The organism is Pseudoalteromonas sp. APC 3358, assembly GCF_030408075.1.
Lineage (GTDB): Bacteria > Pseudomonadota > Gammaproteobacteria > Enterobacterales > Alteromonadaceae > Pseudoalteromonas > Pseudoalteromonas arctica.
The window spans coordinates 1-57,671 of sequence record NZ_JASDCE010000010.1 but is presented as its reverse complement, the minus strand read 5'-3'; the positions used below and the strand labels follow the sequence as shown (position 1 = coordinate 57,671).

The window sequence follows — 57,671 nt, the reverse complement described above, 5'->3', positions numbered from 1 at the left end:
GTCATGAAGTTTCTTGTTTAGTTGGATCGCTAGATGATTTAAAAAACAATTAAAAATTTAGGGGAAGGGCTATACTCGAATGGTTTCTTTAATATATGTAAAAAGTATATTCAATGTGGGTAGGAGCATTGCTAACTGGTTAATTTTTAAGTATTCTTGTGCGCCTAAAAAGGAAGTAAATATTCAAGGAACAAACTGTTGGAACCAACTAATCACACCCCTGAAAACAATACAAAACCACCTGTAGTTACTCAAAAATTTTCGCAAGCCCTTAAAACGGTAGATCACAAAGAACTAAAAAGTACTGGTTTTTGGCTAAATCAATTTTTTATGGTTATTTCTACTATATTCGGCGTGTATTTAGCTGCTCAAAGCGGCTTAGAACAAGCGCTTAAATTTGACTCATTTAGTAAAATGGAAGATAACTACTATTTGCGCACCTCTTTATTTGACGAAGTTGCTGATAATGCAAACAGTATGGAAGAGTATGCTAATTTACTTGCAAAAAGCCCATCAATAAAAGAAATTGAGTATTTTAAACCAACACTCGAAAAGTATATTTGGCAAACGATGCAGTACTCTCCAACTACACTCGAAACCCCAAGTGAATTACTAACGCAAATACGTCGATTTTACTCAAGAGCTAAATTTTTAATAGACGCTGTAGCTAATAAAAGGATTTCCGCTAGACAAGCAGCTGAAGAATTAAAAGAGATTACTAATTTAATTAAAACTCAAACACTCCCTGCATTAAAAAATAGCGCTAAACAATTAAAAATGGAATTACAGCAGAATGATATTTCTGTTGGTTCGTTAAAGGAACTTACAAATGCCAACTAAAAGCTGTCCACATTGTAAAGATCATCCACTAGAAGTAACCAATTATCAGGGTGAAGAAATAGATATTTGCCGTGAATGTGGTGGCTTATGGTTCGAAAAAAATGAAGTAAATCGCATGATTTCCGAGATAAATGACGGCCCAGAAGGTGATAAATTTGAAACTCACTTTGGTGAGCCATTAGGCGTTTCTGAGCTTGACTGCCCTGATTGTAAAAAAAGTTTAGAACGTTTTCACTTACTGGAAGCTTTTCATACCGAAATTGATGTTTGTAGACACTGCGATGGCACCTGGATTGATAAAGACGAACTTGAAAGTGTTGAAAAAAGCCCTGAAATAAAGGTGAGTTTAGGCGAGCTAAATCAAAAAGTGAGTTGGAAAACCTACTTGTTTCAATTTTTAACGCAAATGCCTGTTGAATATAATATTAAGCCACAAAAGACTCCTTGGGTAACTCGCGGTCTTATTGTTTTAAATACATTGATTTTTGCACTTTATTTTTTAAACCCGAGCTCATTCAGCTATGTCATTGATAACTTTGCCATGACACCTGCAGATTTAAGCAAAGGTAATGAGCTATGGACTGTATTAACTTGCGTATTTTTACATGGCTCTATAATGCATTTAGTCGGCAATATGTACTTTTTATACATCGTTGGCGATAACCTAGAAGATGTTTTAGGCCATAAACGCTTTTTGTTATGGTATTTAGCCTGTGGACTACTCGCATCGTTTGCAAGCTACATTGTAAGCCCAATGTCTACAATTCCAGGCGTGGGTGCAAGTGGCGCTATAGCCGGTTTATTTGGCATGTATTTAATGTGGTTCAGACACGCAAGCCTTACTTTTATGTTTATAATTTATCAGAAGAAACTTTCTGCGGTATGGTTCTTCGCTATTTGGTTAGGATTTAACATTTTTGGTGCAGTAACAGGCCCCGATGGCATTGATTATGGTGCGCATATTGGTGGCTTTATAGCTGGATTAATTATTGGTTATATTTTAAAAAGTAAAATATTAGAGCAAAACCCTATTATTCGTCTGCTAAATCAAAAAGAAGCGCAACTTAAACGTTAATTAATTTAATAAAGTCATCAATAATAAATTGGTGACTTTATTAAATCTCACTACATAAACTTATAACTTACAGCGAGTATATACGGTAAAAAAATGTCCTGTGTTTTTAATCGGTATATCGTATGTTATTGGCTCTTCAGCAAGCTCGCACTCTAAATTACTTAAGTTATCAGCAAATAAGCCTTGATGCTCTGTAAAAAGAGTATTTAGAACCCATAAAACTGAATCATCAGTATTTTTATTTTTTATATGAATACTTTGCATTAAAGAGCTATTAAAAAACATGTTTGAAGGCTTTGAACTGCGTATTTTTTTATTATTAAAATAGAAGTAACCATTGCTGTCACTTATAGCTTCATCAACATAAGTATCGCCATAAATTAGCTCTCTTGTCACTGTAACGCCTTGTTGAGGCTCACCATTGCTTAATAATCTGCCTTTAATAGACAACGACAACGTAACGTCTTGCTTGTTAAAAAAGCCAAACATATCTGCATATCCTTGCATTGGTATTAATAAAAATAGAATAAGTGTTAACGTCACGCCTGCTGTTCTTGTCTTGATCATAAAAATCCCTCTTGTATTTGTATTTTTAGCCTAACAACAAAAGCCAACTTGTAACATATTTTAAATCGCTATTCTTAGGATTATGCCTATATAGATTTAGCTGATTTACTGGCGATATTAAAAATAACTACAATAATAAAGTCTAAATATTTATACATTGCTATAAGCGAGATAAGCTGCTCTTAAAGTATGCAGATTAAGGTGGGGTCTAACTTATTGCCTTTACATTACACTTTTACGAAACAAAAGGACTTATACATAGTTGAATAAATAGCGTTAATCAACACAGTTATAAACCCGATTCACTACGCCGAATATCTGTAATAAAAGCCGCTCAAGCTATAGGGATTACACTAAACGAAGTTAAAATACACATGTAGCGGCGGAGCGATCCCGTTGATAGCTTTTTTATACTGTGGCTGTTTATCACTTAGAAGCTGTCACCTTTATATAAAGACAAACATTTTGGGGATGAGAAAAATGGAGGCATATTATTAAATAAACGAATTAATATTAACTAGAATGTAATAAAACGTTGAAAATAACTATAAATTAAAAAATAGGTATATATTTTAAATTATAAAAATAAAAACTCTTAATTACCGCATTAATGACATTAAATAGCTACAAAAAATAAAGCCTTTTAGAAAAAAATACTAAAAGGCTAAAGCAATTATTTTTTACCAATTAGCTCTTTAACAATCGCATTCATTTCTAGTGGCATTTGCGCCAGTATTGAATCATTGTCATTCGCTAAAACTAAATCTTTTTCAATATAAGATACAACTTCTAAATCTTTAACATTAATTACGCCACCAAAAGCTGTAACGCGTCTAACGCCTGGAACTGGAATCCCACCAGTACTATCTACGTGTAAAACAATCACATTTTCAAAAGAAAAGTTTTTATCATTAATAACACCTGAACTCTTAAGTGCTTTAGTTAATTTTTCCATTGAATACTGTAAGTCAGTAGCAATTTTTTCTCCATAGTGGTTTATTTTATAATCACCTTTGCTTGCACCGCGGCGAATGCTTTCACCTAAAGTCCAAGAAAGATTGCCCACCACACTATATAACTGCTGAGCTGAAATAACTGAAGTACCATATTGACCAGCAACACCAGCTGTTATAGCTAAGCCAACTCCACTGCTGTTACCAGGCACGCCATGCAATGAAACCGGAAAGATTAAAGCAGGATTGTTAGTAGATAGGTTGATTGGTTGTTCATATTTATCATTAACTTTTAATTCAGTTGACATACAACCAGTCAAAATTAATGTACTTGTAAGTGTAACCGTAGTTAATACTTTTTTTAAAAATGTATTCATTTCCATCCTTTTTAATGTTTATTGTTATTCCCGCGCAGAATTATACAAATTATTTCAAAAAAAACAACATTAAAATAACAATCTAAGACTAATTCAATTGTTGAAAAAAAGACAATAAATAAAATAAAAGAACATATAAACCCTATTCATAATTTAAAAAAATAATAGTAAAAATTAAATTTATGAGTAGGAAGCGACCTTTACAGAGCTAGGTCTTTATATACTTAATTCTAAAGTTATACTATTTGGTGTTAGCTTAATTAAACTAGACAGCCACTCTAATTATATAAACTAAACTGCGCCATAAAAGGTACTCAAGGGATCCCACACGTTAATTGCATAAATAAACGTTTCGCTTTGTATTTCCAATTAAGTGTTTATTTTCGCTCGGGCTCAGGCGTCCACCGTAACCATCGTTTGGTGATTTCGGGTTGTGGCTCGTCGTTATACCAATCTATTTTGTATACCTCAGCGTAGAGCTCATCATAAATTTCTGTTTGTTGTGCAAAGCTCATGTCACGCCAGTAAACCTCTGGGCGATTGTTGTGCTTATCAAACTTAGCGGTAATTGAATCTAGGTGCCTGTAACCCTCATATTCAGGTATATCAGGTAATGGCTTTGTTTTATCCATAAAGCGAACTAAGCGCTCCCAAAACAGTAAACAATAAATTGGGTTTTGTGCTAACTCTGTCACTACAATCGTCATTTTTGTTTGCGGGTATTTATCTATATCTTTATGGGAGAGTCTTGGAAAAAATGCCCGCGAGCCCGACTGCGAGGTGCTTTCGTTTACCAATACACATTTCATATCTCGCCAATCAAAACAGCAATTACCAAATTCATCGCGCTCGTCACAACCAGGAATATTAAAGGTGTAACCGACTTTACCTGTTTGACGATCAAAATATGCTAACTTAGGAGGTGCCATCCGGTCCCAAAGTGGTTGAAGGTTTAAAAATGTAAGTTTAAAGCCGAGTACTAAATACAGTAACCACCATGAGAAGGGCTCGTCTGAAAAGGAGCTACTAATAAAAAAAGTGCAACGACTAAGCTACCACAAAACCCCAAAAACATGGGACCAAAGATAAGCGCTCTCATAAGGTCATTACCGCATGAATGGACTTGAAATTGATGTCGTTGTGCCTTTAGGCCTAACTTATCGATATATAGCCAATCATAAAGAATACATAATCCACCAAATTGCTTTGTAAGACTTTTGCTTGTTTTAGCATTAAAATATTTATTAAAAATTGTTTTTTAGCCAGCGGGCCACCTAAGTACTTATAATTAAGCATATTACTCCTTTAACAAACTCAAACTATGCATAGCTCAAGCTCAAACTTCCTTTAAGTTATAAAGCGGCTTTTATAAACACTTAAGGTATTCCCATAAACAACTGTAGCGCTAAACGCTTTGCTTTGTATTTCCAGGTTAGTTTTTCGATACGCTCAGGCTCACCTTTAAAATGCAGCCAAGGCTTAATTATTTCTTCGTTAGGTGTCGCTCTGAGCCAATTAAAATGAGCAGCCTCTTTATTAAACTTTTGCCAAATTTCGGCTTGTTGAGCAAGTGAAAAGTCGCTCCAAAATTTATTAGGTCTGTCATTTTTTTTATCAAATTCAGCGGTGGGTTCATCAAGGTGGCGGTAGTTTTCATACTCAGGTACATCAGGAAGTGGTTGGCTGTTGTCCATAAAACGCACTACACGCTCCCAATATAAATAACAGTTCATTGGGTTATTTGAGTTATCTGGCACTTGCACAACAATTTTAGTGTCAGGGTATTTATCCTCATCAACATGACTTATATAGGGTACAAACCCCATTACACCTGGGCGTGTTGCAACCATATCTAAATGGCATACAATATCAGCCCACTTAAAACAACAATTACCCTGCTCATCACGCGCTTCGCAACCTGAGATTGGATAAGTAAAGCCTACTAGCTGCTTTTGTCTATCAAAGTATATTTGTTTTTTGGGGATGTAACTGTCTGTTAGTGGCAGTAAATTAAGAAAAAACAAATTCCAAGAAAAAGTAAGTATAGGTATCCACCATTGAAATTTTTCACCCTCTTCGTAAATAGGTAGAGATAAAACACTTATTAAAGTCACAAGACTCAAAACAGCCCCTATAATTATAGGACCAAAAAGTACAGCTCTAGCTGGACTATTTCCACACATTTCTATTTTATATCGTTCTGGGTGCTTTTGTATTGCCTTCTGTTTTTTAGAAGGTAAGTCATACAAGTAACACAAGCCTTTAAACTTAGCCTTAAGACTATTTAATCTCTCAGGGTAAAAAAAACAATTAAACCGCGTTTTTTTAGACATAATATCAACGGCTAGGTAGTCATTATTTTGCATCAGATTCCTTATGCGATTGCTAAATCAGGTGAAGCATTCTTAATTGGCTTTTCAAACGCATCAAAATCTATAGGTAAGGTTAAATTTTCGTTGTATATAAGTGTTGATTTTATTTCAACATCAAACACACTGATACTAGGTGATTCAATTTCAAACTCATAAACTGCAGCATTTAGGCTAAGGCTATTATCATCAAATTCACATAAATATTCTTTAGTACCTTCAATCCACCCTGCTTCTTTGTAAACATCCAATGTTGTTGGATGTCGCCAAGAGTATTTTACATCTAATAGCAACTCTGACTTACCAACAATAAACATTGGTAAATCTACTTTCACCGTATAATAACTGCGATTATCAAAAAAAGTTGGTGTACTTATAGTCACTTTAGGCGAAAATAAAACGCTTTGAATATATTTAAAATATTCATTAGGGTCTGAGAAAACATTATAAATAGCGCCATTTTCTTTGGCGAATACACCTCGCTTATTTTTGGCAAACGGACCAAACTTAGCCCATATTTCTAATTTACTGTCGGTTAACCACACAGCAAGTAAGCTAAATACTATTGAGCCTAATAATAATGCCCATCCCCAAGGTCCAAGACTTGCAAATAAAGCCGTGTGTATTCCTAGTCCAATACTGAAACCCGCCGCGGCAAACATAGCAATACCTGCATCAGTATCACTTACACTGATTAATTGGTATGCATCAGCAGCTTGAATCGCCCCCATGAGGACCCCCATAACACCCGAGAAACTTCTTAGAACATTAACACTAGCGGATGAGCCAAGCATTCGAAATGACATCCTTGATCGAGTCAAAAATCTTTGTCCTACATTTTTTGTATACGCCTCCCACACACTCCCAATTGCAGCTAAAGTGCCACCTAACAATGCTATATTCTTAGAGATTTCGTAGGGTGTGCCTTTTTTAAACTCTTTTTCATAATTTATGTAATAAACATATGTGCTATACCCCGTCAAAAATAATAGGGGTATAGAAACAAACCGCCCCGTAGCTACGCTGATACGTTTTAGCATCTTAGAGTCTAAGCCACGATGGTGAAACTCCTCCCCAAGACTTCGGACAGGGCTATCAAACAGCACCTTTGCAGGAATATCATTTTCAGGCAATGTTAAAACGTAAAGTTGGCTACCAGCCATGAGTGCCGCTAAGTTTTTTTGCTCTAAAACCATTTTTGCCATTTGCGTAACTAAAGCGATGGTTTGCTTAAATAGCTTGCGATTACTTTCATTAATCCCATTTGAAAAAAGGGGCTGCTTTAATGCTTTTGCAACTGTAATTACTTGATTTGTATTAGTGGAAGTGATTTTTCCTTTTTCTTCAATGGCTTTAATAATATTATTAAATGCACTTCGTTGCTTACTCGTTTTTAAGTCATTTAATAAAGGGTGGCTAACAATATCCATATTCAAAGCAAAGCGCCCTTCAGGCACTGCATTCGCTGGGTATATTTTTAAGTTTTTAAACTCTGCTATGTTACGTGATTTGCTAAAGCCGCCAATTAAGTGATGGTACTTAATTCCCTTTTCTGTTAATTCTTTAGTAAAAGTAGCAAAGATTCGTTCTTGCATACCTAACCATTCATTAAGCCCCTTAGAGGCAACATCAAGTACACTTTTACTTGATAAGTAGGCTGGGATGAATGGCAGTGATAATTCGTCTTTAATTTTATCGTGATCAAACTTTTTAGGATTAAACCCTTCTACTGTGTCTGCAATTAATTCCTCATCATAATTAGTGTTTGCTAGGTTTTCTCCAAATGCCTCTGGGTGCACACAAAGTTGCTTACTAAACCAATTATTGCTTGTTTGAGTTATTTCAAATACTAATGTTTTACTCTTTTCAAATTGCTCATCTAATCGATTAATTAACTTGTCTTTTTTTTCTTTATCGCATAGCCCTGGTAAATACGCAGACAGTGTTGTTTTAGGTAAGATTAGTGTTATTAATTGCTCACATATAAATTCAAACGCTAGTCCGTAAGTTAGAACGCCGCCCGTTGTTAAATCCTTGGCTAGGCACTCCCACTCTGCCGGTGGTTGAACATTAATTTGGTCGCTAATCTCACTTAAAGTTAGCTCTAAATCTTGGCAATCTAAATAATATAAATCGTAGAGCTTTTCTCGAGCAACTAAATAACCTTCAACTGCATCAATTACTGACGATGGATTGGTTCCTAGCAAATACTTTTCTAGTTCTTGCTCTGAGACTTCATCCGCTGCTTTTCGTGTGTTACTGCTTTGTGGGTCTTCTTTTACAAAAGGTTTATGCGACGTTTTAGGTGTGCTGAGTGACTGTTTTTGCCACAAACTTTCATTAAAATACAGCTGATGAGCCAGCATTGCCGACTTATAATACCCATTCGATTCAAGTTCTGATTGGTGGTCTTTCAGTATTTGAGAATAGTAGTCAGCTGTTATTTTTTGAGCCTGTGCTATACCTAAAATATCATGAACGAGCACGCTTACTTTACCACCAAGAACGTCCATGTTTTTAATCGAACCCCAATTAGGAGCATCATTAAAGTCTAAAGATTGCATTCGCTCATTACGATACCTATTTGCAATTTGAGTATCATCACACTTACTTAATAATGGTTTTTTGCTAAGGCGTAAGTCGCTTTCATACATCCCTCCTAATGCAGTAATATATTCCCACGACCACTGTACTCGTGAAAAAGCAATTTGAATATTAGGCACTTGGGCTGTACTTGACGAACCAAACAGTTCAATTATTTTACGCGGTAGTAAAATATCTTGATTAAAAACACTACTATGCGGTCTAAGATCTTGGCTATGATGTAGGGATAAATCCACATCACTCAATTGCTTATCAGCTAACGCTGCAATCTCTCTCCATAAAAAACCATTAATATATATGTAATAATAACCATATGCAGCATCATCCTCAGGTGTTGGTCTAAATTTATCCATAGGGATGAATTCGGGTGCGCCCGCTTTAGTTTTATCAAGTGTATAGTCTTTAAATACTAGCGGCGTAACGGTTATAAATGTCGGTTTTTGATCTTCAGCTAAATCTTGCGACTTTAACTTTTTCGCGGCTTTACCAAAAGGTATACAAAGCTCCGGTCCAGAAAAGCTATGTAAAATAAGATTTAAACTACAGTCTTTCGCTTCATCAACAATCCTAGGGGCGTATATATATTGTGTAGTCATTTAAACTCCCTCATCAAAAACTTGGTTATTCTTGAATGCACCTTGAGTGACGGTAAACTTCCCTTGACCAATTAAATTATTATTAGCGTCTGTCTCTACGATAAAAGCAGCCTCAGCTGGGTCTTCACTTTGTGTATCTGAATCTCTCATTTCTACACTCAACCCTCTTGGTGATGCGCCACCTGATTGCGCTAGCGGCATAGGCGGGGTGTTTTTTGAGTTTGAAATCATTAAGTCACCTTGGCGAACAGCGGGTTTCCCTTCAATGAGTACGTTAAATGAGCCCATAATAAATTCGGCTTTTCCATCGTTTGTACCGCTTATTATGCCTTTTTTGTTACCCGGCTTGTCGCCTTTACTCTTTGAAAAGTTACTTTTGATGTTAGCCGCGCCATTTCCGTTAATTTTTACTGACCCGGCAACACTTGCTACATCACTAGCTGCCGCCATATTTGGATAAGGGATTGGGATAACACTTGGGCCAACCGTCGTTAAACATATATCAATAGTGCTTAGCTTGCCGCCGCTACTTTGGTGCACTGCAGTGCGGCCATTAATCAATACATTTTGCCCTGATACTGTGGCTACTTGCGCTGCTTGCGATTGCGTATCTTTAGTTAATAGCTCTTGACTGCCGGCTTCCCACCCTAAATGACTCGACACTAAATCTAAAAATGCTTGGGCATTAGTGATAGGTTTATTAACATCCATATTGGTTTGAGACTCATTCCACGGCAAAATAGGTTCGTTTTTTTCATCATCCCATTGAGGTGGAGGAATTATGTAGTCAGGTATAAAGGTGCTTACCATTTCACCGAGTGTTTTTTCACGGTATTTGGGGCGGCCTATTTCAGCTAAAAATGCCGCATCTCCACTGGCTCGGTCTTCAAAAATAGCGACATTGCTGGCTTTACCTAATGCGCCGTTACTTCGAGCACTATTATTAAGCCCTAATAGTGTTGGGTTGTTGTGTCGCCATGTTAACGATCCACCTGAGCGCACATCGGCGGTTAGCGCGTCGATGTCGTACTGAACACTGCCTGTTTGTTTACCTGCGGCTGCATTAATGTATGTCATGAATTTTCACTCCTTGAAATTTTTATTAATTGCTCGTTAGGTGAATTAAATAATAAAAACACATGCTGTAACCCTTCATTTAGTGGGTTATTTAAATAGCTATTTGCAAGCACTAAGCCAGCAAAGTCGTTTGCAACGCCTTGATGGCCAATAGTATTATTTAAGTTGGCGAGCTCTATTAATTCGTCTTCTGGGCTATACAATGCTTGTGTATTAGCAAACCATTTTTTTTGCCATGCTAACGACTCCTTTCCTGCAAATAGGTAAGTATCATTAACACAAGCCTCAGCTTGGTTGAGCTGTTCGTTTAATTCACCATTATAAAGGTGTGCACTAAGGGTGCCTTGTAAATGGGTAAGTAATACACATCCACCTTCACCATTAATAATGCCTGGCGGGCCGTTTAACACTTGCACCACGTTATTTTTTGCTTGATGGCTTACGTATTGGTAGCTAACGCAAGAGTCGAGTGCAATTATAAGTGTATCGGGCGCTATGCTTTTTAAATCAAGCGTTGTAGTTTGTTCAAAATCAGGGACTTGCTGCGAAATCACCTCAGCTAAAAGCTCACTGAGGGTATCGTCACTTATTACCGGGTTGTTTAACTCATCCTGTGGTAATACAAACACTATTTGACTTATACGGGATGTTTTTCTAAGGGTTGTAATATCAATATTTTCGAGCAGCTGGCTTAATAACAATAAGCACTTGGTTTGCCTATCAAGCTGAGCAAGCTCTTCTATTTCTACCATTATGTAGGGGGCATCTAAGCTTATATCACACCGTATTAATGCTTTACTCGGTTTAGAAAACAACATTTGGTTTGCAACAGCTGTATATAGGCTGCTTGGTGTACACCCTGTAGCATTTATATGGCAAAGTACATCAAACTTCATCAGTTAGCTTCCCTTTTTGCCACGACTAACTGGCTATTTGCGCCTACGTGTATTGCGTCAATATAACCGCGCCATAACAAAGAAAAACTTTGCGCGTCAGAATCAATAACCAACGTATCGCAGCGCAAGTTAATTGTATGTCTGTTTAATGTGTTAACTAGCTGAACAATAGGCTCTTCAAATGGAAGTTCAACTCGTTGGTGCTGCCCATATTCTTGTAACGGGTATAACCCTGAAAGTGAAAACGCCCACCCTTGTGTAAACTCTTTTTTTACTCGCTGATCTAAAGGTGCCATATTGTTAAAATGTTCATCAAGCACTGTTTTAAACGGATAATTGCCTGCCATAAGTGCTTTTTTATCAATGTCGGGCATAAGTTCGATACGCGGTGACCAATGTGATGGTATAGCTGAAAAACTTGCAACTGAGGTAGTATGACTCGGTTTACGAAGTAGTTGATTTGCGTATTCAATGCAAGGTAATTGCTGCCCTTTTGCTTGTTTGTTTTTAAGCTTAAATCCTCTCCCTATCGGATTTTCAAGCAGATAATTAGACTCATCGTTAAGATCTTTTCCACCAAAAGCATTGCTGTAATTAATGGGTGTAGGCTCAATAATATTCGGATCAGTTGCAACAGGCCCAAGTAAAGAGCGCTTCCAAAAGCGTGCGCCAGTTACACGTAAACGTTTTTTAAATAGTGGCTGCGCTTTATCATGAAGGCCAAGCTCTACTTCAATTACTCGCGCTTGTTTGGCTTTAGGCGGGTAAGCTGTAAAGTCGCCATACACTTCAAATCCATGCTTAAAGGCGACTTGTTCGTTTACTTCTCTAAGTGGTGTATATGCGGGGTCGCCATCGTAATCATCGGCTACAACAATATCGGGTCCGGGCTCGTTTGGTGTTACATTGCCTTTTTCGTCAAATTCAAAGTTTTGTTTTACAAGGACAACTTTAGCCAGCGTACGGTCACTCAACCAACCATCAAAAAAACTAGCCTGCCAAGGAGAAAAATTATTCAGCACTTGGACTCTCCGCTATAACACTTTGCCATTGTTTGGCGCTCAGTAATACATGGTACAAACCACAGGCCTTTTGCAGAGGATAATGTGGTGCTACAACACGTTGCACAACTTCACCTGCAAGTATTTTTAATTTTTGTTTTGCATTACTGCACACAAAGCTAATGCCGTTTAATAATTGATCCCCTGGGACAAGTGCAAACGCTTGCCTTGCATGCTCTGCATCGTCAAGGTTTATGCCGCTGTGTACGTTTTTTTCGTTATTTGATTCTACTACAGTTACTTTGTTTGCTTGGGCAAGCGCTCTGTTAGTAATAATTAGCCATGCTGCGTAAGCTGGTTTTTGAGTTACCCCATGCGTCATTAAATTTATAAATAAAGGCAATGCGCGCTTATATACAAAGTGGCTTAGTACATGTTGGCAAAGCCCGGGGTTAGCTTTACAAAAAAGTAGGCAAGGTTCATCCCAGCGCGGATCGTTAGTAAGCCCTGCTAGGGCAAGTAATTTTGCTTTTTTGTCGTCATCATTTGTTTTGGCAAATACTTTAAACAGCATGTCAGATACGTTACTTGTTTTATTACAATAGGCATTCACGAGTGCTGCATAAGCAATATCAAAGTTAGCATGTAGCATGGCACTATTTAGCTCTGTTTCACTCAATTGCTGTGAAAAAAGTAAAGTAATCGCGGTACTATCAAGCTCTTCTTTTTCGTTGAGTACACTATTGCGCAGTGCTTTATTATCATCTAACTGCCAATAATCAAGTAAGTGCTGTAATACACTGTAATAACTTAAATGTTTGTCCGACTTTAAAGCTAAAAAAGTTTCGCCGCTGTTAAGTTCACTTTTTAAATTAAGACTTTGTAGCAATAGCGCGTAGATACTGTGGTGCTCTGGGCTTTCTAACGCAAAGGCAATAAATTCATTAAGGACTAATTGGCTCACTTGCGTTAAATTCTTGCCTGCAAAGTAATCTGTGGGTGCTTCAGTTTTTAAATCGCTGAGTGTGTATAAATGATTTAGTAATTGGCTTTCGATTACATTGAGTCGAGCAAGCGGGTAAACACCTTGCGCTTGCAGCTTTTGTTTGTGTTTTAATAAAGTAGTTAAGCGCTGCTGATGCTGCTTAACCTTAGCGACTTGAGCAAACATAGTATTAATTAAGCCTAATTGGCCAGCCAGCCAAGGTAAGATCTTGCTCGCTATTGGCTGTTATATCTCGCCCTTCGAGCACTATGGTGCCATCAGCAAATACTTCTATAGTCCCTTTAGCGGTTTGGAGGCTAATACTTTGCTGCGCTTCAATAGTTATGTGGCCTTGGCTATTTTTAATGAGTGCAGCGGGCGCTTGCTCTTCACTTGCAAGTAGCCCTGTTACTATAAAGCCTTGTGCGGTATGGGTAAGCAGTACTGTGTCGCCCACTTGACATGGTGTTATATGCGCCGCTTGTGCTACAACACTCTGTTCGTCGTTATTTACTGTAACACCTTTAACTCGGCCAAATTCATCGACTTTACTTACAGGTGCAAGTTGCTGATCGTGATTAAATATACTTTTAACTTTAGCGTTCATTAAATTACTCCTTTAACTTAGTTATTACTAATTGCACTGCCTTTAATTGCTATATTAGTGGCACTTAACGTTATATTAGTGGCTTCAATTGTAAGGTTACCCGCAGCATCAATTTCTATACTTGCGCCACCTTGACTTAACTGAATTGAACCCTGTCCATTTGCTTTTATAGTAATATTTTTACCACTGTTTAATTCTAAATCACCTTGAGGTGCTTGTAGCTCAAGGTTGCCGTCTACCGAGTAAACGCTAATATCTTGTCGTGCTTGCATTTTAAGCTCATCAGTTGCTGTGAGCTCTAAGTTACCGTCAGTCGCTTGAATACGACTATTTGAGGCTGAGTTTAGAGTTAAATCCGCAGCCGAGGTAACTGTAATATCTCCCTCGCGGGTTTGAATTTGCAGATTGTTTTCTACTCGGGTTGTAAAATTATTAGCGACTGTAAAATTTGCGTCGTTCTCGGCAACAAACTGTAGGTTTTCTTTCGCTGAAATTTTAACATCACCATCAACAGACTTTAACATTGCCTGGTGCGCACCATTTGTTGCATCAAGTATTAATTGGTTTTTATTGTTTTTATTGGCAAGGCTTATCTTCTCTTCGCCTTTTTTGTCATCCATTACAAAGCTGTGCCCAGCTTTAGTTACTAATTTGTTTTCAGTTGGGTTTTCGCTTGTAACAGGGTTTGGTGCATTTTCATTATAAAGCGCGCCTAAAATTATAGGCCTGTCTAAATCACCATTTTCACCACAAACGAGCACTTCTGTACCTTGAGTTAGTGGAAAATGCATACCGTGTCCGCTGCCGCCGTAAGGTTGCATTAAACGTGTAGGACGGCTTTCTTGGCCTTCTCCATCTTGATTAAACGGTAGTTTTACTACGTAGTTACCTTTGTCGTCAATTTCTTGCTCAATTAATGCATTAAACGTTGCAAACACACGTCTCGCTGGGCGTAATGGAGCTTTATAAGGCTGGTTAACACTAATTAAATAAGCTTGGTTTTTATACGTTAAGCCCTTTACATTAGAGCCGTATTCAACCGAAGCACTTTGGCTACCTTTGTGCTCTACACGCGTCACTAAATACTGACCATCATGCTCTGGGTGGTCATAAATATTTAAACGCATACCAGGGCGAAGCGCCCTGCAGTCTGTGTCTATTATTATTTGCTCACGTTGGCAATCAAACGCTTGCTGTCTGATAGTTGCTAAGTCTTGCCCTTCGTTTGATTGCCCGTAATTATCACCGTAATGACTATCTTCACCAAAACCAATAACTGACGCACTGTTATTTTTTGAAACTTGCAAATTACCCGGAGCTTGGTAGTTGTAATCATCTAAGTGTGTACTTTGCGGAAATAATTGGGCCTGCCTGCTTATAGCAAAAATTGACTCACTCGTTCTTACTTGCCCAGATGGTGGTACATAGCTTAGGTTTATTTCATCAAACTCTTGCGCTATACCATTAGAATCATTGCAAATATACAATGTACATTCACCACCCGTTTGCTCTACAAAGCTGTACACAAAACCGTGCTTACGCATTAAGCGTGTTACAAATTCGTAATCAGTTTCGTTGTATTGCACGGTCATATCGAGCATGGTTGAGCTTGCTTGTACATTTAACTTTTGCGCAGGGAAACCTGCTTTTTCAAACACACTCAAAATGATTTTACCTGCATCCATAGCAGTAAATACACGGTTAGAATGCTGATGCTTAAGTAATGTTAAATGAGAACTCATGATCAAAGTATAGTGATACCCCTGATGACTTTGACCATGCGCTATAAAACCACTAATTAACCCTGAAATAGTACGATCTAACATTGACCACACTAGTGATAACGATACATCTTTGCCTATTAGCATTTCAGATGTTAAATGTTCAGGGCTCAATACTTGGATTTTAAATTCATAGTCTTCACATAAACGATCGTCCCTAGACTCAAAGTCAGTTACATAGACCATCCCGTCAGGCATGCCCTGTATAGCAACACTAAAGTGACTTTTATTGGCCTTGAGCTCGTTAAATATGTCCATGAATCCCATTTTTACATCCTTTTATTTAAGCGTTATCTGCAAATGTCGCCGTAATTTCGTCTTGTTCGTCAACGGCCAGCGTTAAAATATCAGGCATGTCTTCTTCTGCCATAAACTCTAAAATTGATTTAGCGATACCAGGAAGTATTTGCTGCTCTATAACCGCGTTCACCATACGTGCACCACTATCTGAAAGCGTACATTGAGTAGTCAGTTTTTCTAAAACACTAGCATCTACTCGTAGCTGCATTTTGTGGTTTTCGTGCAAACGTGTGGCAATGGCTTCAAGTTTCAAGCTGACGATAGACTGTAGAGCTTCAGAATCAAGCGCTAAGTAAGGTATAACTTGCATACGGGCAAGTAAAGCAGGCGCAAAAAAAGCAAGTAATTGCGGCTTAATTAAATCAGTAAGTGCACCGATTGATGGTACTTTCCAAGGCGTTCCGTCTTCATTAATAGGTGCTTGCGTTGGATTTAGCGCTTCGTTAATAGCTGCTTCTTGCTCGCTTTGCTGTACCTGTTCTTCCTCGTCATCTTGAGGACTTAGGTCTATAACTGTCGGCGGTGTACATGCATCGATTAACTCTGCTGAGCCTAAATTAGATGTCATGATAATTACAGTATTTTTAAAGTCTATTTCACGTCCTTCACCGTCACGCATCGTGCCACGCTCAAACACTTGGTAAAACATGTTCATTACATCTTTGTGCGCTTTTTCAACTTCATCAAGTAAAATTACTGAATATGGACGCTGTCTTACCGCTTCGGTTAGTACGCCACCTTCACCATAGCCAACGTACCCTGGTGGTGAACCTTTAAGTTGCGATACGGTGTGCGACTCTTGATATTCGCTCATATTAATAGTGGTTAAAAATTTATCACCACCAAATAATTGTTTAGCTAAGCAGCGAGCGGTTTCTGTTTTACCTACACCCGATGGACCAGCTAGTAAAAATACGCCTAGCGGGCCTTCATCGTTGCTTACGCCGGCTTTACTCACTCTTAGTGTTTGCGCTATTTTAGCTAATCCAGCCTGCTGCCCTATAACTTCTTGGCTAATTGTGGCTTCAAGATTAATTAAATTACTAATCTGATCTTTTACCATTGCCCCTACAGGCACACCGGTCCACTGTGAAATAATTTGTGCAACAGCATCTGCATCTACTTCACTAAATAAGCCGTTGTCTTGTGTATTTTGCTCTTTTAGTGATTGTCGAAGTGTCAGCAATGATTCGCTATCAAGCTCTTGATCAGTTGCCTGCTTTATCTCGTTAATTTGACTCAAAGTCGAAATTTGAGATTCACGCGAGTGAGTAAGTTGCGCCAATTTATTTTGTGCAATAACCAGCTCTTCAACTAAATGGGTAAGCTTATCTTTATCAACAACTAAACCTTGCCCTAGCTCTACATTGAGGCTATTGATTCTGGTTTCTAAATAATTAATGTGCTCGCGCTCAGACTCAATGGCAGCGGGGTCTGTAGCAAACGACATACGTACTCTTGCCGCTGCAGTGTCTAATACATCAATAGCTTTGTCTGGTAATTGGCGGCCTGTTATATAGCGCGACGATAAAACGACAGCAGCTTCTATAGCGTCATCCGTAATTTGAATATTATGATGCTCTTGATATTTATCTTTTAAGCCTGCAAGCATTAATTGAGCCGCTTGCTCTGTTGGCTCATCCACTTTAATAAGCTGAAAACGGCGCTCTAGAGCGGCATCACGTTCAAAATACTTTTTATACTCGCTCCATGTTGTTGCCGCAACGGTTCTTAATTCTCCGCGTGCTAATGCTGGCTTTAATAAATTTGCCGCATCACTCATGCCCGCATCGCCACCGGCACCAATTAAAGTGTGCGCTTCATCGATAAACATAATTATTGGCGTTGTTGAATTTTTAACTTCATCTATTACTGTTTTTAAGCGGCGCTCAAACTCACCTTTAACGCCGGCACCTGCTTGCAATAACCCCATATCAAGCACCAATAAGCGTACGCCTTGCAGGTCACTTGGTACTTGGCCATCAATTATACGCTGGGCAAAACCTTCAACGACTGCTGTTTTACCTACACCTGGGTCACCCACTAAAATAGGGTTATTTTTTCTTCGTCGGCATAACACATCGACCATCATACGAATTTCGTCATTACGACCGAGAACCGGGTCGATTTTACCCTGTTTTGCTTTTTCAGTTAAATCTTCACAGTACTCATCAAGCGCAGCTGTACCGTGCGATGAATCTGTTTGATTTGCAGACTTTGATTTAGCTACTGGGTTTAAACGCTCTGAAGATTGCTGACAAATTTTATCTAAATTTTCAGCTAAAAAGCGTGAATCTATTTTATCTAGTAAAGCAGGTAGTTGAAGTACAGGGCTGTAAGGTAATAACTCTGTTAATGAATCAATAAGCGCAGCACCTGTTATAAAATCACTTTTATGCTGAACATTAGCACTTAACCATGCACGCTCTAGCCATTCGTATAAACGACGAGAAAATGTAGGCTTACTTTGATTACCGGCAGGCTGTCTATTTAAAAAGTCTAATAGCTCATGCCATACTTTGTCTTGGTTAATATTAAAGAAATGAAAAATGTGCTCAAGGTCACCATTACTTCCTTCTTCCATTAACTTAATAAGTAAATGCTCAGGAAGCACTTCAAAATGACTACGACTACTCGCAAACCCAGCTGCTGATTCAAGTGCTGTTGCGGTGTGGCCATTTAATTTATCTATGAGTTGTTTTATGCCTTTAGCATCCATTTTTTTATCCTTAATTCCTTAGTGTTTATACTGTTGATGGCTGTAGCTATGTGTTGTTGTATTTGCAGCTGCGGCCCCTAAATATGAATTATGTCCAAGTACTAGCGGTTGCTGACCTAAAGCTTGTTCGGCAACAGCCTCATTAGCTACTTTTATTTGGCAAACCCACTCTACATTACTTGGTAAATGCGCAGTCAGAAGTGCAGCCATTTTTATACCTTCTTCGCTTCTTGGCGTTAAACTCATGGCTGTATCACTATTAACTGGACCTATATCTATTGTTAAAATACTTCCGCTAACTAATACCTTCGTACCAAGTACTGCAGAGCTGCCTAAAACCATTTGGTTTTCTTCGCCGATTGAACTTGGTGTATCTATTTTTTGCCAATTTGCTCGTGTGTCGTCAACTTTTAGCGTGTCTATATTTAAACTATGTTTAAGAAGCTGCGCTAAGCCAGCAGCGCTAGTTTGCTTTAAACTTGCAATACCACACTGAATTTTTTGATCAGTTTTTCCCAGTAAAATAGATTCAACTAACCCATCAAATTGGCTCGCGCCTCTGCCTGCTATATTAATTTGCGACTTTTTCCAGGCCTGAAAAAGTTGGCAATAAAGTACATGATTAAATATATCTAAAAACTGACGAACGCGGTCACCGCTTTGCTCATCACTTGCTGCTTGCTCTAATACATAGTGTGGCATGGGTGCATCTACACCATACAAACCTAAAAAAGAGGTCGATAAGCTTAATCTTCCTCTGCCATCATTCTCTAATACACATTCGCGTACATCAGTAGCCGGAAAACCAAGCTCTTTAAAAGGTTTAAAAACAACTCTGTTACTAATCCCTTGCTCTAGCTCTTGAGGTGCGGCCCAATGTTTTTCTATTAAGCTCATCGCTTTAAATAAGTTAAACCGCCAAGGCTGCTCAATAAGTAGTTCTATTGGCGCGGGTAACTTAGACCAAACTGGGTGCGCATGATTTTTATCAGCGTAACTCATAGCTGATAACTCTTACCCGGTTCAATATCCCAACTCCACGATTTATAACTAGGAATTGCATTAACACGCGTTTGTACGCTTTCATTTATAGGGGCATACATTAAAAAGAATTCATGTAATACATTACAAAAATGATATAAATCAGCATCACCAACAAATTTACTTTCATCAATATCAATAAGTACATCAACACCTTTGATAAATATTCCGCGTTTAATTTGGCTGATCGGCGTTGCTGTTATTTTTAAAATGCTTTCAATTCGTAATCGATTTTCAGCTTTATTAGACCAATCAAATAACACTAGTAATCTTTTTAGTTCTGTAACTTGCGTAATTTGTGAAAACTTTACATTTAATAAGCTAATAAGCTGCCAGTGTTTTGGCTGACTTGGACATGCTAAATAATTAGTTGGCCGTATAACATTTTTAACCTCAACGATGCTCGGCATATCTTTTCCGCCTTCGTTCAAGTCTCCCTCTTGCAAAAGCTGACGAGGCCAACCTGCATTAAAAGAAGTTAAATCAACTGATAGAGTTTCTTTTTCATCTTCTAAATTAAAAGGAAGTTGTAAATAATGAGTCGGGGCTGCTGCACCTACGTCTTTTGTGAGCACAGTAAATAGCTTTTTTTCGTCTTCAAATACGCTTTGATAACGAGGAGTGTAATCATACGATTGCCCGGTTATAGAGTTTCGACCTGCAACTGCATCTACCGTATAACTAAAAACGTGGTCAAAACGTGCCTGATCTGCACTTATCATATAATCAGTTCTGTTTGGCTCTATTTTAATTGGCTCTGCAGCTTGGCTAAATAAATTAACTGCTGGCACGCAATTGATTAAAATGTTCTCTTTACTTAACTGATGACCCGGCGGTAATTTATTATCACCCCTAAATACGATTTCAAAACGGTCAATATGTTCAGGAAACTCTTCGTCTTTTAAACCATCAAATGTTAAAAAATAAAACCTATCTTTTGCATTAAAATAATCAAGTAATAGTGCATATCCAGGATGGCTTTTAGCTGCACTAGGCAGTAAAGCGCCATCTATATCTAAATAAGTAGCGCTGCAACCTTTTGCTTTTAACTTTTTGTTGAACTCAAAATGGTTAGCACCAAAATCAAGTTCTGCTTGTTTATTAGGTGTTTTTAATAATTGAAATAAAGCACTGCATAATGGTGTATCGCCACGTAAATAAAAGTTTAGTTTAGATAAATCAAAATTACTTCGTTCACCTTGGCATACAAACTTAAGCCCTATTCGTAGCTCTGCACCTAAGTGCGACTCTTGGTATCGAACATGCTCAACATCTAATGGGACAACGTCTAAACCGTGAGTTGTGCTAAAAATTATTTTTTTATTATCGGCCTTTGCTTTAGGCGGATTAAGCTGTAAACCTTTTGAAATAGAATGTGTTTTTTGCATAGCCAATTTAGGCTTAAATTGCACCACAGTACTAGAAGGATAATAACTTAGGAGTATTGGACACAGTTGACGCAGTACTTGCTCTGAAACTTCAGGTACTGACTCATCTAAACGCTTTTGAGTATGGGCAGTTAAATACGCTACGCCTTCTAATAAGCGCTCAATATGAGGGTCTCTATCTTTTAATGCATCAATGTTAAGCATTCCTGCATGCTCAGGATAAAACTGAGCAAACTGCTTACCAGCTTGGGTTAACAAGCGCATTTGTGCATCAAAATATTGCTGCATTCATCAATCCTTTAAATAACATTAGTTAGTGTTTTTTGCATGTTGTATAACGTCTGCTTTACCGCCAGATTCAAAACGGGTATTTAACTTGATACTTTGCCCGCTCGTTAAAAAAGCTTGAATATCTAGCCTTATTACACAATTATCTTCTTTAATTTCAACAGGTGTTACATTTGCATATCGTACGCGTGGTTCGTACTTTTCTATCAATTTTTTAACCTCAAACGCTAACGTGTGTTGTGAGTATGGTAACCCCTCGTAAATATCTTCTACATCGGGCAAACCATAGTCAGACAAGTGCTTCAGCACTCCTCTTCTTGCATTTAAAAGCTCATTTAAATGCTTGCACACACTGACTTGCTCATCAGTTTGAAAACCATGATGACCATTGCGTGTAACTGGTTGAGTTAAAAAATCGAATAACGCCATATTTAGATCTCAATAAAAGGATATGCTTGCGCATATCCTTCAAAATTACTGACTAATTAACGACCTTCAGTCCAAGAGTCAGAGAACTCGATGTTGCCATCTAAGTAAGTCCAAGTAATGCGTTTGTAACGTAGACAAACTGTTTCAAGGTGCGGGTAACGCTCCTTGTCTAAGTCTTTAACGTTATGCATTGTTGGTGAGATCGAAGTGATCTTTACATCTTCCAACTTGTGGCAGAAATATTCACGCTCAGTCCCTGTGTCATCAATACGGTACCATTTAAGCTCTAATTGCTTAAGTGTTTGACCGTTTGAACACGCTTTGTACAAGTACGGCGTAGCCGCATCAACAGCTTTTGTAATTACAAAAGGTTCATGCTTACGAGTACCTGTAAGTTCACCTGTATCGTTATCCGTAGGAATACGAAGTTCATGATCAAAGTGTAGGATCTCAATTGAACCTTCACGCTCTGCAACAGTTACAGAACCTTTGATGTCATTACCTTGGTCATCCTTTAACCACATGTACGCTGGAATTGCCATTTCATTATTCTCCTTTTAGAATGAAGTGTTTCCTGTTAGTTGGCATTGGCATAAACAGTAATATTTATGCCCCCCAAAAAGCCCTCTGCTTCATGCCACTGGGGAATATGTCCCAAGTTGGATGCAACCAACTTGGGGCAATTTTTTAGACTATAAGTCTTAATCCTTTATGTACACCTGCCAACTACTCACCAAATTGACGCATTTGATAGTACTTAAATCCGTTTCATTGGCGGCGTAGCAGTTCATTTTTCGCCAGGCATTTGCCCTACTAGCGCTAAACGAACATCAATCCCTTCAACTTGGAAATGAGGAACAATGTACGTACTTACTCTGTAGTAACCAGGGTTACCTGGAATTTCTGCTACAGTCACTTTTGCATCTTTTAGTGGATGCGTAGCAATAAGAGATTCATCAGGGTTGTTCATTTTAGTTACTAATGCGCCAAGCCAATCATTAAGCTGCTGCTCTAATTCATGGCGAGGTTTACTTGAACCAATATTTTCACGCTGTAAAACTTTTAAGTAATGCGCAATACGCGATACTAAGAAAATATATGGTAAGCGTGAGTTAATTCTTGCATTAGCTGTTGCTTCATTTGTTTCTAATACCTGTGGCTTCTGCGCACTATTAGCAGAGAAGAAACATGCAAAATCTGAATTTTTATAGTAACTAAGTGGAATAAACCCTTGGTTAGCAAACTCAAGTTCTTTAGTTTCAGAAATAAGTACTTCAGTTGGAATTTTAGTTTCTGATCCTTTACCAGCTTCAAATGAATGCAGCGGAAGATTTTCAACTTTACCACCTGATTGCGGCCCACGAATATTTACAGCCCAACCATTATCATGGAAACTACGGATGATATTTGCAGCAAATGCAAATGTTGCATTACCCCACAAATAACGTTCATGATGCTGCGCACTTACATCTTCTTGGTAATTAAAGTTACGAAGTGGATTTGTCTCACCGTAAGGCAGACGTAGTAAAAAGCGCGGGAATGCTAAACCAATGTAGCGAGAGTCTTCTGATTCACGGAAGTTTTTCCAACGAAGAAACTCAGCGCGCTCCATGTAAGAACCCAAATCTTGGATTTTAGATACTTCTTCCAATGAGTCTTTAAGAAAAAACTTAGGACCAACACTGCCCATAAACGGACAATGCGCAGCTGCTGATACACGAGATATCTCTTGCAGTAACGATACATCGGGCGCAGAACAATCAAACTCAAAGTTCGAAACCATTGTAGATACTGGCTCACCACCTGGCGTATCGTAATCTGAAGTATATACATGTTTATATAATGCAGATTGAGTTGTATCTGGCGCCTCTTCAAAATCATCTCTTAGAGTTTCTTTATCTACATCAAGCATTTCAATTTTAATGTTGGCATTGTTAGGCGTACGGTTAATTAGGTAACGTAACGAGCGCCATGCTGATTCCATTTTTTGAAAATTTGGGTGATGTAAAATTTGATCTAACTGCTGAGAAATAATAATGTCTACTTTTGCGATGTAATCATCTAAAAGTAATTTATCAATTCGAGTTACTTCTTGGCCACTACTGCTAGCCATATCTAAAAATACATTTATAGCTGCTGTTAAGCGCTCATTTGCACGAGTTTCAGCTAGGTTGCTTGCATCTCTAAATGAATCAAGTTTGATTTCATCTGCAACTGGAGAAATATCAACCATTCCACATATATTTTCATAAGTGGATAAAGGAGCTTGCTCCGTGGTATGCGCGGCAACATTTAATTGTTCTTGCATTGACATGGTAATCTCCTTATTCAGTTATTGGTTGTTTTTCATCTTCAGACGCTAGCGGCGCAATTTCATCCAGTTTAGCTTTTAACTCATCTAGCTCTGGCTGATTTTGTAAAACACGCTCTAATTCTTTACGAAGTGATGAGTTATCTAATAAATTAGATTTAAGGTCGCGAAGTAAATTACGCATAGCCATCATTTTATTAAGCTCTGGCACTTGAGAAGCAACTGATTCTGGGTCAAACGATTTAAAAGAATCAAACTCAAGGTTTACGTTAATTTCGCCGTCACCTTTAATTTTGTTCGCTACCTGAAAGTTCGCTTTAGGCGCCATATCTTTAAGCACTTGCTCAATATTATTTTTATTAATTGTTACGCGCTCACGCTCAGATAGTTCTTGGCTATTTTGACCATTTGAGTAGTCACCAATTACTAGCATCTTTAATGGCAATTCACTCTTTTGTGAAGCGCCATCTGTATCAAGCTCTAACGAAATATTGATCCGAGCTCTGGGGATCTCTTTTTGAAATGTATCACTCATGTTTTTTCCTTTGCAGTTTGGTTATCTACCGACTCAATTCCAATTAAACCTCGACATATTAGTCAAGCCCTTGTAACTAAACCCACGCTAATGCTTGTGCAGGGTTAGTTACCATCATTTGCTGACTAATATGTTTAGCAGCTAAACTCATTTCATCTTCTGGCGTTTGTGACAAACTTGCATAACACTGCTTGGAAAATCGCCATACTTCCATGCAAAAACATTGTTGCCATTGCGCTAAGTCATGCGCTTTTATTTGTTTTAGTAACACGTTTAATAATGCTAAAGCATGTTCGTAATGCTCAGCTTTTATTAATAATTTTGCCTTTAATAATTGCGCTTGAGCTTTATCAAAATCGTTTAAAATATTTATTTGATCGACTTTAATTAATGCCGTCGATAACTGCCCTTTTTCGACGTCTTGTATTAACTCGCTATACTGCTCATCAAACGCACTACTTTGAGAGCTAACAGACTCTGTTTTTGCAGAATGTGATAACTCTTTTAAAAACTCTTTATTTACAGATGAACACAACGGACTTCCATCGTCATACTGTAGGGAAACTAAAGCAGGAAACTGCTCATTTAAATTAACTAATTGTTGCTCAAGCCAATGAACAAGCGGCAATTTATTTAATTTTTTTAATGCATTTAAACTAAGCACTTGGAGATTTAAATTAAATTGCATAGCCCCTTCCATAAACAACCCTTCGGCTAAATTTAAAGCTTGTTCAGGTTGCTCACTTGCCAATGCATTTTCAATTGGAGCAAATGCTGCAGCTCTAGGAGCGGGTAAACGCGTTTTTCCATTTTCGTTAGCCGGTAATGCCAATCTTGTCCAACGTGCAGCTCGCGATAACTTTATTACTCGTTCAATGTTATTTTGTTCTTTATCAAAGTTAAGTAGCTGCCTAACCGCACTTAAATACGCTGTATCTGAGGCAATATCAGCATTACCAATACTAACCTGGCTAGCAACTGCGGCTGGTGCCGAATTATTAGTTTCTGATTTTTGAGCCGTCACAGCTGAATTCTCAGCTAATTTTTGCTCTGTGCTAATCGCTTTTTCTTCTTGCTCTGGTTCAGCTACAGGCACTGGGTTTCGTTTTTCTTGTTCTTTAGCCCACTCATTCAAAGTCGATAGAGGGCCAGATTCGTTGTCTAATAACGCAACACACTGCTCGTTGTATTGAGTCAAGGCAGCTATAAGTTCAGGCCATTGTTCAGCGTTTGTATTATGCCCTTGGGCTACACCCTTTAAACGTTCTTGCTGTTGTAAAAACCATGTATTAACTGCAGCGCGCATTCTGGCTTTTAGTGGGTGTACCTCATCCGTATAAGTAGTCAACAAACGATTAAATAACAATAATGTATGCGTTAAACCTGTAACCCCAAACTCACTTGTTGCAGCTAGTGCTAAATAACTTACTATGCGTAAATCTTTACTTTGAGTGTTGAGTAAATCTGATGCTTGTATAAACATCACTTTAAAGTCAACTTCCCCCACTCCTGATGAAGATGCTTTTAATGCTTTAAATGTTTCTTCATATTTTAAATCTTCTCCACACTTGTTCCCCGGCAAAGGAGCACTTAATGCTTCAAGCCATTCAATCCAGGTGGTATGTGTATGCGGCGCTTTATTACTCATGATTTACACCAACGACGAAGTGCATCGTAAACACTCACGTTATCCATATCAGCAAAATTAAGTGTTTGTGAAGACGGCTGTTTTTCTACTTTTAAATTACATAGATCAACAATATCGTTTGTTTTTTTATCGTATTCCCACACACTATTAAAGTATGACGCTGGAATAGGCCTACAAAAAATAGTTAAACTAGGCGCTTGATTCTCATCACCTAACTGATAAAAAAACCAAGGCTGCCAATTATGATCTGCCACCATAGATGCAACTAAGTGCAACCAAAACCCGGCAACTAAGGCACTTTCATGACTAAAACTAGGCATTGGTAGGCGAATACCAAACTGACTTCTTAAACACCCTCTATTAGCGATAGATTTAAGCACAGCTGATAGCTCTTCAATTAAAATTGCTCTTTTAGCAATATCGTTCAAGCCTAAATGCTGCCAAAAAACGCTCATCGGAATAGTTCTAAGTTTATCAAGCTCTAGAGTTAAATTTGGTTGCTGTTTAAGTGCATCAGCTACACGGTTATAATCTTGTGCTTTTTGCTCCATTTCATTAATACTGGCAGCTTGTTTAATATTTTCATTTACACCTAAAAGGTGCTCTATTACTTGGCTTGCAAATAAAAATAGAAAAGCAGGATGTCGCTTATATGTATCAAGCCCACTATGTACAAAAGAGCTAAATGGGTAAAAACGACCACTGCTATCTTTACTTGGCTGCAAAACGCCAAGTAAACCACCATCATCAGCATTACCCGATATAAAAAACAACGACTTAGTTCCATTCAAGTGGCTTGTATCCGTTGTTTTTCTACCACGGTTTAAATGTGCAAAGCCCTCTTGCAACCAATGATCAAATCCAACCGATTCTCTAGATGAAATATTAAGCTTTACAAAGTCTGGTCTTATTGGTGTTTTACCCATAAAACCAAAGCTGTGTTGCTTAACCAGTGTCGGTGTTTTCTTTTTAGTAAATAAATTAAACATTGCTAGCGGCCTATTGCATTGTTCGCGACTGCGATTGAGCCAAGCTAGGGCTTTGTGAAAACAAAGAACTTGGCAATGCAAACGATGTAAGCATGTATTTTGAAAATATACCGCTGTTGCGTCCTGATTTAAGAGAAAACTGGACTGTTAACACCTCATCAGATTTATCTTTTAATTCCCATGTTGCTAAAAATTCTGTGCCTTTAATCCACTTAACACTGGCTGAGTTAAGCACTTTTAGTAGTGCCCAAGGTCCGTCTTGCTCAATAGAAATACGACGCCCTTTATTATCTAAACCATACAGAACCGCTTTTTCTGCAGCCCCTCGACCAGGCCACGAAAAATTACGCCATTCTTCAGGCTCATTGCGGTAGCGATAACCTTGCTCACTAAAGCCTAAGTATGTTTCACGAATACCTCGGTGTGGAACAGGCATCATCTGAAAAGTAAAACCAGCACTGTCGGCACCACTAGAAAACAACGAACGAGTTACTTTATTTGCTTTAGTTAAACCATCAAGTAATTGCGCGCTAAAACCAATACCTACACCATTCCATTGTTTTTCTTCCCACACACCGCGGCGTACTTTCATAAATGGTTTGAGCTGGGTGTTAATAAAGCTCCATAAAATTCCTGATTCAGAATTTAAAAATTCAGAAACATCAGCTATCGCAGCATCAGGGCCAGTTAAGTTAAATGGATATTTACCAGCTAAACTGCTGTTATACATAGTATAAACCTGGTTTTCCCATTCTTGGTTAAGCTGAGTACGTGCTTTTGCCATGATAGTCGCTATACCACCATGAAGCGGGGCCTTAAATAGCTTATCTAGCGTTTCTTTGGTTTGAGGGTCTAGTGCTCGAGTTTGGCTCTCAATAATAATCCACGAAGACTGTAATGCATTACTTTGGCTATTACCTGAAAGTAAGTCCTGCGCAAATATCATTGCTTGAGCATCATCTTCATTACTCGCTGCCATTGCTTTAATGTCTGAATGGATGCTACTTAATGAACTGATGTATTGTCTTAAGTAATCAGAAGAATTCTTATCTTCATTAGGCTGTGCAAAGCGTCTTAAATCAGCAAACCGACTTTCAAGCTCTGGCGCTCTAACCGTACTCATTTGAGTAATTGTTGGCGTGTTTAAAGCTAATTTATTTGCAACATCTGCAGCCGTCTTACCTATTGAAGCTTGGCTTTTTGAAGGCGCGTCAGCGAGCGTAATATTGTCGTTAATCAGTTTCATTAAATCGTTAAAGGGGCCATCCATCGATGAAAGGCGTGCAAAATCAATACTTGCATCGTTTAGATCTCTAAATGCAGGCACTTTTATGCTATCTATAAAAGCAAACCAAGTATTGCCGTAGTCTTTAAAGTAATATGCTCGTATAGCCTTTGCCAAAGTTTCAGCTTGTGCTTCGTCAACAACATTTTGACCATTTTCATCGCTAGAACCCATAACCCAGTCACCTGAGAACACCAAACGTGAAATACGTTTAATCTCTGGGAATACATATTCCTGCCAACCTAAGTTTGTATAAACATACGGGATTTTATACTTACTTTTAAATACATCACGATTTTTAGAAATCATAAAATCGTTTAATAACAATGGCTTTTTACGTTCAGCAAAGCTTGTAATTACTTGTTGATATAACGGGAAAGCCTCTGGCTGGGTATTTAAATTGTCTCTCGCTAGCGCTATCGATGTTTCGTTAGCCTGCCAAAATGCAATTTTACCTGGCTGCTCTATATCGTTACCCATATTTTGTAGGTACATATCAACTAAGCTACTTAGTTGTGTATAAATGGGTGCTTGCTCTTGTGCATTTATGTCTATATGAAAATGCTCAGCTATAAAATTAAGTAATTGCTCTTTAGCAAACTCCGTTGAAATATGCTCAGGGTTCGTACTCATCATTAAATGCATTTTTAGTGCATCGTAATACTGCTGACGAATCGTTGCTTTCGCTTCACCTTCATTGTCAAACCATTGTGTTTCGTACTGTTTTATTTGCGCAAGTAAATGCTCTTCACCTGGGTAAGTAATAAGCTGATTCATCTGATTAAATAGCACATTTGCAACACTACTTAAGGTTTCATCACCTTCATAAATACCAAATATAAAGTACCACGGTAATGAATCTTCGTAAGTTTTAAGCTGACCATAGTGCTCAAACAGCGCTAGCGTAGCAGCAAGCTTCTGCTCATCTTTTGCCTTACTTACGTTAGCTTCAACAACTGCTTTTACGCGTGACTCACCTTGATTAAGTAATAATTGATTACTTGTGTACGACGTAATAAGGAGTGCTGTGATTGCTGCAATAGATGCCAAACCTGAAGTGACTGTTAAACCTTTTAACCAGCGTCCTACTAACCGTTTTTTTCTATTTCCTCGCGTTAAATCCTGTAGTTTAAAAATAACATCATTAAATACGCGGTTGATAAAATAACTTTGAGTAATGCTTTCTTGTTTTTGGTCAACAACAACCGCACCAAATTGATCTCGTACACCATTAGTAATACGCTCAATAGGCGTGCCTTCTTGCGTGCCCGATGTAAAATAAACACCAGCAAACCAAGGAACTTCTTGATATGGATTAGACTTAAACAGTAAGTTAACAAACTCAGTTAACTTAGTTGAAGCTGATTGAAATTGATTAGGAAAATCAAGTATTAGCTGTTTACGATGCTCGTTGCGCTCTCGTGCAACTTTGCTTAAACGTTGCTCGCACAGTCGCTCATATAGCTCCTGCATACGAACTTCAAACATTTCTGCAGGATCATTTTTTTGATCTTCACTAATATCTAGTAAGTACGCACCAAATACTTGCTCACGCTCTTTTTCAGATAAGTCACTAAAAAAAGGTTCAAAACCACTGATTAAGTCAGTTTTGGTAAAAGTGATATATACAGGAAAAATAACGCCAAGCTGGGTAATTAGCTCTTCTATACGCTCACGCACTAATTTTACATGTTGACGAATTTCTTCACTGTCGGAAGTTAAAACATCTGCAACACTAATGGCCACCATTACACCATTTATAGGCAGTTTTGGTCTATATTTTTTAAGGAGCGCTAAAAATGACAACCATTCTTTATTTTCTGACTGCTCAGTTGTGTAACGCCCAGCGGTGTCTATTAAAATAGCTTGATCTGAGAACCACCAGTCACAATTGCGCGTTCCACCAAAACCTTGGATATGCAATTCACTCGAATTAGAGTAAGGAAAATGTAAGCCCGAATTTGCAAATAAAGTACTTTTCCCTGTAGCCGAAGGGCCAATAATCATATACCAAGGCAAAGCGTATAAAGCAGTATTACCACGATAACCCGCACCTAAATGAGATGCTTTTAAAGATCCCAATGCTTCTTGCATCTTTTCTTTAATTTCGCTTAATTCAGCACTCGAACCGGCATTATGACTTGCTAATTCAGAAGCTAACTTATCGCCTGAGCGCTTAGTCCATAACCAACGAATAAAAATAAATAAAACAAAAACAGCGGTTACAGCACCCATCGCAATTAATTTTTTATCGGTAGTATCTAAACCCACCATGCGACCGGCAAACCACACAATACTCAAAACGGCTATAAAGCCAATAAGTTGACCCGTTGCACGCGATGATACCAAGCCCAATAAAAAATGAACTAAACCGCTTTTATTAACTCTTCCCTGCATTGTGTTACCTATCGTGTTTCGTTGGTTTTATTGAGCTGAGTCAGCACTTCAATTTGGTTGTCTATTACCTGAGTACTCTGCGTTGCTTGCTTATTAATTACATAATGAAATCCAGCAAATAATGAGGCAATAGAACCCAAGCAAATAGCCAAAATCACCCAGTAAGGAATATTACGCCCCACCTTCATCGCAAACCCTTCTGCAGGTATACCGTTATCAGATAATTGAGAACTCGGTGTTCCTTTTATATCTTCAATTTGAGCTCTAACATCAACAATTAACGCTTTTAATTGCTCAATGCCTTTAACTTTGTAAATGCCTTCAAAGCCAAGCTGCAGACAAATATAATAAACCTCTAATGCAGCTAGCTTTTGCTCTCCGCCGGTACGCAACTTACCTAAACGTTCAAAAAATTCTTCACCAGCTCGGTTGTTACCAAAAAATTCAAGCTGTAGCGGTCGAGACATCCAATCCATTCTAAAATGAGCACCTGAACTCATAACAAATTCATCACACATAGCCGTAAGAGCAAACTTAACTTCTTGCATTAAACTTGTTGTTACCTGTTGCGAGTAACAATTACGCTCATAGTCATCAAAACTAGTTAGTAAATTTTCTCTAAACTCTTCAAGCTCTAAGTTAGTAGATTGCTTTAGTTTTAATGGTGTTAGCGCGTTAATTACAGGCGAAATACACGCGACTAAATCTTGTTCTTTTTGTGCTTCTTGCATAATTTCAACTCAACGTTAATTACGTGCTACGGTAACAATTTCAATTTGTGCACTTTGCAATCCAAATGGTACAAATAGGCTTAATGATTGCTCTTCAATAATTTGCTGCCAAATGAAACCATGCGACTCAAGCCTGAAGTATTCATAACCACTTTTTATGGCCAGCTTATTTGGAGGTCGCTGACAATGTGTTAGTTGCACACCCGCTAAAGCAGATGAAATCATGATATCGAGCTTTTCGCTTGCTCCAACTTTTACTTGATCACTAAATGTTTCAATCCATTTGGTGTCTTCAGATTCAAAATACACAGCTAAATAAAAGTCGTTGTTAGTAAACGTTGCAGAATCAATAGTGGCAACTTGATAAATAGCGTTAGAGGTTTTTTCAAGTTTTAAGCCCACCATTTTCTTAGGTACAACCCCTTCAAGTAAACGAGTTAATAGGCCATCAAGCTGACCAAATACATTGCTTAAATTTTTATGCTGGTATGGTGGTACTTGGTTAACTAAGTCACTGTGCTCAAACATTGAAACTGAACTAATTAAATCAACAAGCTCACAATACAAACGTTCAGGATGGACCAATGACAAGTTTTTAAGATGATCTAAACGCTTGGCGGATGGAGCCATTGCATTAAGTAACAAAAATGTATTCATTTCATTCGGCCCAAAGTCAGTAACTGAGCCATAATTTTTACGTCTGCTAAGCAGCACATTAACTTTTGCATTAACTAAATTAGCCGTTCTATTTAACAGCTCAGTTAAATAAGCAGATGCACTTATATTTAATAAAGGAGGCACAAACTGTTTATTTAAAACAAATGATCCATCTTCCGAGCGACTTATTTTTAAACATGCAATGGTGTCAAAATAAGTTTTTACATCTGAGTCAGACAGTAATATAAATTTAGGCTTTGCAACTAATACCTCACGACTACGCGACGCATCATGATTATCTTCTAAATCAATATAATCCGCTTCATATGCGCTTAATTGCCCGCTGGCCGCATAACCTTCAATATTGCTAACTGTTTTATTAGCAGCAATAGCAATATAAATAACACTCTCTTGATGGTTACTATCAAGCTCAAGCTTTAAATCATCTTGATGCTGTCGGTCAAAATCAAGCAAGCGACCATTTTCTAAAAGTAATTTAAAACTGGTCACTTTTAATATACCGCGAGCAAGTGCTGATTCATCAATAGCAAAATGCTGTAAACCAAATGCCAATGGTGATATTAGCGCTTGACGTACAACCTGATTTTGATCGTGATAATCGTCAAATAGTTGAAAGTGTTGCTGGGCAAGCAAAACACCTTCAGCCCAAACGGGCTTTGCGGGAGCTTTTAAATTCATTACTCAGCCTTATCCACGCCAGGTAATTGAACTTCATTATTGGTAACCAAAACATCTAATGATGTAGACAACTTAACAGGGCCATCTGCAAGCGGATAATACGCTTTCCAGTTATCGCCACTGCGATCTCTAAATAAAGCAACAATAGCTACAAACTTTGCATTTTCAGCTTGTTCAAACTTAATTTTAGATTGTTCAGAAGGGTGAATTGTTCGCTCTTCTAGTGTAATTAAACTATTAGCTAAAACTGACTTATCTGACTTCCATAACTCTTCAAATGTGGCTGTTTTAAATGTTTGTATATCAGACAGTTGATATACCTTTAAAACCACTGGTAACGCTTCATCAAATTGGTTTAAATTTAAATTATCTGTTGCCTTAACATCTAAACTTACGTTAGTACTCATACAACCAGTTAATATTATAGAAAGTGATAAACCTATAATTGCATTTAAAATAAAGCGCATTTTTTACCTCAATAAATATTTTTATTTAAAATTAAAATTAGTTTTGCAAAGAGTAGCTTCATAAACTGGGCAAATAACTTTATTGAATCTTACATTCGCACAATCAGACCATTTATTAGTTTTAAAAAAGCCTAAAAGAGTCTTAGTCCTGCTTTTCTCTTGAGAATCAACTAACAAAGACTGCGTAACAACATCATCTATAGACGTAATTAACTTAGTATTTATTAATGAAAGCTCTTTTATATAAACAGATACATCACCGTTAATTAAAGTAACTTTTCCATTGCTTTTAGGGGGATTATTTAAAAAAAAGAAAAAGTGTTCTATAGAATTTTCAGAAAAAACGCGATGGGCAGGAATACCTACCTGGTCTAGTAGCGAAGAAACGCTGGCAGTAAGTGACCAAGCTAAGGAGTACAAGCTATTTATTTGATTTATAAACTCTTTTTTATTCACAACATGCTCCTTGTCATCAGTTAAACTAAAAAACTCTTAGTCTAAGGCTAGTAATAAATCCATTTATTTGGCGCATAATACAAACACCTAACCGCTATTGTCAACCTATATAAGGTTTAAAATATTAGAATATTAATGCGATTTACGAATTAGAATAAACACTCTAAAAAACAGTTATAAATGAATAATACGCAATAAAACAAAACAATCCCTATTTATGAAATAATAAAAAAGATAATTCAATTTATTTTTAGAGTTACAATTATCCAGTTGATCATTAACACACAAAAAGGTATGTTTACGCCACTAATTTTACCGAGCAGGGATTGCAACGTTTTGACTAAATCTAATTTTTTTTTGAAGGTTAATGACAAAGACTTTAATGTTACTTACCTACATGGCTACGAAAAAATTAATAAAGGCTTTAGTTATTCACTCACCGTTGAATCTTCAGTAAAAATTAATACAGATATACTACTTGCTAATGCCAGTGTGATTTTTGTTAATAAAAATAAAAGATATAGAGAACAATGCGGCCTGATTACATCTGTAACCAATATGGGTGTATTCAACAATCTACATCGCTTTAAAATAAACATTCAAGATCGATTATCCACCTTAAAAGACACCTCAAACAGTAAAGTCTTTATTGCCGTAAACGTACAAGATGTATTAAATTACTTAGCACAAAAAGCAGGTTATTCATCAGGACAAATCGTTTTTAGGACAAGCTCCGCCTTACCGCATTTAAAGCAATGTGTGCAAGCAATGGAAAGTGACTGGGCCTTTTTTAATCGCTTGATGTCTCAGCATGGTCTTTTTTACTGGATTGAAAGTGAATCAAACACCGAAATACTTGTTATAAGTGACAGCAACCTCAACAGCCCCTATTTAAGTACGGGTGTATTAGAAGTTAAAGCAAACGCGGGGATGAACGCCCAGTACTGGGGTAACTTTGTCGGCTTTATGCACAGTGAAGTAACACAAACCTTATATAATAATGCAGCGCAAAGTAATGCCCATGGACAATTCCAAAAAGTAGCCAGTAACAGTCAATCTTTTTTCGAGCCTGCTGCAAACTCAGACGCCGAAGCATCAGCACAAACACAAAGCTTTAGTAATGCATTAGCCACACACAATAAACTGGTTACGCTTACGGGTAATGTATCTGATGTATTTGCAGGCTGCTCAATTTCGCTTGACGATAATATGGGGTTTGCCAGTGGTGATTTGCTATGCATTGCAATAGAGCACACCCTTAATCAAGCAAATGACGAAAGCAGCCATGAAGGTGAAACGCATTATCACTGCGTAGCGCAATTTATAGAGCGCGGTACACCTTACAAAGCAATGCCTGAGCCCCACACGCCTAAGCCCATGGTATTTCCAGCAACCGTAGAATCTCTCACAAGTAATGCATTTGTAGATGAACATGGCCAATACCGTATTCGTACCGAGTTTGATAAAACAGCTCGCCCAGTAATTCAATCAAGCCCTGCACTAAAAAAACTAGCGCTATATGCTTGTGAAAACCAACCTCAAGCCACTGGCTGGCACTTCCCACTCGTTGGCGGCTCTGAGGTACTTATTGGGTGTATTAATAACGACCCAAATAATACATTTATAATGGGTTTTGCACTAAACGCCGACCAGCCAAGCGTAGTTACAGCCGCTAACCCAACACATAATCGCTTATTAAGCGCAGCGCAAAATGAACTCATGTTTGATGACGATAAAGATGTACCCAAAGTCATCTTACAAACACTCGCCAGTGAGCACTATATTGAATTAAATGCTATAAAATCAGGCCGCCAATTTATTCAATGGATAAGCCAGCTCGGTACTATAAATTTACACGCAGGGCGCGACCTATGCCTTGAAACAGAACAAAACAATGTTCAGTTTGTTATTAAAAACAATCAATTTATTGATGTTAAAAATACCGTGTCGCAAACCACAACTAACAGCCATGTAAATTATCAAAGTGGTGGCAGCCAGGCGTTCAATGGTAAAAATGCAACCCTTACGAGCGAGAATGAAATATCACTCCTCACCGGGCGTGCAGTAAAAGTGCATGCACAAAGCGACATACTCCTTAAAACCAATAACAGCGACTTAAAGCTTAATGTGCCTACTGGCTCTACGTTTTTACAAACAAACAATAATATAAGCATAACGGGCTCAGGTAATGGCGATTTAATTATTCACAACGCGGGCGGCGAGATAAAACTCGACAGTCAAGGCAATGTTGATATTACCGCCACTAACGTACTTACACTCGATGGCACATTTATAACCTTTGATGGGCCGGTTGATTACGACATAACCAGCCCACAAACAGCGCGGGCACCAAGCAATGCAAGCCCGGCCAATATTAGCCGTATTAGTGATATAACCATTGATGACTCCGGTATTGCTGCAACAACGTCAAGCGTAGTGGATTTACTTTATGTTTATCAAGATGGCAGCCCTGTAAAAAATGCACCTTATACAATTAAATTTGATGATGGAACACATAGCACAGGCCAGCTAGATGAAGACGGTATAGCGCAATTAACCGATGTACCAAATGGTCAGTTTACTGTTCAATACGGGGAAGATACGCGCGAGTATGAACCACAAGATAACACCACACCAAATCCACTTTATAAAAGAATAACCCCCGCCTCTGCCATACAAATGAGCAGAGCTGGGCAAACAGCAACACTTGATGAAGCAAGCAACATAGCCAGCCAAGCGGGTGATTGGTTATGGGGAGCACTCCAAGGTGACTTTAATAAAGACCCTACAACGGCACAGATTGTAGTGGGTAGTATTATTTCAATGATACCTGTTATTGACCAAGTCATGGACGTACGGGATATTTTAGCCAATGTAATGCTACTTACTGATGACGATAAAGCCAACGACAGTGATGGCTGGATTGCCTTTACGCTCACCGCGATAGGTTTAGTGCCTGTGCTCGGCTCTGCGGTAAAAGGCGTCGGTAAAGTGGTGATTAAAAACAGCGGCGACACAATAGAAGCCGCAATTGCAGTCCTTCGCAAGCTAGGCAAAGGCGACCCTGTTCAGTATTTACGCAAAATCAACTGGCAAGATTTAGGTAAACAAGCAGCCAGCGAAGTAAAAGCCTTTATAAAAGGCCTGCGCGATACACTTCACGAAATATCAACAAGTTGGCAATACGACCTACTGCTGCCACAACTAGCCATAGACGGCATGCAAGCCACGATTAAACAGCTTGATGAAATAGCGCCCAAAATAGACCAAGGCGTTAAAGGCGCAGCCAGTGAGATTGGCAATCGCGTAGACAAAGCCCTTGATGAATTCGAGCCGCCGAAAAGCACCGGTATTGTGGGCAAACCTAAAAAGACCGTTGCGAATGAATTAGATGCGCCTAAAGGAAATGATTTAAAGGGGGCTAAAGGTAATAGGCCTGTTAAGTATGACTTAAACTACCAAACTGAAGCATATGCAAATTTAATAAACTCTAATAAACCTTGGTCGTGGAAGAATTTTCCTGACGGTGATAAATTAACAATAAAGCAAAAGCGTGAAATAAAAGCAAATGCAGTTAAACGCGGATTAGTCCCTGAAGTGAAATTAAAAGCAGGTACAAAATATCCTGACTTTGAAAGTGCTGGTTTATTAGAGAAAGTAGAGTCCTTACCAGAAAAGTTGTGGCTAGCTTCTGACTACCAACAATTTAAATGGCTAGACTCAAGAATCCCTGGAGGCAGACCTGATGGCTTCACCTGGCATCACTCGGAAATTAGTGGGAGAATGGAGTTAGTTCCATTTGGCGCACATAATATAATTAATCATCAAGGTGGCCGCTCTGTCGGTCATTGGGCATACGGAAAGCGATAGCATAATGAAAGATTTAAGTTTAGAGAAAAAAGTTTCTGTAACACATGATGAGCTAGATTCATTAGAAATGTTTTTTAATATTAAGTTACCAATTAGCTACAGGGAATTTATTTTAAAATTCAATGGTGCATCCCCAGATGAAGTTATTATAAAAGTTAACTCTGAGGAGCGGGTATTGGAAAGATTTCTAATAGTTTCGGAAGATGAAAATCTCGATAGTTGCCTTATGCAATACGAAATTAAAGTCGTAATGGCTCAAATTGAGGAAAGGCTTACAGATAACGAAGACTTGATTGGAGCCGAGGCCTTACCTTTTGCTTACCTATTTGGTGGTGATTTTTTATGCTTAGATTTCAAAGAAGATGCAATAAACCCTAAAGTAGTAATATGGGATCATAATGAGTCTGAAGAGTTATCACCTGTTTTTTACAAAGCTTTTAATAATTTCCAAGAATTCCTTGATGCGATGTCTTTCGGCTAACTCATATTGACAAACTTTATGCTTGATTATTCAATTTAAATTCATTTATAACGCTAAGGACAGCCAATGCAAGCCGACATTAAAAACATCCCGCAACACCTAGGTCAGTATCTTTATCAACAAATAGATGAGCCATGGCATGAAGCACACCTTATTTTAGATTGCGAAAACAACAATATACTTGAATGCAAAGCTCACTTTATTAAAGCAGATGACGAAACACAGCATAAAATTGCAGTATCCAAAAATATCACTGCGTTGTTTAAAATGTTATTTGACCACGCCATTAAAAACGAAGTGGAAAATTGGCAGCGCGCTATTTTTACTATCACTCGTCAAGGTCAGTTTAATTTAAACTTTGAGCGCGATAATAATGATGATGAAGCAATAGCCGCGGTTCCAACACGTTAAGTATTAATTTAACCCGCTCTTTAACAACATGGATGTTGTGAAGTTAGGCGCTAAAAATTAGCGCCTAACCTTTCACATAATGACTGTTTTTTATGGTTAACGCCCTCATTTACTTCTCATTCTTTTCTCTTTGTGCAAAAAATATTTTAAATGAATTATTCACAAAGAGGGCTAGAGGCGCTGCGCTTAAAGAGTAAAAGTGCTATTAAATAGTCAGTTTACTATTCATGAAATATCAACAAGTTGGCGATACGACCTACTGCTGCCACAGCTTGCCATAGGCGGCATGCAAGCCACGATTAAACAGCTTGATGAAATAGCGCCCAAAATAGACCAAGGCGTTAAAGGCGCAGCCAGTGAGATTGGCAATCGCGTAAACAAGGCTCTCGATGAATTCGAACCACCAAAAACAACCATTACTGAAGCCAAGTACAACAAAGCCAGGCAAGGAATGACTGGTGACGGCAAGCAAATGAGTGATGATTGGGTTACCGATAAGCGCTTAAGAAAAGCAGGGCTGAATGAAGAGCAAATAGAGGAGATTTTAGAGTCAATAGCAGATAATGATGGCTCTATAGAAAAAATATTAATACGCAATATGCCTGATGGTTCACTGTCAGTGAAAGAATTAAATAAATACGGAAATATAATTGGTACACCAAAAGGTTTTTAGGAAAAAAAATGCTAAGAGATACATTAAAAGATAAGAAGTATTTTGACGAAAGAGTTAATTTCAGGGCTAAGGTTATTGATAAAAAAATACAAAAAATAACTTTAAACAATAAATTGACAAGTGAAGTCAAAATGAAGAATGCATTCAGGCTCAATAGTGACATTATTTATTTACTACAACAAAAGTTTGCCCGCGGAGACAATTTAACTGAGCTTAAACCTCATTTACTTGAAGCACTTGAATACCGTCAATGGCAAAAAAACTATGCCGATTCCTTGCCTGCAAATGAACAAAAAGATCGCATTGGATGGGAGGGAATTCGCACTGACTATCTTGAAAACTGGCTCGACTGGCTCGCTTTTGCTTATTGTTTAGATATGGGTGATAGCTATTACACGCAGGCTCTTGAATTAATCGCTAATCAAGGACTTGATGTATTGTTCGACTCTATTGCATTGAAAATGGGCGACACTGAACGAGCAGTTTCTAATGATTTATTATTCAAAAAACGATTTAAAAAGCTACACGATGTCATTGCAGCAGACATTGAGCAACAACCTTCTTTAATGAAAGCATACCTCGATGCATGGTATAAACTGATAGATTCACCCGACTATCATTTAATGGATACGGATGCCTACATTGGGTATTGGAGCTGGGAAGCAGCTTTAGTCGTTAAACTTTATAATATTGACGACAGTAGCTTTATTGACCACCCGTATTACCCTAAAGATTTAGTTCACTTTAAAGGATGACATGGATGTTACGTGATAACCGTCAGGATGAAGGCTACCTTCAAACACTTACGAGTGACCTTGATGAAGCTCTAACAGAAACACAAGCCGCACTCGACGACGCTGTATTTACCTCCCCTACTCAGCGCGTTGATGTGGCTCAGAGATTGTTTCAACTAGCGATTATGCGAGCTGTAGCGCATTATTCTTATGGTGCCTCTATTGATGAACTACGCCCTTTTGTACTCGCTATTTTACCTTATCGTGAACAGCTCACCTTGGTAGCTAATAACATTCCACAACCCCATCAGTTTTACCGTGTTGATTTTGAGCAACTTGGAGGCGCTGGCGATGCGTGTGGCTCTGCGAATATAAATCGCTATATTTATACGCTTTGGTGGCTGTCGTTGCTAGTTGCCTGCGACGCGCCCACTGAGCATATTAGTAAAACGCTTGATGTCATTGGTGAACAAGGTAAAGATGCATTATTTGATGCTATTGCCGTAAAGCTCGGTGATTCACAGCGCCCTATGGCAAAAACCCTCTATTACCCTGATGTTTACCAGTGTTTGTTTGATGCCTTTAGTCTTGATAAAAATACGCAAGCACAGAAGCTAAACCAGTTTATATCGCAGTGGTATGCCCAACTTGATGATGCCGACTGGCACGGCAACCATGAATGTGATTGTGAATTTGAATATACTGATTATTACATTGGGTACTGGTGTTTAGAGCATGCGTTAGTGGCAAACTTACTTGGTATAACCAAAGTACAGCTTACGCCACATCCAATGCTAGCCAATGATTTAATACGTAATAAGCCTGAGCGCTAAGGACAGCCAATGCAACCTGATATAAAACACATCCCGCAACACCTAGGTCAGTACCTTTATCAACAAATTGATGCTCCGTGGCTTAAAGCTCAGCTTATTTTAGATTGCGAGAATAACAATGTACTTGAGTGCAAAGCCTACTTTATTAAAGCAGACGACGAAACACAGCATGCAATTGCTGTATCTGAAAATATAACAGCGTTGTTTAAAACGTTATTTGACCACGCTATAAAAAACGAAGTGGAAAATTGGCAGCGCGCTATTTTTACTATCACTCGTCAAGGTCAGTTCAACTTAAACTTTGAACGCGATAATAGCGATGAAGCCACTTTATTACTTTAAATGAGCAGCATAAGCATAGCGTTAAATTTATTTAAAACTTTATAAATTAATAACAATAATTGAACCTGAGCTGGATACATATTAAACTGTACGCCAATTTGTTTTTTAAACAAACGAAAGTCAAGGAAGACGAGTTAGGTACCCCAACTTATTAATACTCCTCCATGATATTTCGTGACATTTAACATTTATTATTTAAAATAATTTTACGGAGTACCTATGAAAAAATTAAGCGCACTTTTGGGTTTACTGTTATTAAGCGGTTGTTCTACACCTCCTCCAGCCCAAGAAACTGAGCAAGTAGTTTTAGAACCTATTGCAGAGATTAACGAAGTAGCTGCACCAATTTCATTAACAGTTATTACTAACCCTGCTGATGCTCGCGTTCGTATTATGAATATCAACCCTGTTTACAAAGCTGGTATTGAGCTTAAAGAAGGTAAATACGATATTGAAGTAAGCAAAGCAGGATACCTTACTTACAGAAAATGGGTTTCAGTTGATAAAAAAACAATACTAACTGTTGAACTCGATACAATGGAAGCAAGCCAATCGGCTCAATAAGCTTCTCAGTACGTTTTAGTTTATATGCCTTAGCCTGGTTAATTTAATAACTGGCCTAAGGCATATTAAATCCTTCATAAAGCCACAAATATCCTACTGCGAAATAACTACCAATATTAATTAAAATACATAACCACAACACAATAATAAAACGTCGCTTTTGCGATTTATGACGAAGTAATTGTTGAGCAAGTAATGCCCCCGGCCATCCTCCAAATAATGCAAGTAGTTGCAGTGTACGCTCTGGCGTGCGGTTTACTTTTGTATGTGAAGAACGCTTAGCTTGTCGCTTATCCCACGCGTACATTAAAAAAGTTATAGCACTTAATACACTTATATAACCAGGTACATATATTGGTATATAAACAGGTAAGTATTGCAGCGGGTAAGCTAACCAAATGGCAGCTAAATAAAGCAATGAGAATGTGATTAATATTTTCTTTATCAATTAATTATCACCTATACTGGGCTTATAAGAGCCTAACAACGAGAGCCAAATTATGACATATTTTAAATCGCTATTCTTCGCATTATGTTTATGCACATTTAGTAGCTTTGCTAATGAAAATGCCAGTAACCTTGATAAAGAGCTAGAAGTGTTTAAACCTTACTTAGGAACGTGGCAAGCAGACTTTAAAGTACCAGAAGGCGCTAAAAAAATACAAGATGTTGGCCGTTGGGAACGCGCTTTAAACGGTAAAGCTATTCGTACCATGCACTCGATTAACGAGGGTGAGTATGGCGGTGAGTCGATGATTTTTTATGATAGCAAAAGGAAGTCACTCGTATTTTATTATTTCACTACGGCAGGATTTTACACCAAAGGCACAATAACGGTATTAAGCCCTACTCAATTTGTAGCCTATGAGGAAGTAACAGGCAGTAAAGAGGGAGTGACTAAGGTTAAATCTACTAGTGATTTAAAAGACGATAAGTTTATTGTATCGACCTCTTATCTTAAAAAGGGTGAATGGACTAAGCCCGAAAGCAGAAGTTATACACGCAGTACAAAAACGGTTAAATTTAAATAGCCGCGATTTATAAACACAAAAAAGGCAGCCTAGGCTGCCTTTTGTCATTTATAAAATCGTATTTATTTTACATATTTTTTAAATGCAGCGTCTACTGGTGTATCAGCAAGGTGATTAGTGTAGTTGCTCATTACTTTTTGAGACAAGCCTACAATAATTTCAAGTAGTTGTTGCTTACCGTAACCTGCTGCAAAGAATTTTTCGATTTGCTCATCGCTGATCACGCCACGTTCACGTGTCATTGCGAGTGTAGTTTCACGAAGAGTTTCTAGCTTAGGGTTTTCAAGTGGTGTTTTGTTTACAAGTGCATCAACAACACCTTGATCAACTTTCATTGCCGCTGCAATACCACTGTGAGCAGGAACACAGTAATGACATGCGTGCTCAACGTTAATTGATTGCCATACTACTGTTAGCTCTTCTGCATTGAATGATGTTTTTTGGAACAGCTCATGCAGTACTTGGTAACCTTTAAGTAATGTTGGTGCTTCAGCCATTACTGCATGTAAGTTAGGAAGCATACCAAATGCTGCTACTGAATCAGCTAGTAACGGTTTTGCTTCTTCTGGTGCGTTTTCTTGAGTGTATAAAGTAAATTCGGCCATGGTTAGCTCCTAATAATTAATAGTTTTAAGTAACTTCGAGACACATAGTATTTGATTTTGAGCGACTGTTCAAGTTAAAATTGAGCAAATGTTCAAATTGATTGAGAATGATATGGCTAATAAGGTTAAATTTGAACGCGATAATGTCGTTCGCGTTGCAAGCCAGCTATTTTGGCAAAAAGGTTTTCATGCAACCTCAACGCGTGACTTACAAGAAGCCGTTAATATGCGCCCGGGTAGTATTTACTCTGCGTTTGGCTCTAAAGAAGGTCTATACTGCGAATCGCTGAAAGATTACACAGTACAAATGAAAACCCAAATAGAGGGGTTTCTATCAAGTGCAGATACAGTACTTGGTGGGTTACGTGCATTTGTTGAAAATGTGGTCATTAAAACAAAAGATTGCAGCCCAAGCGCTATTTGTATGCTGGTTAAAGCAAACAGCGAGTTTGCAGAAAAAGACTCAAACCTATATGAGCTAAGCTTAGATTTAACCGCTCAATTTGAAGCTTATTTAACGCAGTTGTTTACACAAGCAATAAACAAAGGTGAGTTAAGTAATACGTTGACCGCTGTTGAATATGCGCGCTTTTTTCAGGTGCAATTTACAGGTTTACGCGGTTATTTTAATCGTCCTAATGTAGATCAATTTGCTGAGCCAATGATCAACCAAATGTTTATGTTGATTAAAAAGTTATAAATAGCAGTTATCGAGCATTCTCAACAAGTTATACTTATTTTACTAAATAAAAATGGCCAGTATTAACTGGCCATTTTTTTGTGCTTAAAACTTAATTTATAAGTTACGTTTTAAGCTTATTTAGCTCATTATCTTGCTGGGCAACAAGTGCATTAAGCGCTTCGCTGCTATCCCCTGCTTGTGTAGATAAGTCAGCAAGTTGCGATGCGGCATCAGATATAAGCGTTAAATTACGGTTTATTTCTTCAGTTACTAAGCTTTGCTCTTCGGCAGCGGTGGCAATATGTGTAATTTGATTGGTTATTTCATCAACTTTAACAACAACACTGTGCAGAGCATCAAAAGCTACTGATGTTTCATCAACGGCATTTTGTGCACGTACTACGCCTTTTTCAATAACGGTAGATGCATTACCTACTTCAGATAATAAACTATCAATTAACTGGCTTATGTCATCTGTTGATGAACGCGTTTTAGAAGCAAGTGCACGTACTTCATCAGCAACAACGGCAAAGCCTCGCCCATGCTCACCTGCGCGCGCAGCTTCAATGGCTGCGTTAAGTGCAAGTAAGTTTGTTTGTTCTGAAATAGTACGAATTACATCTAATATTTGCGTAATGTCTTTACTACGCGAAGCGACTTTTTCAACTGCTTGGTTTGCTTCTTTAATTTCTTCAGACATCGTTTTAACTTGTGTCATCGCTGACGATAAGCTCGACTCACTGCTTACTACCAAGCTATTTATTTCATCGGCTTGTTGGGCTGATTGCTCTGATGCTCTGGCGACTTCGAGTGCTGTTGCGCTCATTTCGTTCATAGCCGTTACCACACTTTCAATTTCTTGAAATTGAGATTGAACATTATGCTTAGTATCAATAGCGATGTGTTGTGCTATTTCGCCTTGCTGTTTAGTTTGCTCAGACACCGCTTTTAGTTCAGAAATTAAATCACGTAGTTTTGCTAAAAATCGATTAAACCCACCAGCTAATGCAATAAGTTCTGCGTGGCTATCAACATGCAATGTATGCGTTAAATCACCCTCAGAACTTGCGAGGTTATCAACCCGCTGTTGAATTTGTTGTAGCGGCGCTATTACACCTGCAATTACTAATTTCATAATAACAAAAGCAACCACAGCAATTATTAAGCCTGTAATTAAAATAATAAACCCGAGTGATGCTGCTGTTTCTTGCATGTTTTTTTCTAGCGCTTCAGGCCCTGCAAGTGCTAGGTCTGTAGGTACTTCTATGATTAATGACCACTGAGTGTTTGCTAGTTTTATATCAATTGGATAATTTACTAAATATTCACTATTTGTTTTAAAAATACCGCTTTGCCCTTTAGACTTTTCAATATCATTAAATATAGTAGAACTAACAGCCTCTTTAATTGGGCGCCCTAATTTAGATTTATAATGACTGCTGCCTACAACTAAACCTAAATCACTTAATAAGGTTACTTTAGCTTGACCATTGTAAAGCTGCTTAGAAAGCTGCTCAGTCATTACTTGAAAGGTTGGTAGAGTTAAATCAACGCCTGCTAAACCAATAAACTGGCCTGACTTTAAAATAGGCACGGTTAACGAAGTTAGCATTACCGAATCGCCCGATGGGATTTCGTATAAATACGGTTCCATAATACAAGGCTTAAGTGTGTCTTTTGCGCACAAATACCACTGCGCTTCACGAATACCAAATTCATTTAAAGAGGTAATATATTTATCGGCAGCATTCGCTACTTTTTGTTGTTCAATTACGCCTTTTTGATCGCGAGTTATATATACCTCTAACGTACCAGCACTATCTACTGAATGCTTATACCCTTGTTGATATTGAGAATCTTGCCCATCAAAAGCGTTTGGTTCAAATTGAGAATAAATAGATGATAAGAGAGTGTTTTGTTCTAAAACCGCTTTATTTATACTGACAACTGTATCTCGGTCTAAAGTGTTTTGTTTTGCTGCATCGCCAAGTAATGCCGCTAATGAATAAGGAACACGGTAAGCTTCATTAATAAAGCCAGCAATTTTTTCTCCGTATCCAGCCGCATGAGCATTAAGCTTTTCTTCTACTTCTACAATAATGTACTCTTCGGATTTGGTCGCTAACTGCTTATTACTTGATGATAACTGCCACCACAAAATGCCTGATAGCACTAGTACAGTTATAAATATACTACCGACACTTAGCCAGAGTAACTTTTTTGCTAACGATATTTCTCGCATTCATCACACCCTTTAAATTAAAACTACTGATACAGTTTAGTAGATCTAATCAATGAAGCTATGAATATCGTTAAACAAATTGAATTTAATACAATACGTTGAGTTTTTTAAAGTTTAGCCAAACGTGCCGTTGTAATTGAGGCTGCAATTAATAAACATACACTTACCCATAAACACGCACTAAGCCCATATACTTGAAAAACCCAGCCAGAAAGCACCGTACCAAGCAAACGCCCTATCGCATTGGCCATATAATAAAAGCCAACGTCGAGCGACACCCCATCGTTTTTAGCAAAACTTACTATTAAGTAACTATGCAGCGATGAATTTACAGCAAATACACCACCAAAAATAAGTAAGCCGATTACAAGCGTAAAATGTACCGCTACATCAAATTGCATCAACAACGCTAAAATGCCAGTTACGCCACTTAATAGAGCAACCCACCAATACGCTTTTTTGACTGAATGTGAGTTTGAATCACTTTGCCCTGTTATACGCGGTGCTTGCGACTGCACCAATCCATAAGCAATTACCCACAAAGCCATAAAGCCGCTTACCCACCAGTGATCCCAATTAAACTGAGCGGCTAAGTAAACCGGCAATGCAACCACAAACCATACATCGCGCGCCGCAAACAAGCATAAACGCGCTGCACTAAGTAAGTTGATTGCCCGCGATTTAGAAAATAATTCTTTAAACTTAGGTTTGTTTTTAGCTTTACCAATATCGCCTTTTAAAAAAATTAAACTAATAACCCACGCAACACTAAGTAAAGCAATTAGGCTAATTAATGCCCCCACAAAACCAAATACGGTAAGTAGCAAGCCACCTAAAAAAAAGCCCACTCCTTTTAACGCATTTTTAGAGCCTGTAAGTATGGCAATCCATTTATATAATTGGCTTTGCCCTGCATCGTCTTGTGGTACTAAATACTTAATGGCGCTCTTTGCGCTCATTTTATTTAAGTCTTTAGCTATACCGCTCAGTGCTTGCGCTGCCATAACATAGGCAACGGTTAGCCAATCCCCAGGCACGCAAAGCATGGCCAAAGCTACAAGCTGCAGCCCAAGCCCTACATTCATGGTTTTATTTAACCCTAAATGTGCCCCAAGCCAACCACCTATTAAATTGGTGATCACCCCAAAAATTTCATAAAACAAAAACAACATGGCTATCGCAAATGCACCATAACCCAACTGATGAAAGTACAGCACCACCAGCATGCGCAGTGCACCATCAGTTAAAGTAAATGCCCAGTAATTACCGGTAATTATTAAATATTGTTTTATAGAGCTTGGTAAATTAGCTAACTGCGCAAGCATGAATTTAAACCTTTTAAAACGAGATTAAACCAAATCACTTTGTGCAACTTTAAGCATTAGCTCAGCGGTACGGTTTGCATAACCCCATTCGTTATCATACCAAGCGTATAATTTAAGCTGAGTGTTGTTAATTACCATAGTTGAAAGCGCATCTATGGTGCAGCTACGTGGATCTGTTTTATAATCTATAGATACAAGCGGTCTTTCTTCGTAGCCTAAAATGTCTTTTAGCTCGTTATTTGCAGCGTTTTTAAACCAAGTGTTTACTTCATCTTGTGTAACACCGCGCTCAAGCTCAAAAACACAATCGGTAATTGACGCGTTAGTAAGAGGTACACGCACAGCATGGCCGTTTAATTTACCCTTAAGCTCAGGAAAAATATGCGTAATAGCCGTTGCACTACCGGTTGTAGTAGGAATTAAACTAGTACCGCACGAACGCGCACGGCGTAAATCTTTGTGGGGTGCATCTATAATCGTTTGGGTATTAGTAATGTCGTGAATAGTAGTCATTGAGCCGTGCTTAATGCCCACTTTTTCTTGCAAAACCTTAACTATTGGCGCTAAACAGTTAGTTGTGCACGAGGCGGCTGTAACAATTTTATGCTCCCTTGGGTTATAAAGATCATCGTTTACACCCATTACTATATTTAAAATACCGTCTTCTTTCACAGGTGCGGTTACTACAACACGCTTAACACCTTGCGCTAAATATTGATTTAACAGCTCGGTGGTTTTCATTTTTCCACTGGCCTCTATTACGACATCGCAATCTGACCAATCAGTTTCATTTATGGTTTTGTTGTTGGTAACTGCAATCGTGTGTTTACCCACACTAAAGCTATTATCATCACTAGTAACCTGCTGCGCTAAGCGTCCGTGTACTGAGTCAAACTCAATTAAATGTGCGTGTGTTTTAGCATCGCCCGCTACATCATTTACTTTAATAAACTCTATTTCTGGCCAATCAACTGCTGCACGCAGTGTTAAACGTCCCATACGGCCAAAACCGTTAATACCTACTTTAATAGTCATAATTAAATACCTTTAATAAGTTAATTTATTAGTTAGTTACAACAGCTAGCTGCACGTTCAGGGCGATTACCCATAGCGTTTAAGCGCGTTAAATCGTTTTGATAAAATGAAGAGTTAGCAGTAAGTGTTTGCGTTAATACATTTTTAGCCCACTCTGGCAGTGCTTTGTTAATACTGTAGTACACCCATTGATTTTGTTTACGGTCGCTCAATAATCCGTATTGTCTTAACTGTGCTAAATGGCGAGATACCTTAGGTTGGCTTAATTTAAGTGCAGCAACAAGCTCGCATACACACAGCTCTTCTTCGTGGCTAATTAGCAGCATTGCCTTTAAACGCGTATCGTCTGCTAGGCATTTATAAAATTGAAGTGGGTTGAATTGTTCCATACTGTCCTCACTGTGCTTATGCATACACAATAAAACAAAATAACAATATATGGAATAGTGAATATACGTTTTATCGTATATTTAATTTTTATGCCTTAAACGCAAAAAAGCACACAACGACTAATTGTCGTTGTGTGCTTTTATAACTTTTCTTTATTTAGTTATTAAATAACTGAAAGCTCTACTTCAATATTGCCACGTGTTGCGTTTGAATATGGGCATACTTGGTGTGCTTTATCTACAAGCGTTTGCGCTGCAGCTTTATCCATATCACCTAGTGATACAGCTAGTTTTACTGCAATACCAAAACCGCCTTCAATAGCACCAATAGACACTTGTGAATTAATATGTGTGTCGCTTGGTAAATCTATTTTTTCGCTACCTGCTACAAATTTAAGTGCGCCAATAAAACATGCTGCATAACCTGCGGCAAATAATTGCTCTGGGTTAGTGCCTTGTCCGTCGTCTCCGCCTAAACCTTTAGGTGTTGATAAATTTACATCTAAACGACCATCATCAGATTTAGCTACGCCCTCACGGCCGCCAGTTGCAGTTGCTTTTGCTGTGTAAGCTACGTTTTGTAATACATTCATAATGAACTCCAAAGTTTTAAAATATCAATCAATTTAGTTTGTGTGCAAAATAATAGATCAAGTAATTAGAGATTGCAAATACTTTGCATGCAAATTAAAATAGCATGTATTGAAATAAAGGATAACGTTATGCCGTTTGAGCAATTAAAGTTAAAAAATCAGTTATGCCACCGGTTATATATGGCATCTAACAGCATTGCGCGTGCGTATCGCGAGCCTTTAAACGAGCTAAATTTAACTTACCCGCAATACGTAGTAATGATGGCGCTGTGGGAGCAAGACGAAATAACAATTGCAGGGCTAATAGATAAAACCGCGATAGATGGCGGTGCTATGACCCAAATACTCAAAAAAATGAGCGACAAATCATTACTGGCTGTTATTAAAGATGAGCACGACAAACGCAAACGCCTAGTGCAGCTAACCCAGTATGGCCAATCACTTAAGTTAAAAGCAGCCGATATTCCTAAAAATATTTTATGTAAATTTGATAGTGTAGATGCAACACAAGCGAAGCAGTTGATGCAGCTGCTCGATTTAGTAGTAAACGACTTAGCCGATTAGGCTCTTAATTTTTAAACAATAAACGTGTTTTAAAAGGTTTTAAAAATGACTCATATTAAAAAATTACTATTAGCTGCGGCGTGTAGCACGGCAATTTTAGGTAGCAACGCCGTATCTGCTAATACTGCTAACCAAAATGCTGATTTAAAAACAGTAGCCACTTTTGATGCGCAGCACCCACCGGGCAACATTGCTATTACCCCATCGGGCAGAAAGTTTTTATCTGTGCATGGCTTTTTTGGCCAAAAGCAAAAAATTATGGAGCTTTTAAGCGATGGTACAACTAAGCCCTACCCTAATGAAGAGTGGGCATACGCGTACAATAACGGTAAAGGTTTTTACGACGTACTTGGCATAAATGTATCAAGCGATGGCGTTTTATGGATGCTCGACACTTCAGGACCCGATCACGCTGGGCGCTTAGTAGGTTGGGATACAAACAAAGAGCAACTGCACAAAATTATTTATCTGGCTAAACCGACCATTACCGACACCTCGTTTTTAAACGATTTAGTCATCGATAATAAACATGGCGTTGTATACATTGCCGACACAGCACAAGGCAGCCAAGCCGCTATTATTACGGTTAACCTTAAAACAGGTGTCGCACGCAGAGTATTACAAAATAGCCATTACACCACAGCCGAAAATATCGATATGGTTATTGATGGGCGCACAATGAGCCTTGGCGGACAACCTGCCCGCTTAGGTGTTAACCCTATTACGCTTGATCCTAACGAAGACTGGCTTTACTTTGGCTCTATGTCGGGCACGTCGGTTTACCGCATTGCCACCAGCGATATAAATAACGAGAGCCTTTCGGCTAAAGCACTTGAAGACAAAGTTTCGCGTTACGGCACTAAGCCAATTTCAGACGGTATTATTGTTGATGGCGGCGGTAACGTATATGTAACCGACATAACCAATGGCGCAATTGGCGTAGTTAAACCCACTGGCGACTACGAAGTATTATTTAAGGACGAACGCTTAAGCTGGCCTGATGGCTTTAGCTACGGAGCCGATCATAAAATATACTTTACCGTTGACGATTTACATAATTCTCCTGTGCTTAATAATGGCAAAAATCAAAGCCACGGTAAGTTTAAAGTAATGTCGTTCGAGCCTTTAGTAAAAGGAAAAGTAGGCCGTTAATTTTCTTTTTAAGTGACTACATTTTTAAAAAAGCCTTGCACATTTAAGTGACCTAATAGTTGCAGGGCTTTTTGTTAAAAACACACCATACTGGTGCATCTTTTAGTAATACTTCACCTCTTTGGTGCTAATCCTTAAGTATGTATTTACACTTAAATACTAAATAACTGATTTCTATTCATAAAATATTCAAGTTAATGTTGGCATACTTCTTCCTATAAACTGATGTGTTCAGTGAAAATACCAAGGAAAAACCATGTTCAATTTATACCATACCCTTTACCTTTTATGGCGTTTAGACATTAGCGTTTGGCAAGTTAATGATCCAACAAATACCCGCACTACTGCTGATAAAGAACGCGCCTATGTTAAGTAGCATCGTATTGTGTAAAGGCTTGGCATAAAGCTTAAATGTATAAACCTACTTTAGGCTAAGCTTTTGCACACTATGAAATTTATGTGTACATTTTAATTAAACTTCAAATTAATCGTTCAATATAAAAACAACACTCTTGTAATAAACTCCACATTTAAAAACATCGAAAAAATTAGTAAAAACACTGCGTTTATAACTTTGCAAGCAGCCCTATTGCGTTGTATTGTTGCACCCTATTGAAAATTTTTAGTTGGAACGTGTATGCACGCTTTGGAAGTTAATTTTGATGGCTTAGTTGGCCCTACTCACAACTACGCTGGTTTATCGTATGGTAATGTTGCCTCGTTAAATAACGCAGCAAGCTTTTCAAATCCTCAAGAGGCAGTGCTTCAAGGCCTTGAAAAAATGAAAGCCATGCACGACAAAGGCCTAACTCAAGGTGTATTTGCCCCTCATGCGCGCCCCGACTTAAACGTACTGCGCCGCTTAGGCTTTACCGGTAACGATGCACAAGTAATTCATAAAGCATTTAAAGCAGATCCTATTTTATTACGCGCGTGTTATTCAGCGTCAGCAATGTGGACAGCCAATGCCGCTACGGTATCGCCATCTCCAGATACAACCGATAGCAAAGTACATTTTACTTCAGCTAATTTAAATAATAAGTTTCATCGTTCATTAGAGCCTGCAACCACTACACGCTTATTAAAAGCGATGTTTAACAACGACAAATTCTTTGCGCATCATACCCATTTGCCAGACCAAGGCTTTTTTGGCGACGAAGGTGCAGCAAACCATACTCGTTTTTGTGACAGCCACGGCGAGCAAGGCCTTGAAATGTTTGTATTTGGTGCCAGCGCGTTTAACAGCCAATTACCAAAACCAGCTAAATTTCCTGCAAGGCAAACACTCGAAGCCTCAGAAGCAATTTGTCGCTTACATAACTTAAAAGATTCAAGCCAAATTTTACTACAGCAAAATCCAGACGTAATAGATCAAGGCGTGTTTCATAACGATGTAATTGCAGTAGGTAACGCCAACGTATTACTGTGCCACCAGCAAGCATTTTTAAACCAAGCTTTGGCACTGCAAGATATTCGTGAAGCGTATGTGGGCAATAAAGAATTTTACATTATTGAAGTACCTACCGATAAAGTAAGCATTACCGACGCTGTAAGTAGCTATTTATTTAACAGCCAGCTAGTGAGCCTTGAAGATGGTTCAATGCTGTTAGTGGCACCACAAGAGTGTAAACGCAACAGCGCAGTTAACGCCTACATTGAAGAAATGATCATGGCTGATAACCCAGTAAACCAAGTACAGTTTTTTGATTTACGCCAAAGTATGCAAAATGGCGGCGGCCCAGCTTGCTTGCGTTTACGTGTAGCCCTTAACGAGCAAGAACTTGCTGCAGTAAACCCTGAGGTTATTTTAACTGATACTAAATACACGCAACTGTGTGACTGGGCAAAACGTAACTACCGCGACAAATTAGGCGCAAGTGACTTTGCAGACTCAGCCCTACTCACCGAAAGCTACCAAGCACTTGATGAGCTAACGCAGCTACTAAATTTAGGCTCCGTGTACGACTTTCAATTAGAAGGTTAATACCTCAGCCTACACAAAGGCTAATACAAAAATAGCGAGCCAAGGCTCGCTATTTTTATTTGTGTTTATGTTAATACATATTTAAGCATCTTTGTTAACAGTTATTGCCGATGCCATAGACTCTGATATATGCAGCGTACGCTGCGGAAACGGAATACTCAGCCCAGCACCTTCAATAGCTTCTTTAACACGTTTATTTAAATCCCACACAGTTTGCCAATAATCACCATTAACAGCCCACGCACGTAATTGAATGTTCACTGCGCTTTCGCCTATTGATGTCACCATTACTTTAGGTGCAGGCTCTGCGAGTAATCGGCTCTCTGATGCAGCTAATTCTTTAAGTACATTTAAGCCAACGTCAATAGAGTCGGCATACGAAATACCCACCACTATATCCATTCGTCTTTTGCCATTACGGGTAAAGTTTTTAATATTGCCACCCCATACTTTGCCGTTAGGCGATGCTATATAAAGACCGTCGGTGGTTTTAAAAATAGTGGTAAACAAGTTTATTTCACTCACAGTACCAAGCGTGCCACTGGCATCAACAAAGTCGCCTATTTTAAAAGGTCTGAGTATTAGCAGCATAATACCCGCAGCAATATTGCTCAGCGTATTTTTAAGGGCTAAACCAATCGCTAAACCAGCAGCACCCATTAGTGCAATTAAGCTTGCCGTATTAACGCCAAAAATATCTAAAATAAATAGCCCGCCAATTATATAAACTAAATAACCAGCAATACTCGATAAAAGAGGAAGCAGCGTACTATCCACTCTTTTTAATGGCGATTTAGAGTTTTTAATCGCTTTTTTAACCGATCGTGCAATTAAGGCACTCGCAACTAAAATCACCAACGCTAAAATCACTTTGTATCCTAAAGTGATGATTGTTTCTGAATGGCTTTGCCAAAACGCTAAGAGTTTATCTTTCATGTTTGTTCCGATAAATGTGGCTGAAACTCAGCAAAATAATGGTTAAATCTAATAAAAACCGACTTCAAAAGAAGTGGCGCGAGTATATAGAATAAAAAATTTAAACCTACCTTTTTTAATCACTTATTCCAATTTTAATAACGGCCTAAAAACCATGGTTATTAGAATATAAAACACCGCCATTTATGGCTAATTTATAGCGACTATTCAATGTAGGTTAATCGTTTATTGGTATGGTGATTTTAAGTTTTTAACGTTCATTAAAGAGGTCATCTATGGCAAAAGAAAAAATAGTACTTATAACTGGTGCTTCAAGTGGCATTGGCGAAGCAACCGCAAAAACCCTTGTTAACAACGGCCATAAAGTAATACTTACCGCTAGACGCGAAGATAAGTTAACGGAGTTAGTTGAGTCGCTAGGCTCAAATAACGCACTGAGCGTAGCCGCAGATGCAACCGACTTTACCGCGCTTGAAAACGTAGTTACCAAAGGCATTGAAAAGTTTGGCCGATTAGATGTAGCCTTTGCTAACGCGGGTATGGGTGTTTCAACCGCTGGCACCGAAAAAGGTGATCCCGATGAGTGGTCAACTATGATCGACATAAACATTAAAGCCCTACTGTGGACTGCAAAACTAACACTGCCGCATTTACGCCAAAACAAAGGTCACTTTATATTAACCAGCTCTGCCGCTGGCCGTAAGCCAATTGGCGGCTCTATTTACGGTGCAACTAAATGGTTTGCTTATGGCTTTGGACAAAACTTAGCTGAGGAAATGAGCGAATGGAACGGCCGCTGCACAACCATAGCACCAGGGATGGTAAACACCCCGTTTTTTGATGAAGCTAAACCCGACAAACTCGACCCGCAAGATGTAGCCGACGCGGTATTGTTTGCTATTGAAGCAAACCAGCGCAACAGCGTACGCGAGATTTATTTAATGCCAACTAACTAAATGTAGCTTGGTAGATTTTGGGCTGTCAGGTTTAATGCTAATGGCGTTAAACCTGATGGTTGCTTGAGTTAAATATGGGTAGATGTTCGCAAGTAAAATAGGGCGAAATTAATGGGTGTTTAAAGGCTTTGTTATACATCAGAACTAAAGCCCACGTTGCCACCGTTTTGGATAGATACCTTTAAATACGATATTAATAAGTTCTTGTCGGTCGATATATCCTTTCTTGCACTTAATACCATAGTAAAAGCAGGCAAATAAAGCGCAAAATGTGTATAGCGATAAACAGAGAATTAAGAAGCATAATGTGAACACTACCAATACAGTATCACCATCGTAGCTACGGATTGGTATATCTGACTCGACACCAAAACTTGAAGTAACGACAAAGAACAGGGGGGATGCAGTTGCTATCCCAAATAAGCAACCAACGCCGCCAACTTTAGCTGACTGCGAGTAAAAGTAAGGTTTTAACTTTCTTTGACTATTAATTGCTCGAATTAGCACAACACTTTTCCTAGGATATATAACGAGGCTGTAGGGTAACTCAAACAGCCAGAATTAATTAAAAAACGACCTTCTGCAATTAACTCTAAGCGTTTTTAAAGCATTACAAAATTTAGGTTGGCTGTCACTGTAGTTCACGCAGGAGCAAAACCAACTGTTTTTTGTCCTGATTGAATCGTCTTGTTATGTGTTTTGGAACTCTTGCTCAAATTCTAGATCTTTAATGTTCATTATATAAGGCTTATCAAAACCTTCTTTTATTAATACTTCTTCGTAATGAATCAAATGTCCTTTTAATCTTTCAGCCAACATTAATGCTTCATAATACATATCTTCATCAGCATGCTTTTTTGCCATATCCATAAAAGATATGGCACTCGATAGCATTGTACTCAGAGTATCTCCTTGGATTGCCACAGCAGGAAAAGATCTACCAGGCATATGAACGATTCCACTGTTAGGAACATGGTCATAAATTTTAGCTTCCATAAGATATTAACTCCTGAATTTGAAGAACACATAACGAGCCTGTAGATTAACTCGTTTTTTATTTATTTTTATTGATAGACAAACCATAGCTGAGTTCCTATTTTGGTTCAATCGATTACTGTATTTTATGCAGAATATAAAGTGGGAGTTTGGTGTTGTTTTAATTGGCGTTTTGGACGGGATTACGGGTACTTGAGTGGCTTTTATTTAGGGTAAAAGCGCTTACCCTTCTTAATGCATCGTGTTTTGCAGCTTTTCTATATTATGAACAAGACAATACAGTTGCCATTGCGCATTCACTTTCGTTTGACCCCGTAAGGTCAATTTATTCATGCCTTTATTCACTGTAATGTTCCCGAACACTGGCTCAATACACCCGAGTCGTTTGCTATATTGTCGTCGACCTATGGGGCTGTCTATTTTTACTTTCATCTTATCAACATAGCTCAGTTTTTTGCGCGATTCATTATTTATAAACTGTACTTGTCGCCCCGTTTTAATGGGTGGCTTTCGCATGCATTGCTGCTGTAGCGGGCACGTTTTACAGTCTTTTAAATAACCGCAGAATCGCGTGTATTGCTGGTTGTGGCTTTTTACATTGATACCACTTCGCCACATGGCATTGCCTGCGGGGCAGCGGCAAGTTTGGGTTGCTTCATTATAATGAAAATCATCTGAGGTAAATAATCGTGGCTTGCCTTTGCTGCGTTTTAGTCGGCGCTTTTCTTGCTCCGTTTCGTATGTTTCGCTGGCTTTAAACAGCGGATTTCGTTTTCTAAATTGGTTATCCGCAATGTACGTATCGAACCCACTTTGCGCCATAAATTCAAGATTTACTTCGCTGTTAAACCCACTGTCTGCGGTGAATTTGATGGTATGTTTATCTGCCATTTTTTCTGTATTGAGTTTAGCGAGTTGCTGTTTTAATTGTGCAACGGCTGGCTGTAAAGTTTGTTGCTCGCCTACTGAGCCCCACGCTTGTGCTTGCAGGATAATTTGGTGTTTATCATCGTTTATCGCTATGCCGTTGTAACCTTGGATTGTGCCTTTTGAGGTCGTCATTTTTGCACTATCTGGATCAGTGATATTACTTTTAACAGGCTTGCCTTTACTGCCTGTTTTCTCTTCGTGAGTGGCTAAAAACTCGGTGATTTTATCTGCACTTTTATCTAGCTTTTCTTTTTGTTTTAAATCCTGAGTTATCA

General features: G+C 38.4%; 51 protein-coding genes. 16 read left to right on the top strand and 35 right to left on the bottom strand.

The window, feature by feature from the left end; translation table 11 throughout:
* Nucleotides 1–198 precede the first annotated feature (198 nt).
* Together QL995_RS15330 and QL995_RS15325 are read left to right on the top strand one after the other, a co-directional pair.
* The gene (locus QL995_RS15330; RefSeq protein ID WP_007584429.1) at nucleotides 199–840 is read left to right on the top strand and encodes a hypothetical protein; all 642 of its coding nucleotides are present in this window, start codon (nucleotides 199–201) and stop codon (nucleotides 838–840) included.
* Nucleotides 830–1,915: a rhomboid family intramembrane serine protease gene (locus QL995_RS15325; RefSeq protein WP_007584430.1), complete on the top strand. Its 1,086-nt coding sequence runs from the start codon at nucleotides 830–832 to the stop codon at nucleotides 1,913–1,915. Before QL995_RS15330 ends, QL995_RS15325 begins: the two co-directional genes overlap by 11 nt.
* A 60-nt stretch (nucleotides 1,916–1,975) precedes the next feature.
* Here the strand turns inward: QL995_RS15325 and QL995_RS15320 are convergent, their stop codons facing one another.
* From QL995_RS15320 to QL995_RS15195, 25 genes are all read right to left on the bottom strand, one after another.
* Nucleotides 1,976–2,482: a DUF6795 domain-containing protein gene (locus tag QL995_RS15320; RefSeq protein WP_290294520.1), complete on the bottom strand. Its 507-nt coding sequence runs from the start codon at nucleotides 2,480–2,482 to the stop codon at nucleotides 1,976–1,978.
* A gap of 673 nt (nucleotides 2,483–3,155) precedes the next feature.
* Nucleotides 3,156–3,812, bottom strand: coding sequence for a hypothetical protein (locus QL995_RS15310; protein ID WP_290294519.1), 657 nt, complete (start codon nucleotides 3,810–3,812; stop codon nucleotides 3,156–3,158).
* Nucleotides 3,813–4,189: 377 nt separating this feature from the next.
* Nucleotides 4,190–4,741, bottom strand: a complete 552-nt coding sequence (locus QL995_RS15305) for a hypothetical protein (RefSeq protein ID WP_290294518.1) — start codon at nucleotides 4,739–4,741, stop codon at nucleotides 4,190–4,192.
* A gap of 447 nt (nucleotides 4,742–5,188) precedes the next feature.
* A complete protein-coding gene (locus QL995_RS15300; RefSeq protein ID WP_290294517.1) occupies nucleotides 5,189–6,178 on the bottom strand; it encodes a hypothetical protein in 990 nt (329 codons plus the stop codon).
* Nucleotides 6,179–6,186: 8 nt separating this feature from the next.
* Nucleotides 6,187–9,381 carry a hypothetical protein gene (locus tag QL995_RS15295; RefSeq protein WP_290294516.1) on the bottom strand — a complete coding sequence of 1,065 codons (3,195 nt, stop codon included), beginning with the start codon at nucleotides 9,379–9,381 and terminating at the stop codon, nucleotides 6,187–6,189.
* On the bottom strand, nucleotides 9,382–10,458 hold the full coding sequence (locus tag QL995_RS15290; RefSeq protein ID WP_290294515.1) for a DUF4150 domain-containing protein: 1,077 nt from the start codon (nucleotides 10,456–10,458) through the stop codon (nucleotides 9,382–9,384).
* On the bottom strand, nucleotides 10,455–11,354 hold the full coding sequence (locus QL995_RS15285) for a hypothetical protein (RefSeq protein WP_290294514.1): 900 nt from the start codon (nucleotides 11,352–11,354) through the stop codon (nucleotides 10,455–10,457). The genes QL995_RS15290 and QL995_RS15285 overlap by 4 nt, the downstream gene beginning before the upstream one ends.
* Nucleotides 11,354–12,376, bottom strand: coding sequence for a DUF2169 domain-containing protein (locus QL995_RS15280; RefSeq protein WP_165721754.1), 1,023 nt, complete (start codon nucleotides 12,374–12,376; stop codon nucleotides 11,354–11,356). Before QL995_RS15280 ends, QL995_RS15285 begins: the two co-directional genes overlap by 1 nt.
* A complete protein-coding gene (locus QL995_RS15275; RefSeq protein WP_290294513.1) occupies nucleotides 12,366–13,526 on the bottom strand; it encodes a hypothetical protein in 1,161 nt (386 codons plus the stop codon). Before QL995_RS15275 ends, QL995_RS15280 begins: the two co-directional genes overlap by 11 nt.
* Before the next feature lie 4 nt (nucleotides 13,527–13,530).
* Nucleotides 13,531–13,947, bottom strand: coding sequence for a hypothetical protein (locus tag QL995_RS15270; protein WP_282115232.1), 417 nt, complete (start codon nucleotides 13,945–13,947; stop codon nucleotides 13,531–13,533).
* 17 nt (nucleotides 13,948–13,964) lie between these two features.
* Nucleotides 13,965–15,986 (bottom strand): type VI secretion system tip protein TssI/VgrG, encoded by a 2,022-nt coding sequence (tssI, locus tag QL995_RS15265; protein ID WP_356947996.1) that lies wholly within the window; start codon nucleotides 15,984–15,986, stop codon nucleotides 13,965–13,967.
* Nucleotides 15,987–16,011: 25 nt separating this feature from the next.
* Nucleotides 16,012–18,747 (bottom strand): type VI secretion system ATPase TssH, encoded by a 2,736-nt coding sequence (gene tssH, locus QL995_RS15260; RefSeq protein ID WP_101163515.1) that lies wholly within the window; start codon nucleotides 18,745–18,747, stop codon nucleotides 16,012–16,014.
* An 18-nt stretch (nucleotides 18,748–18,765) separates the two neighbouring features.
* A complete protein-coding gene (gene tssG / locus QL995_RS15255; RefSeq protein WP_007584475.1) occupies nucleotides 18,766–19,749 on the bottom strand; it encodes a type VI secretion system baseplate subunit TssG in 984 nt (327 codons plus the stop codon).
* Nucleotides 19,746–21,464, bottom strand: coding sequence for a type VI secretion system baseplate subunit TssF (gene tssF / locus QL995_RS15250; RefSeq protein ID WP_165721758.1), 1,719 nt, complete (start codon nucleotides 21,462–21,464; stop codon nucleotides 19,746–19,748). The genes tssG and tssF overlap by 4 nt, the downstream gene beginning before the upstream one ends.
* Nucleotides 21,465–21,485: 21 nt before the next feature.
* Entirely contained in the window at nucleotides 21,486–21,893 is a 408-nt protein-coding gene (gene tssE, locus QL995_RS15245) for a type VI secretion system baseplate subunit TssE (protein WP_007584478.1), read from the bottom strand.
* 56 nt (nucleotides 21,894–21,949) lie between these two features.
* Nucleotides 21,950–22,435: an Hcp family type VI secretion system effector gene (locus QL995_RS15240; protein WP_007584479.1), complete on the bottom strand. Its 486-nt coding sequence runs from the start codon at nucleotides 22,433–22,435 to the stop codon at nucleotides 21,950–21,952.
* 245 nt (nucleotides 22,436–22,680) lie between these two features.
* Nucleotides 22,681–24,207: a type VI secretion system contractile sheath large subunit gene (gene tssC / locus QL995_RS15235; protein WP_007584480.1), complete on the bottom strand. Its 1,527-nt coding sequence runs from the start codon at nucleotides 24,205–24,207 to the stop codon at nucleotides 22,681–22,683.
* A 10-nt stretch (nucleotides 24,208–24,217) separates the two neighbouring features.
* On the bottom strand, nucleotides 24,218–24,739 hold the full coding sequence (gene tssB, locus QL995_RS15230) for a type VI secretion system contractile sheath small subunit (RefSeq protein ID WP_007584482.1): 522 nt from the start codon (nucleotides 24,737–24,739) through the stop codon (nucleotides 24,218–24,220).
* Between the two features lie 76 nt (nucleotides 24,740–24,815).
* A complete protein-coding gene (locus QL995_RS15225; RefSeq protein WP_290294511.1) occupies nucleotides 24,816–26,387 on the bottom strand; it encodes a TssA family type VI secretion system protein in 1,572 nt (523 codons plus the stop codon).
* Nucleotides 26,384–27,376: a type VI secretion system-associated protein TagF gene (tagF, locus tag QL995_RS15220; RefSeq protein WP_007584486.1), complete on the bottom strand. Its 993-nt coding sequence runs from the start codon at nucleotides 27,374–27,376 to the stop codon at nucleotides 26,384–26,386. The genes QL995_RS15225 and tagF overlap by 4 nt, the downstream gene beginning before the upstream one ends.
* A 10-nt stretch (nucleotides 27,377–27,386) precedes the next feature.
* Nucleotides 27,387–31,058 carry a type VI secretion system membrane subunit TssM gene (gene tssM / locus QL995_RS15215; protein ID WP_290294510.1) on the bottom strand — a complete coding sequence of 1,224 codons (3,672 nt, stop codon included), beginning with the start codon at nucleotides 31,056–31,058 and terminating at the stop codon, nucleotides 27,387–27,389.
* A gap of 8 nt (nucleotides 31,059–31,066) precedes the next feature.
* The gene (gene icmH / locus QL995_RS15210) at nucleotides 31,067–31,789 is read right to left on the bottom strand and encodes a type IVB secretion system protein IcmH/DotU (protein WP_007584493.1); all 723 of its coding nucleotides are present in this window, start codon (nucleotides 31,787–31,789) and stop codon (nucleotides 31,067–31,069) included.
* Nucleotides 31,790–31,804: 15 nt separating this feature from the next.
* Entirely contained in the window at nucleotides 31,805–33,145 is a 1,341-nt protein-coding gene (tssK, locus tag QL995_RS15205; RefSeq protein ID WP_007584500.1) for a type VI secretion system baseplate subunit TssK, read from the bottom strand.
* Nucleotides 33,145–33,612, bottom strand: coding sequence for a type VI secretion system lipoprotein TssJ (gene tssJ, locus QL995_RS15200; protein WP_007584502.1), 468 nt, complete (start codon nucleotides 33,610–33,612; stop codon nucleotides 33,145–33,147). Before tssJ ends, tssK begins: the two co-directional genes overlap by 1 nt.
* 21 nt (nucleotides 33,613–33,633) lie before the next feature.
* Nucleotides 33,634–34,068, bottom strand: coding sequence for a hypothetical protein (locus QL995_RS15195; protein WP_007584504.1), 435 nt, complete (start codon nucleotides 34,066–34,068; stop codon nucleotides 33,634–33,636).
* A 336-nt stretch (nucleotides 34,069–34,404) separates the two neighbouring features.
* On the opposite strand from QL995_RS15195, the gene QL995_RS15190 reads away from it, so the two are divergent.
* From QL995_RS15190 to QL995_RS15155, 8 genes are all read left to right on the top strand, one after another.
* Nucleotides 34,405–37,938 carry a contractile injection system protein, VgrG/Pvc8 family gene (locus tag QL995_RS15190; RefSeq protein ID WP_290294509.1) on the top strand — a complete coding sequence of 1,178 codons (3,534 nt, stop codon included), beginning with the start codon at nucleotides 34,405–34,407 and terminating at the stop codon, nucleotides 37,936–37,938.
* Nucleotides 37,939–37,942: 4 nt separating this feature from the next.
* A complete protein-coding gene (locus QL995_RS15185; protein ID WP_290294508.1) occupies nucleotides 37,943–38,419 on the top strand; it encodes an SMI1/KNR4 family protein in 477 nt (158 codons plus the stop codon).
* A gap of 66 nt (nucleotides 38,420–38,485) precedes the next feature.
* Nucleotides 38,486–38,830: a DUF600 domain-containing protein gene (locus QL995_RS15180; RefSeq protein ID WP_290294507.1), complete on the top strand. Its 345-nt coding sequence runs from the start codon at nucleotides 38,486–38,488 to the stop codon at nucleotides 38,828–38,830.
* 199 nt (nucleotides 38,831–39,029) lie between these two features.
* Nucleotides 39,030–39,503: a hypothetical protein gene (locus QL995_RS15175; RefSeq protein WP_290294505.1), complete on the top strand. Its 474-nt coding sequence runs from the start codon at nucleotides 39,030–39,032 to the stop codon at nucleotides 39,501–39,503.
* Nucleotides 39,504–39,511: 8 nt separating this feature from the next.
* The gene (locus QL995_RS15170) at nucleotides 39,512–40,258 is read left to right on the top strand and encodes a PoNe immunity protein domain-containing protein (protein ID WP_290294503.1); all 747 of its coding nucleotides are present in this window, start codon (nucleotides 39,512–39,514) and stop codon (nucleotides 40,256–40,258) included.
* 5 nt (nucleotides 40,259–40,263) lie between these two features.
* Nucleotides 40,264–41,070: a PoNe immunity protein domain-containing protein gene (locus QL995_RS15165; protein WP_008170478.1), complete on the top strand. Its 807-nt coding sequence runs from the start codon at nucleotides 40,264–40,266 to the stop codon at nucleotides 41,068–41,070.
* 9 nt (nucleotides 41,071–41,079) lie between these two features.
* Nucleotides 41,080–41,412: a DUF600 domain-containing protein gene (locus tag QL995_RS15160; RefSeq protein ID WP_169061358.1), complete on the top strand. Its 333-nt coding sequence runs from the start codon at nucleotides 41,080–41,082 to the stop codon at nucleotides 41,410–41,412.
* A gap of 219 nt (nucleotides 41,413–41,631) precedes the next feature.
* A complete protein-coding gene (locus QL995_RS15155) occupies nucleotides 41,632–41,976 on the top strand; it encodes a PEGA domain-containing protein (RefSeq protein WP_007586203.1) in 345 nt (114 codons plus the stop codon).
* A gap of 55 nt (nucleotides 41,977–42,031) precedes the next feature.
* Here the strand turns inward: QL995_RS15155 and QL995_RS15150 are convergent, their stop codons facing one another.
* A complete protein-coding gene (locus QL995_RS15150) occupies nucleotides 42,032–42,424 on the bottom strand; it encodes a DUF1294 domain-containing protein (RefSeq protein WP_101216306.1) in 393 nt (130 codons plus the stop codon).
* A gap of 52 nt (nucleotides 42,425–42,476) precedes the next feature.
* Here QL995_RS15150 and QL995_RS15145 point away from each other — a divergent pair, with 52 nt between their 5' ends.
* A complete protein-coding gene (locus QL995_RS15145; RefSeq protein ID WP_007586208.1) occupies nucleotides 42,477–43,007 on the top strand; it encodes a hypothetical protein in 531 nt (176 codons plus the stop codon).
* Between the two features lie 62 nt (nucleotides 43,008–43,069).
* On the opposite strand, the gene QL995_RS15140 is transcribed toward QL995_RS15145, so the two are convergent.
* The gene (locus QL995_RS15140; RefSeq protein ID WP_007586212.1) at nucleotides 43,070–43,612 is read right to left on the bottom strand and encodes a carboxymuconolactone decarboxylase family protein; all 543 of its coding nucleotides are present in this window, start codon (nucleotides 43,610–43,612) and stop codon (nucleotides 43,070–43,072) included.
* Between the two features lie 112 nt (nucleotides 43,613–43,724).
* On the opposite strand from QL995_RS15140, the gene QL995_RS15135 reads away from it, so the two are divergent.
* A complete protein-coding gene (locus QL995_RS15135) occupies nucleotides 43,725–44,312 on the top strand; it encodes a TetR/AcrR family transcriptional regulator (protein WP_024591536.1) in 588 nt (195 codons plus the stop codon).
* A gap of 103 nt (nucleotides 44,313–44,415) precedes the next feature.
* Here QL995_RS15135 and QL995_RS15130 read toward each other — a convergent pair whose 3' ends face one another.
* The 5 genes from QL995_RS15130 to QL995_RS15110 form a co-directional block, all read right to left on the bottom strand.
* Nucleotides 44,416–46,536, bottom strand: coding sequence for a methyl-accepting chemotaxis protein (locus tag QL995_RS15130; protein ID WP_290294502.1), 2,121 nt, complete (start codon nucleotides 46,534–46,536; stop codon nucleotides 44,416–44,418).
* A gap of 107 nt (nucleotides 46,537–46,643) precedes the next feature.
* On the bottom strand, nucleotides 46,644–47,861 hold the full coding sequence (gene arsJ, locus QL995_RS15125; protein WP_290294501.1) for an organoarsenical effux MFS transporter ArsJ: 1,218 nt from the start codon (nucleotides 47,859–47,861) through the stop codon (nucleotides 46,644–46,646).
* Nucleotides 47,862–47,885: 24 nt separating this feature from the next.
* Nucleotides 47,886–48,896, bottom strand: coding sequence for an ArsJ-associated glyceraldehyde-3-phosphate dehydrogenase (locus tag QL995_RS15120; RefSeq protein WP_290294500.1), 1,011 nt, complete (start codon nucleotides 48,894–48,896; stop codon nucleotides 47,886–47,888).
* Nucleotides 48,897–48,928: 32 nt separating this feature from the next.
* Nucleotides 48,929–49,285: a metalloregulator ArsR/SmtB family transcription factor gene (locus tag QL995_RS15115; protein WP_290294499.1), complete on the bottom strand. Its 357-nt coding sequence runs from the start codon at nucleotides 49,283–49,285 to the stop codon at nucleotides 48,929–48,931.
* A gap of 164 nt (nucleotides 49,286–49,449) precedes the next feature.
* Nucleotides 49,450–49,878: an organic hydroperoxide resistance protein gene (locus tag QL995_RS15110; RefSeq protein ID WP_024594483.1), complete on the bottom strand. Its 429-nt coding sequence runs from the start codon at nucleotides 49,876–49,878 to the stop codon at nucleotides 49,450–49,452.
* A gap of 129 nt (nucleotides 49,879–50,007) precedes the next feature.
* Here QL995_RS15110 and QL995_RS15105 point away from each other — a divergent pair, with 129 nt between their 5' ends.
* The 3 genes from QL995_RS15105 (at nucleotide 50,008) to astB (ending at nucleotide 53,578) form a co-directional block, all read left to right on the top strand.
* Nucleotides 50,008–50,442 carry a MarR family transcriptional regulator gene (locus QL995_RS15105; protein ID WP_290294593.1) on the top strand — a complete coding sequence of 145 codons (435 nt, stop codon included), beginning with the start codon at nucleotides 50,008–50,010 and terminating at the stop codon, nucleotides 50,440–50,442.
* Nucleotides 50,443–50,487: 45 nt separating this feature from the next.
* The gene (locus QL995_RS15100; RefSeq protein ID WP_290294498.1) at nucleotides 50,488–51,594 is read left to right on the top strand and encodes an L-dopachrome tautomerase-related protein; all 1,107 of its coding nucleotides are present in this window, start codon (nucleotides 50,488–50,490) and stop codon (nucleotides 51,592–51,594) included.
* A 637-nt stretch (nucleotides 51,595–52,231) separates the two neighbouring features.
* Nucleotides 52,232–53,578: an N-succinylarginine dihydrolase gene (gene astB / locus QL995_RS15095; RefSeq protein WP_290294497.1), complete on the top strand. Its 1,347-nt coding sequence runs from the start codon at nucleotides 52,232–52,234 to the stop codon at nucleotides 53,576–53,578.
* Between the two features lie 81 nt (nucleotides 53,579–53,659).
* Here astB and QL995_RS15090 read toward each other — a convergent pair whose 3' ends face one another.
* A complete protein-coding gene (locus QL995_RS15090) occupies nucleotides 53,660–54,514 on the bottom strand; it encodes a mechanosensitive ion channel domain-containing protein (RefSeq protein ID WP_007586226.1) in 855 nt (284 codons plus the stop codon).
* A gap of 275 nt (nucleotides 54,515–54,789) precedes the next feature.
* Between QL995_RS15090 and QL995_RS15085 the strand changes: the two genes are divergently transcribed.
* Nucleotides 54,790–55,470: an SDR family oxidoreductase gene (locus QL995_RS15085; RefSeq protein WP_197141920.1), complete on the top strand. Its 681-nt coding sequence runs from the start codon at nucleotides 54,790–54,792 to the stop codon at nucleotides 55,468–55,470.
* A gap of 690 nt (nucleotides 55,471–56,160) precedes the next feature.
* Here the strand turns inward: QL995_RS15085 and QL995_RS15080 are convergent.
* Nucleotides 56,161–56,466: a hypothetical protein gene (locus QL995_RS15080; RefSeq protein ID WP_290294496.1), complete on the bottom strand. Its 306-nt coding sequence runs from the start codon at nucleotides 56,464–56,466 to the stop codon at nucleotides 56,161–56,163.
* A gap of 231 nt (nucleotides 56,467–56,697) precedes the next feature.
* The coding region (locus QL995_RS15075) for a transposase (protein ID WP_290294495.1) at nucleotides 56,698–57,671 on the bottom strand (974 nt) is incomplete at its 5' end.

Coding starts and splice junctions, on each gene's coding strand:
- QL995_RS15325 (WP_007584430.1), top strand. CDS start 830: ATGCCAACTAAAAGCTGTCCACATTGTAAAGATCATCCACTAGAAGTA.
- QL995_RS15320 (WP_290294520.1), bottom strand. CDS start 2,482: ATGATCAAGACAAGAACAGCAGGCGTGACGTTAACACTTATTCTATTT.
- QL995_RS15310 (WP_290294519.1), bottom strand. CDS start 3,812: ATGAATACATTTTTAAAAAAAGTATTAACTACGGTTACACTTACAAGT.
- QL995_RS15305 (WP_290294518.1), bottom strand. CDS start 4,741: ATGGCACCTCCTAAGTTAGCATATTTTGATCGTCAAACAGGTAAAGTC.
- QL995_RS15300 (WP_290294517.1), bottom strand. CDS start 6,178: ATGCAAAATAATGACTACCTAGCCGTTGATATTATGTCTAAAAAAACG.
- QL995_RS15295 (WP_290294516.1), bottom strand. CDS start 9,381: ATGACTACACAATATATATACGCCCCTAGGATTGTTGATGAAGCGAAA.
- QL995_RS15290 (WP_290294515.1), bottom strand. CDS start 10,458: ATGACATACATTAATGCAGCCGCAGGTAAACAAACAGGCAGTGTTCAG.
- QL995_RS15285 (WP_290294514.1), bottom strand. CDS start 11,354: ATGAAGTTTGATGTACTTTGCCATATAAATGCTACAGGGTGTACACCA.
- QL995_RS15275 (WP_290294513.1), bottom strand. CDS start 13,526: ATGTTTGCTCAAGTCGCTAAGGTTAAGCAGCATCAGCAGCGCTTAACT.
- QL995_RS15270 (WP_282115232.1), bottom strand. CDS start 13,947: ATGAACGCTAAAGTTAAAAGTATATTTAATCACGATCAGCAACTTGCA.
- tssI (WP_356947996.1), bottom strand. CDS start 15,986: ATGGACATATTTAACGAGCTCAAGGCCAATAAAAGTCACTTTAGTGTT.
- tssH (WP_101163515.1), bottom strand. CDS start 18,747: ATGGATGCTAAAGGCATAAAACAACTCATAGATAAATTAAATGGCCAC.
- tssG (WP_007584475.1), bottom strand. CDS start 19,749: ATGAGTTACGCTGATAAAAATCATGCGCACCCAGTTTGGTCTAAGTTA.
- tssF (WP_165721758.1), bottom strand. CDS start 21,464: ATGCAGCAATATTTTGATGCACAAATGCGCTTGTTAACCCAAGCTGGT.
- tssE (WP_007584478.1), bottom strand. CDS start 21,893: ATGGCGTTATTCGATTTTTTAACTCAACCAGTTACACGCAATGGTCAT.
- QL995_RS15240 (WP_007584479.1), bottom strand. CDS start 22,435: ATGGCAATTCCAGCGTACATGTGGTTAAAGGATGACCAAGGTAATGAC.
- tssC (WP_007584480.1), bottom strand. CDS start 24,207: ATGTCAATGCAAGAACAATTAAATGTTGCCGCGCATACCACGGAGCAA.
- tssB (WP_007584482.1), bottom strand. CDS start 24,739: ATGAGTGATACATTTCAAAAAGAGATCCCCAGAGCTCGGATCAATATT.
- QL995_RS15225 (WP_290294511.1), bottom strand. CDS start 26,387: ATGAGTAATAAAGCGCCGCATACACATACCACCTGGATTGAATGGCTT.
- tagF (WP_007584486.1), bottom strand. CDS start 27,376: ATGTTTAATTTATTTACTAAAAAGAAAACACCGACACTGGTTAAGCAA.
- tssM (WP_290294510.1), bottom strand. CDS start 31,058: ATGCAGGGAAGAGTTAATAAAAGCGGTTTAGTTCATTTTTTATTGGGC.
- icmH (WP_007584493.1), bottom strand. CDS start 31,789: ATGCAAGAAGCACAAAAAGAACAAGATTTAGTCGCGTGTATTTCGCCT.
- tssK (WP_007584500.1), bottom strand. CDS start 33,145: ATGAATTTAAAAGCTCCCGCAAAGCCCGTTTGGGCTGAAGGTGTTTTG.
- tssJ (WP_007584502.1), bottom strand. CDS start 33,612: ATGCGCTTTATTTTAAATGCAATTATAGGTTTATCACTTTCTATAATA.
- QL995_RS15185 (WP_290294508.1), top strand. CDS start 37,943: ATGAAAGATTTAAGTTTAGAGAAAAAAGTTTCTGTAACACATGATGAG.
- QL995_RS15180 (WP_290294507.1), top strand. CDS start 38,486: ATGCAAGCCGACATTAAAAACATCCCGCAACACCTAGGTCAGTATCTT.
- QL995_RS15170 (WP_290294503.1), top strand. CDS start 39,512: ATGCTAAGAGATACATTAAAAGATAAGAAGTATTTTGACGAAAGAGTT.
- QL995_RS15165 (WP_008170478.1), top strand. CDS start 40,264: ATGTTACGTGATAACCGTCAGGATGAAGGCTACCTTCAAACACTTACG.
- QL995_RS15160 (WP_169061358.1), top strand. CDS start 41,080: ATGCAACCTGATATAAAACACATCCCGCAACACCTAGGTCAGTACCTT.
- QL995_RS15155 (WP_007586203.1), top strand. CDS start 41,632: ATGAAAAAATTAAGCGCACTTTTGGGTTTACTGTTATTAAGCGGTTGT.
- QL995_RS15145 (WP_007586208.1), top strand. CDS start 42,477: ATGACATATTTTAAATCGCTATTCTTCGCATTATGTTTATGCACATTT.
- QL995_RS15140 (WP_007586212.1), bottom strand. CDS start 43,612: ATGGCCGAATTTACTTTATACACTCAAGAAAACGCACCAGAAGAAGCA.
- QL995_RS15135 (WP_024591536.1), top strand. CDS start 43,725: ATGGCTAATAAGGTTAAATTTGAACGCGATAATGTCGTTCGCGTTGCA.
- QL995_RS15130 (WP_290294502.1), bottom strand. CDS start 46,536: ATGCGAGAAATATCGTTAGCAAAAAAGTTACTCTGGCTAAGTGTCGGT.
- arsJ (WP_290294501.1), bottom strand. CDS start 47,861: ATGCTTGCGCAGTTAGCTAATTTACCAAGCTCTATAAAACAATATTTA.
- QL995_RS15120 (WP_290294500.1), bottom strand. CDS start 48,896: ATGACTATTAAAGTAGGTATTAACGGTTTTGGCCGTATGGGACGTTTA.
- QL995_RS15115 (WP_290294499.1), bottom strand. CDS start 49,285: ATGGAACAATTCAACCCACTTCAATTTTATAAATGCCTAGCAGACGAT.
- QL995_RS15110 (WP_024594483.1), bottom strand. CDS start 49,878: ATGAATGTATTACAAAACGTAGCTTACACAGCAAAAGCAACTGCAACT.
- QL995_RS15105 (WP_290294593.1), top strand. CDS start 50,008: ATGCCGTTTGAGCAATTAAAGTTAAAAAATCAGTTATGCCACCGGTTA.
- QL995_RS15100 (WP_290294498.1), top strand. CDS start 50,488: ATGACTCATATTAAAAAATTACTATTAGCTGCGGCGTGTAGCACGGCA.
- astB (WP_290294497.1), top strand. CDS start 52,232: ATGCACGCTTTGGAAGTTAATTTTGATGGCTTAGTTGGCCCTACTCAC.
- QL995_RS15090 (WP_007586226.1), bottom strand. CDS start 54,514: ATGAAAGATAAACTCTTAGCGTTTTGGCAAAGCCATTCAGAAACAATC.
- QL995_RS15085 (WP_197141920.1), top strand. CDS start 54,790: ATGGCAAAAGAAAAAATAGTACTTATAACTGGTGCTTCAAGTGGCATT.
- QL995_RS15080 (WP_290294496.1), bottom strand. CDS start 56,466: ATGGAAGCTAAAATTTATGACCATGTTCCTAACAGTGGAATCGTTCAT.